Annotated in this window: 37 protein-coding genes, 2 tRNA genes and 2 pseudogenes (1 of these 41 running past the window's edge); 25 read left to right on the top strand and 16 right to left on the bottom strand. The window is 71.6% G+C overall.

Annotation, left to right across the window (positions count from 1 at the left end; translation table 11 throughout):
• Positions 1–10: 10 nt before the first annotated feature.
• From CG719_RS26150 to CG719_RS26135, 4 genes and pseudogenes are all read left to right on the top strand, one after another.
• Positions 11–448 (top strand): annotated as a pseudogene (locus CG719_RS26150) (transposase domain-containing protein); the annotation flags it as partial.
• A 79-nt stretch (positions 449–527) separates the two neighbouring features.
• Positions 528–1,391: pseudogene (locus CG719_RS26145) on the top strand (replication initiator); the annotation flags it as partial.
• The gene (locus CG719_RS26140; protein ID WP_100571126.1) at positions 1,384–1,596 is read left to right on the top strand and encodes an excisionase family DNA-binding protein; all 213 of its coding nucleotides are present in this window, start codon (positions 1,384–1,386) and stop codon (positions 1,594–1,596) included. The pseudogene CG719_RS26145 and the gene CG719_RS26140, both read left to right, overlap by 8 nt.
• Entirely contained in the window at positions 1,596–2,753 is a 1,158-nt protein-coding gene (locus tag CG719_RS26135) for a tyrosine-type recombinase/integrase (protein ID WP_100571125.1), read from the top strand. Before CG719_RS26140 ends, CG719_RS26135 begins: the two co-directional genes overlap by 1 nt.
• An 81-nt stretch (positions 2,754–2,834) precedes the next feature.
• Here CG719_RS26135 and CG719_RS26130 read toward each other — a convergent pair.
• From CG719_RS26130 to CG719_RS26120, 3 genes are all read right to left on the bottom strand, one after another.
• A tRNA-Arg gene (locus CG719_RS26130) sits at positions 2,835–2,907 on the bottom strand.
• Between the two features lie 56 nt (positions 2,908–2,963).
• Positions 2,964–4,610 carry an IclR family transcriptional regulator domain-containing protein gene (locus CG719_RS26125; RefSeq protein WP_100571124.1) on the bottom strand — a complete coding sequence of 549 codons (1,647 nt, stop codon included), beginning with the start codon at positions 4,608–4,610 and terminating at the stop codon, positions 2,964–2,966.
• A gap of 228 nt (positions 4,611–4,838) precedes the next feature.
• Positions 4,839–6,134: a M6 family metalloprotease domain-containing protein gene (locus CG719_RS26120; protein WP_100571123.1), complete on the bottom strand. Its 1,296-nt coding sequence runs from the start codon at positions 6,132–6,134 to the stop codon at positions 4,839–4,841.
• Between the two features lie 384 nt (positions 6,135–6,518).
• On the opposite strand from CG719_RS26120, the gene CG719_RS26115 reads away from it, so the two are divergent.
• Both CG719_RS26115 and CG719_RS26110 read left to right on the top strand, forming a co-directional pair.
• Positions 6,519–7,172 (top strand): TetR/AcrR family transcriptional regulator, encoded by a 654-nt coding sequence (locus tag CG719_RS26115; RefSeq protein WP_234375764.1) that lies wholly within the window; start codon positions 6,519–6,521, stop codon positions 7,170–7,172.
• 238 nt (positions 7,173–7,410) lie between these two features.
• Entirely contained in the window at positions 7,411–8,964 is a 1,554-nt protein-coding gene (locus CG719_RS26110) for an MFS transporter (RefSeq protein WP_100571121.1), read from the top strand.
• Positions 8,965–9,055: 91 nt separating this feature from the next.
• Here the strand turns inward: CG719_RS26110 and CG719_RS26105 are convergent, their stop codons facing one another.
• The gene (locus CG719_RS26105; RefSeq protein WP_100571120.1) at positions 9,056–9,595 is read right to left on the bottom strand and encodes a MarR family winged helix-turn-helix transcriptional regulator; all 540 of its coding nucleotides are present in this window, start codon (positions 9,593–9,595) and stop codon (positions 9,056–9,058) included.
• Positions 9,596–9,694: 99 nt separating this feature from the next.
• Here CG719_RS26105 and CG719_RS26100 point away from each other — a divergent pair, with 99 nt between their 5' ends.
• Together CG719_RS26100 and CG719_RS26095 are read left to right on the top strand one after the other, a co-directional pair.
• Entirely contained in the window at positions 9,695–10,480 is a 786-nt protein-coding gene (locus CG719_RS26100; RefSeq protein WP_100571119.1) for a dioxygenase family protein, read from the top strand.
• 438 nt (positions 10,481–10,918) lie between these two features.
• Complete coding sequence (locus CG719_RS26095; RefSeq protein ID WP_100571118.1) at positions 10,919–11,917, top strand: sigma-70 family RNA polymerase sigma factor; 999 nt, start codon at positions 10,919–10,921, stop codon at positions 11,915–11,917.
• 449 nt (positions 11,918–12,366) lie between these two features.
• Here CG719_RS26095 and CG719_RS26090 read toward each other — a convergent pair whose 3' ends face one another.
• Positions 12,367–13,416, bottom strand: coding sequence for a helix-turn-helix transcriptional regulator (locus tag CG719_RS26090; RefSeq protein WP_100571117.1), 1,050 nt, complete (start codon positions 13,414–13,416; stop codon positions 12,367–12,369).
• 62 nt (positions 13,417–13,478) lie between these two features.
• On the opposite strand from CG719_RS26090, the gene CG719_RS26085 reads away from it, so the two are divergent.
• The 5 genes from CG719_RS26085 to CG719_RS26065 all read left to right on the top strand — a co-directional run bounded on the left by CG719_RS26085 (position 13,479) and on the right by CG719_RS26065 (position 19,751).
• Positions 13,479–15,068, top strand: a complete 1,590-nt coding sequence (locus CG719_RS26085; protein WP_234375763.1) for an MFS transporter — start codon at positions 13,479–13,481, stop codon at positions 15,066–15,068.
• Between the two features lie 264 nt (positions 15,069–15,332).
• Positions 15,333–16,094, top strand: coding sequence for a DeoR/GlpR family DNA-binding transcription regulator (locus tag CG719_RS26080; protein WP_100571116.1), 762 nt, complete (start codon positions 15,333–15,335; stop codon positions 16,092–16,094).
• Positions 16,091–17,038, top strand: a complete 948-nt coding sequence (gene pfkB, locus CG719_RS26075) for a 1-phosphofructokinase (RefSeq protein WP_100571115.1) — start codon at positions 16,091–16,093, stop codon at positions 17,036–17,038. The genes CG719_RS26080 and pfkB overlap by 4 nt, the downstream gene beginning before the upstream one ends.
• Before the next feature lie 154 nt (positions 17,039–17,192).
• The gene (locus CG719_RS26070) at positions 17,193–19,388 is read left to right on the top strand and encodes a PTS fructose transporter subunit IIABC (RefSeq protein WP_100571114.1); all 2,196 of its coding nucleotides are present in this window, start codon (positions 17,193–17,195) and stop codon (positions 19,386–19,388) included.
• Positions 19,389–19,499: 111 nt separating this feature from the next.
• On the top strand, positions 19,500–19,751 hold the full coding sequence (locus tag CG719_RS26065; protein WP_100571113.1) for a hypothetical protein: 252 nt from the start codon (positions 19,500–19,502) through the stop codon (positions 19,749–19,751).
• Between the two features lie 100 nt (positions 19,752–19,851).
• On the opposite strand, the gene CG719_RS26060 is transcribed toward CG719_RS26065, so the two are convergent.
• On the bottom strand, positions 19,852–20,598 hold the full coding sequence (locus CG719_RS26060) for a DUF6227 family protein (protein ID WP_100571112.1): 747 nt from the start codon (positions 20,596–20,598) through the stop codon (positions 19,852–19,854).
• A 206-nt stretch (positions 20,599–20,804) separates the two neighbouring features.
• The gene (locus CG719_RS26055; RefSeq protein ID WP_100571111.1) at positions 20,805–21,833 is read right to left on the bottom strand and encodes a P1 family peptidase; all 1,029 of its coding nucleotides are present in this window, start codon (positions 21,831–21,833) and stop codon (positions 20,805–20,807) included.
• 64 nt (positions 21,834–21,897) lie between these two features.
• Between CG719_RS26055 and CG719_RS26050 the strand changes: the two genes are divergently transcribed.
• The gene (locus tag CG719_RS26050) at positions 21,898–22,080 is read left to right on the top strand and encodes a hypothetical protein (protein ID WP_100571110.1); all 183 of its coding nucleotides are present in this window, start codon (positions 21,898–21,900) and stop codon (positions 22,078–22,080) included.
• A gap of 28 nt (positions 22,081–22,108) precedes the next feature.
• Here the strand turns inward: CG719_RS26050 and mscL are convergent, their stop codons facing one another.
• The 6 genes from mscL to CG719_RS26020 form a co-directional block, all read right to left on the bottom strand.
• Positions 22,109–22,570 carry a large conductance mechanosensitive channel protein MscL gene (gene mscL / locus CG719_RS26045; RefSeq protein WP_199836782.1) on the bottom strand — a complete coding sequence of 154 codons (462 nt, stop codon included), beginning with the start codon at positions 22,568–22,570 and terminating at the stop codon, positions 22,109–22,111.
• Positions 22,571–22,633: 63 nt separating this feature from the next.
• Entirely contained in the window at positions 22,634–23,308 is a 675-nt protein-coding gene (locus CG719_RS26040) for a hypothetical protein (protein WP_234375762.1), read from the bottom strand.
• A 135-nt stretch (positions 23,309–23,443) separates the two neighbouring features.
• A complete protein-coding gene (locus tag CG719_RS26035) occupies positions 23,444–24,277 on the bottom strand; it encodes an S-methyl-5'-thioadenosine phosphorylase (protein ID WP_100571146.1) in 834 nt (277 codons plus the stop codon).
• A 76-nt stretch (positions 24,278–24,353) separates the two neighbouring features.
• Entirely contained in the window at positions 24,354–24,689 is a 336-nt protein-coding gene (locus CG719_RS26030) for an FmdB family zinc ribbon protein (RefSeq protein ID WP_100571107.1), read from the bottom strand.
• Positions 24,690–24,756: 67 nt separating this feature from the next.
• A complete protein-coding gene (locus CG719_RS26025; protein WP_100571106.1) occupies positions 24,757–26,019 on the bottom strand; it encodes an MFS transporter in 1,263 nt (420 codons plus the stop codon).
• A gap of 206 nt (positions 26,020–26,225) precedes the next feature.
• Positions 26,226–27,737 (bottom strand): potassium/proton antiporter, encoded by a 1,512-nt coding sequence (locus CG719_RS26020; protein ID WP_100571105.1) that lies wholly within the window; start codon positions 27,735–27,737, stop codon positions 26,226–26,228.
• Positions 27,738–27,951: 214 nt separating this feature from the next.
• On the opposite strand from CG719_RS26020, the gene CG719_RS26015 reads away from it, so the two are divergent.
• The gene (locus CG719_RS26015) at positions 27,952–30,810 is read left to right on the top strand and encodes a penicillin acylase family protein (RefSeq protein ID WP_100571104.1); all 2,859 of its coding nucleotides are present in this window, start codon (positions 27,952–27,954) and stop codon (positions 30,808–30,810) included.
• A 121-nt stretch (positions 30,811–30,931) separates the two neighbouring features.
• On the opposite strand, the gene CG719_RS26010 is transcribed toward CG719_RS26015, so the two are convergent.
• The gene (locus CG719_RS26010; protein WP_234375761.1) at positions 30,932–31,546 is read right to left on the bottom strand and encodes a 5-formyltetrahydrofolate cyclo-ligase; all 615 of its coding nucleotides are present in this window, start codon (positions 31,544–31,546) and stop codon (positions 30,932–30,934) included.
• A 103-nt stretch (positions 31,547–31,649) separates the two neighbouring features.
• On the opposite strand from CG719_RS26010, the gene galU reads away from it, so the two are divergent.
• The 8 genes from galU to CG719_RS35510 all read left to right on the top strand — a co-directional run bounded on the left by galU (position 31,650) and on the right by CG719_RS35510 (position 38,288).
• Positions 31,650–32,576, top strand: coding sequence for a UTP--glucose-1-phosphate uridylyltransferase GalU (gene galU / locus CG719_RS26005; RefSeq protein WP_100571102.1), 927 nt, complete (start codon positions 31,650–31,652; stop codon positions 32,574–32,576).
• A 5-nt stretch (positions 32,577–32,581) separates the two neighbouring features.
• Positions 32,582–33,904, top strand: coding sequence for a molybdotransferase-like divisome protein Glp (gene glp / locus CG719_RS26000; protein ID WP_100571101.1), 1,323 nt, complete (start codon positions 32,582–32,584; stop codon positions 33,902–33,904).
• An 86-nt stretch (positions 33,905–33,990) separates the two neighbouring features.
• The gene (moaC, locus tag CG719_RS25995) at positions 33,991–34,503 is read left to right on the top strand and encodes a cyclic pyranopterin monophosphate synthase MoaC (RefSeq protein ID WP_100571145.1); all 513 of its coding nucleotides are present in this window, start codon (positions 33,991–33,993) and stop codon (positions 34,501–34,503) included.
• Positions 34,500–35,042 (top strand): MogA/MoaB family molybdenum cofactor biosynthesis protein, encoded by a 543-nt coding sequence (locus CG719_RS25990; RefSeq protein ID WP_100571100.1) that lies wholly within the window; start codon positions 34,500–34,502, stop codon positions 35,040–35,042. Before moaC ends, CG719_RS25990 begins: the two co-directional genes overlap by 4 nt.
• 20 nt (positions 35,043–35,062) lie before the next feature.
• On the top strand, positions 35,063–35,689 hold the full coding sequence (locus tag CG719_RS25985) for a GNAT family N-acetyltransferase (RefSeq protein ID WP_199836780.1): 627 nt from the start codon (positions 35,063–35,065) through the stop codon (positions 35,687–35,689).
• Positions 35,690–35,884: 195 nt separating this feature from the next.
• Positions 35,885–37,123, top strand: coding sequence for a divisome protein SepX/GlpR (sepX, locus tag CG719_RS25980; RefSeq protein ID WP_100571098.1), 1,239 nt, complete (start codon positions 35,885–35,887; stop codon positions 37,121–37,123).
• Between the two features lie 73 nt (positions 37,124–37,196).
• Positions 37,197–37,270 (top strand) — tRNA-Ala (locus CG719_RS25975).
• A 697-nt stretch (positions 37,271–37,967) separates the two neighbouring features.
• Positions 37,968–38,288 carry a hypothetical protein gene (locus tag CG719_RS35510; protein ID WP_159024953.1) on the top strand — a complete coding sequence of 107 codons (321 nt, stop codon included), beginning with the start codon at positions 37,968–37,970 and terminating at the stop codon, positions 38,286–38,288.
• Between the two features lie 253 nt (positions 38,289–38,541).
• Here the strand turns inward: CG719_RS35510 and CG719_RS25965 are convergent, their stop codons facing one another.
• Entirely contained in the window at positions 38,542–39,024 is a 483-nt protein-coding gene (locus tag CG719_RS25965) for a GNAT family N-acetyltransferase (RefSeq protein ID WP_100571097.1), read from the bottom strand.
• A gap of 82 nt (positions 39,025–39,106) precedes the next feature.
• On the opposite strand from CG719_RS25965, the gene CG719_RS25960 reads away from it, so the two are divergent.
• Positions 39,107–39,910 carry an exodeoxyribonuclease III gene (locus tag CG719_RS25960; protein ID WP_100571096.1) on the top strand — a complete coding sequence of 268 codons (804 nt, stop codon included), beginning with the start codon at positions 39,107–39,109 and terminating at the stop codon, positions 39,908–39,910.
• Between the two features lie 168 nt (positions 39,911–40,078).
• Here CG719_RS25960 and CG719_RS25950 read toward each other — a convergent pair whose 3' ends face one another.
• Positions 40,079–40,699 (bottom strand): MerR family transcriptional regulator, encoded by a 621-nt coding sequence (locus CG719_RS25950; protein ID WP_100571095.1) that lies wholly within the window; start codon positions 40,697–40,699, stop codon positions 40,079–40,081.
• A gap of 206 nt (positions 40,700–40,905) precedes the next feature.
• Here CG719_RS25950 and CG719_RS25945 point away from each other — a divergent pair, with 206 nt between their 5' ends.
• Positions 40,906–42,373: the 5' portion of a flavin-containing monooxygenase gene (locus CG719_RS25945; RefSeq protein ID WP_100571094.1), read on the top strand. Its footprint extends 98 nt past the window's final position; 1,468 of the gene's 1,566 nt are visible here — the first part of the coding sequence; it begins with the start codon at positions 40,906–40,908; its stop codon lies off the right edge, out of view.

The raw sequence follows: 42,373 nt of genomic DNA, 5'->3' as shown, positions 1-42,373 counted from the left end.
CTATGAAGAGGTGGCCCGGCTTCTGGTTCAGGGGCTGGAGCGTGAAGGCCGGTGGGCGACCAGCTGGCGGGTGCCTACGACGGCGGCGATTGGGCGGGCCCGGTTGCGGCTTGGGCCGGAGCCGTTGCGGGCCCTGTTCGCCCGGGTGTGCCGGCCGGTGGCGGTCGCGCGGACGCAAGGCGCCTGGTACCGGGGGTGGCGGCTGGTCGCGGTGGACGGCACAGTCTTCGATGTTCCGGACACCGCGGCGAACGCCCAGTTTTTCGGGCGTCCCGGTACCAGTCGCGGGCAGGGCCGCAGTGCGTATCCGCAGGCGAGGGCGGTGGCCCTGGCCGAGTGCGGCACCCATGCCGTGTTCGCGGCCGAGGTCGGAGCGCTCAAGGTCCACGAGACCGTCCTGGCCCAGCGGCTGTTTCCCGCGCTGACGAAGGGCATGCTTGTGCTCGCCGACCGGGGCTTTTGCGGCCTCGACCTGTGGCGGGCCGCGAAGGCGGGCGGCGCGGACCCGCCACAGCAGATCCGCGCCGCCCGCCTTCTACGACTACGAAGCGGCCGTGCTCTGGAACGCGCACGCCGGTCCGCTGTGGCGGCGCTTCCCGATCTATCTGCGCCGGGAGGTCGCCAAGCGCGCCGGCCTTACGCAACGGGCCTTCCGTGAGTACGCCCGGGTGTCCTTCGCCAAGGTCGCCGAGTACCAGAAGCGCGGGGCCGTCCACTTCCACGCCGTCATCCGCATCGACGGCCCCGAGGGCGGCGACACCCCGCCTCCCGCCTGGGCCACCGCCGAGCTGCTGACCGACGCCATCCGGGCCGCCGCTGCCGCCGCTCGCGTGGACGGCCCGGTCATCGACGGCCGCGCCCATGCGTTAGCCTTCGGCCGCCAGCTCGACGTCCGCACCATCCGCTCCGCCGACTTCGACGGCGGCGAAGAGCTGAGCGAGCGGGCCGTTGCCGCGTACATCGCCAAGTACGTCACCAAGGGTGCTGAGACCGCCACGGGAGCCCTGGACCGGCCGCTGAAGTTCCTCGCCGAGCTCGCTCAGCTCGAGATCAGCGACCACGCCCGCCGCCTCATCCGCACCGCCTGGACGCTCGGTGCCCGCAAGGACCTCGAACACCTCCGCCTGCGGGCCTGGGCCCACATGCTCGGCTTCCGCGGCCACTTCTCCACCAAGTCCCGCCGCTACTCCACCACCCTCGGCGCCCTCCGCGACGCCCGCGCCGAATGGCGCCGCGCACAGGCTCTGGCAGCGACCGAGACCGACCCGGACACGACCCTCGTCCTCGCGCACTGGGTCTACGCCGGAACCGGCCTCACCGACGCCGAAGCCTGGCTTGCCCAATCCCTCGAACCCGCTCCTGGAACGGAAGGAGAGCCCACCCATGGCTGACCGCTACCTGACCGTGGCGCAGGTGGCCGAACTCCTCTGCACCACGGAACGCTTCCCGCGCCGCCTGATCGCCGAGCGACGCATCGTGTTCGTCAAGGTCGGCCGACACGTCCGCATCCCGGAGAGCGCACTGAACGCCTTCATCGACGCCAATACGGTGCAGCCGATCGGCCGTCGGCGCAGCTCCCTGCGGAGGGCTGCCTGATGGCCAACAAGAAGGGGAGACGCAGGGACTTCGGTTCGGTCCGGCAGCTTCCGTCCGGCCGTTGGCAGGTCCGGTACCGGGACCCGGAGACGGGGCAACTGCGTCCGGCGGAGAAGACCTACCCGACCAAGAGCGACGCCCAAGTCGCCCTGAGGCACATCGAGTCGGACATCGGGCGCGGGCAGTGGTCGGACCGGGACGCCGGGGCGGTGAACTTCGAGGAGTACGCCACTGCTTGGCTGCGGGACCGGAAACTCGCCGATCGCACCCGTGAGCGGAACGAGTCGGTGATGCGGCTGCACGTCCTGCCCACCTTCGGGGTCGGGAGCGTGGCCGACGTGACGACGGCCCAGGTGCGCGGCTGGCGCGGCAAGCTCATCGCGGCTGGCATCGGTGAGCCGACCGCGGTCAAGGCGTACCAACTGCTGCGGGCTCTGATGAACACGGCCGTGGACGACGAGCTGATCCGGCGCAACCCCTGCCGGATCAAGGGCGCAGACCGCTACGACGTGCCTGAGCGGCCGGTTCTCACGGTGCCTGAGGTCTTCGCCATCGCTGACGCGATCGGGCCGCGCTTCCGGCTGCTCGTGCTCCTGGCGGCCTTCACCACCCTGCGCTTCGGTGAACTGGCGGCCCTCCGACGCAGGGACATCGACCTGGAGTCGCTCACTGTCACGGTCCGCCGCGCGCAGGCGGAAATGCAGACCGGCCGGCTCTTCGACAAGGCGCCGAAGTCAGCGGCCGGGGTACGGGCCGTCTCCTTCCCGGCCGAGCTGCTCGACGAGGTGACGCGCCACCTGGAGCAGTTCGCCGCTCCCGGCCGTGACGGTCACGTCTTCGTCGGGCCCCAGGGCGAGCAGTTGCGGCGGAGCAACTTCCGGGACGACTGGGTCAGAGCCAGGAAGGCTGCGGGCGTCACGGCCGAGCTGCACTTCCACGACCTGCGGCACACGGGCAACACGCTGGCCTCTACGGCCGGGGCCAGCACGCGAGAGTTGATGACGCGCATGGGACACAGCAGCTCCCGGGCCGCGCTGATCTATCAGCACATGACCATCGACCGGGACCGGGCCATCGCCGACCGGCTCGGCGCCATGATTCGGGGCAGTGGGGGAGTGGCCTCCACCCCCTCCGAGAAGGACCCTGCGGGCCCGTAGTGGCACGTCTGTGGCACGCCCCCTGAAACGCCGAAGGGCCAGTCTGGGAGGAAATCCCTCCTGAGCTGGCCCTTCTGTCTGTGCCCCCGGCAGGATTCGAACCTGCGACACCCGCTTTAGGAGAGCGGTGCTCTATCCCCTGAGCTACGAAGGCGGATCGTGGTCCCGTGGGCCACAGGCGTCAGCGTACCGGATTGGGGCGGTGGGGAGTCAGGTCAGGGCGACACGGGTGAAGCGTGAGGCCATGTGGAGGTCCTCCTCCATGTGGTGGGCGGTGCGGGTCAGGGCGGGGAGGAGGTGCTCGACGCATTCCTCGCGGGTGTGGCGGGCCGCGTGGAAGGCGATGTTCGTCGCGGCGACCGCTCGGCCCGCGCGGTCGTGGAGGGGGACGGCGATCGAGCGAACGCCCTGTTCCAGTTCCTCGTCGGACAGGGCGTGGCTGTGGCCTGTCAGGAGGGCTCGGCCCAGGGACGTCGCGCGGGCCGGGAGGCGGGCGCCGACCGTGATGTCGACGCTCATGATGCGGCTCGTGGTGGCGCGGGCCGTGTACTGGATCTCCTCGCCGGACGGCGTCAGTACGGCGAGTGACGTCGTCTCGTGCACCCGGGCCGCCAGGTCCTCCAGATGCGGCTGGGCGATCCCGGACAGGGTGGCGCGGGAGAGCGGCGGGAAGCCAAGGGACAGGACTCGGGGGGTGAGCGTGAACGTGCGGGTGCCCTTGGACTGGCTCACCAGGCCCAGGTGCTCGTAGGTGATCAGCGCCCTGCGGGCCGTCGCCCTGGCCAGGCCCGTGGCCTTCGCGACCTCGGTCAGGGTCAGGGCGGGTCGGCCCTCGTCGAAGGCCGTCAGGACCGTCAGTCCGCGGGCCAGGGATTCGACGAAGTCGCGGCCCAGTTCCTGTTTCGAGGCGGCCGTCCAGGTCGCCAGGCCCGACGGCGGCGGCACGGACGCCGGAGGCGGGGCCTCGCGCAGGTCCCGTTCCATGGCCGCGACCGTCTTCCGCAGACGGGGCAGCAGCGTCGTGCGCAGATCATGAGCCGAGTGGCGGCTGGTGTGGCTCACCACGCTCGCCACGCACGCGATCCGGCCGTCGGCGGGGTTCCGTACCGGCACGGAGACCGCGACCAGGCCCGGTTCGATCAGCTGGTCGTCCAACGACCAGCCCTCGCGGCCCGCTTGAGTGGTTCGCTCCTCGAAGTCGTCCGGGCCGGGGGCGCGTTGCGGTACCGCCGGGAAGTTCCGGTCCTCCGGGTCCGCCGAGCGGCGCTCGTGCCAGCGGTGCCAGTCCTCGTCCGTCCACTCGGTGGCGAACAGGGCGCCCGGCGCGGTGCGTTCGGCCGGGAGCAGGTCGCCGATACGGAAGCTCAACGACATCGCGCGGCGGCGGGTCGCCTGGTGGATGAAGCGGATTCCGTCGCGGTCGCCGACCGCCAGGGACACCGACTCGTCCAGTTCGTCGGCGAGCGCGTCGGCGCGCGCGCCGAGCAGGGCCGGCAGGCGCAGGGAGGCCAGGTAGGCGTTGCCCAGTTCCATCAGGCGGGGGGTGAGGACGACGTCCCGGCCGTCGAGGCGCGCGTATCCCATCCGGGCGAGCGTCGCCGTGATGCGGTCCACCGTCGAGCGGGCGAGGCCCGTGGCGCGTTCCAGGGCGCTGGGGCTCAGCGCGCCTCCGGCCCGCGTCAGCTCCCGCAGCACGGCCACGCCCCGCATCAGGGGGGTCACGGCTTCGGCGGGTGCGGCGGCCGGTCCGGCGGGGGATGCGGCCGGGTGCGCGCCTGGCGTGGAGGGCCCGGTGCGGGCGTCGTCGGCGCCGGCGGCCTCATGGGCCTCCGGATCCGTCGTGGTGTTCGCGGGCATCGGTTCGGTTCTCCGGTACGGCGGTGGTCGCAGCAGGCCTACGGCGGCCCACGGTAGTCCGTTCGCGCGTCCGCGGGGTTCGCGTGCGAACGGTTCAGGTCCGCGGCGGCCGCGTCCGCGTGGTTCGCGCGCGCGTATGCTCCAGGTCCGCGCCGACCGCGCCCGTACGGTTTGCGCCCGTACGGTTGCGTCCGCTCCGCCCCCGTCCGCTCCGTCCGCGTCCGCGCGTCACTGCCGGGTGACCCGTATCCGGTAGTTCCCCGCGTGGTCGGCCGAGACCACGTCGACGCGGAGATGTGCCTTGGGGTCCTTGAAGGACTCGCCCGGCGCGAAGGGCGCGTCGGAGAGCTCCGCCTCGACGTTGGGGCTGTGGGTGCAGCCGCCGGAGTTGGGGTGGGAGTCGCGGACCGTGATCGGGCCCTGCCCGGTGTCGACCTCGGCGTCGACCTTGTAGACCAGGATGCCCGGCCGGCACACGTCCTCGTCGTTGCCCGAGAGAGTGCGCAGTTCGAGGGCGTAACCGGTCCGTCCGTCGAGGGGGACGAAGACCAGTTTGTGGCCGCCCACGCGGCCCAGCGGGGTGAGGGTGTACTCGGTGGAGCCCTTCTTGGACGCGCAGCTCACCTGGGAGGCGTCCAGCCAGCCCAGCTTCCACTTGTGCCAGCCGAGCAGATCGTTGTTGGCGCCCCAGTCCTCGCTCATGATGTCCCAGTGGCCGACCGCCCCCCCGCCCTCCTGGGTGTAGAGGTCGGGCAGTCCGAAGACATGGCCGTTCTCGTGGGGCAGGACACGGAAGCCGGTGCTCTCGAAGGAGCCGGAGCCGTCGTCCTGGCGGGAGTAGATGAAGGAGACGTTGGCCATCGCGACGCCGTTGGCGACGGGAGCGTCCGAGTTGCCGGCGAAGGTCACCGACAGGACCGTGTCCAGGGCGGAGGGACCCGCGTTCGGGGTCATGAGGACGTTGATCAGGTCGTAGTCCCGGAAGTCCACCGTCGGGCCGGCGGCCGCGACTATGTCCTTGATCAGCTGGCGGTAGCCGGGGTCGAACGGGGCGCCGCGCTCCAGGCCGTAGTCCTTGAACGGTTTCGGCATGCGCAGCCACCGGGTGATCGGGGCCTCCGCGCGGTAGTCGAGGCGGCCGTAGGAGGCGGTGTGGAACCACTCCTGGGTCTGCGGGAAGAACTCGTGGAAGCGGTCGAGCGCGTCGTCCTCGCCGGGCGAGTCGGAGAAGTCGATCATCAGGGTCAGGGCGTGGACGGTACCGAGGGAGCGGGCGTAGCCGCCGGTGGTGGGGACGCCCTCCGACATCTGGACCGAAGAGGCTCCGCTGATCATGCAGGGGGTCAGGGCGGGGGAGCGGGCCAGCGCGGACGTTCCGGTGTCGGGCGCCGTGCCGCCTGCCGTGAGGTGACCGGTTCCCGCCGAGGTGCCGACCGCGAGGATCAGCGCCGTGACGGAGGCCATGGCGACCGCACGGCGCTTGGGTATCGGGCCTATACGGCGGCGGGGTGGCTGCGCCTGCATGCGTTCACCTTTCGCGCCAGGCAGCCACCGGTTTCCGGCTGCACCCTTGCGATCACCCTGTGTCGCGTGGGCGTTCGGCGCGCGCTGGAGCGGTCCGGACGTGCGACGGGGCGCCCGGTCGTGCGAATGCGTACGCCCAGGCGGGTGTGACTCAGGTCACGAGAAAACTCGCGGCGGTCCGGAAATAACCGGGGACCTCTTCCCCGTTTGGCTGAGTGTCCGCGCGAAACGGGGACTCGCTCCCCGGATCGCAACCCCGCCCGACGCACCGGCCGTCGGATGACCGACCGGCCAATCGATGGGCCGACCGGCCGACCGACCAACCGGCGGGCGGGCGAGCAAGGGTCGGCCGAGTGGCCGACCGACCGACTTGAGGAGTGCACCGTGCAAGCCGCGACGACCGCGAACCCCGAGCACCGCAAGGCGACCCGGCTTCGCGCCGATGCCCTGCGCAACCGGGAGCGCATCGTCACCGCCGCCGGCGAGATGTTCGTCGAGTACGGCCCCGAGGTGCCGCTCGACGAGATCGCCCGCCGGGCCGGCGTCGGCAACGCCACGCTGTACCGCAACTTCCCGGACCGTGACGCCCTCGTACGCGAGGTCGTCTGCTCCGTCATGGACCGCACGGCGCGGGCGGCCGAGCGGGCGCTCGCGGAGACGGGTGACGCCTTCGGCGCCCTGGAGCACTTCGTGCACGCCTCCGCCGACGAGCGGATCAGCGCGCTGTGCCCGATGGTCTCCAGCACGTTCGACCGGCATCACCCCGACCTGGAAGCCGCCCGTGAAAGGATCGAACACCTCGTCGAGGAGGTCATGGACCGCGCCAAGGAGGCCGGGCAACTGCGCCCCGACGTGGGCGTCGGCGACGTGATGGTCGCCGTGGCCCAGCTCTCCCGGCCGCTGGCCGGCACCGGCTGCGGCAGCATCGACCGCTTCGTGCACCGTCATCTGCAACTGTTCCTGGACGGGCTGCGGGCCCCGGCCCGATCCGCCCTTCCGGGTACGACCGCGACCTTGGAGGAACTCCGCCGGTCCTGACCGGCCGGAAGCGCAACCGGACCCGAGTCGGCCGTGAGGCCGGCCGCGACCTTCCGACGCCGTTTTCTCCGTCTTTTCCAGCCCGTTCCAGTCTCTTTCCGTAACTTCCCGACTCTTCTCCTCTCGCCTCTTCTCTCCTCTTCTCTCCTCCTCTCGCCTTCCTGTCCCTCCCTGCCTCTCCCTGCCTCTCTCTGTCTCTCCGTCTTTTCCGTCACGAAGTCCCGAAGTGGGTACACCCATGTCTGAAACAGCCGCAAAGGCTCCCGGCGTCCCGGAGGCGTCCGGTGATCCGAGTCGCTGGAAGGCGCTCGTCTTCATCGCGCTCGCCCAGCTGATGGTCGTGCTGGACGCGACCATCGTGAACATCGCGCTGCCCTCCGCCCAGCGCGACCTGGGCATCTCCGACGGCAACCGGCAGTGGGTCGTCACGGCCTACGCCCTCGCCTTCGGCGGACTGCTGCTCTTCGGCGGCCGTATCGCCGACCTCTGGGGCCGCAAGCGGGCCTTCGTGACCGGTCTGACCGGCTTCGCGGCGGCCTCTGCGCTCGGCGGCGCGGCCACCACCGGCGCGATGATGTTCGGCGCCCGCGCGCTGCAGGGCGTCTTCGGCGCGCTGCTCGCGCCCGCCGCGCTTTCCCTGCTCGCGGTGACGTTCACCGACGCCAAGGAGCGCGCCAAGGCGTTCGGCATATACGGCGCGATCGCCGGTGGCGGTGGCGCCGTCGGTCTGATCCTCGGCGGATTCCTCACCGAGTACCTGGACTGGCGCTGGACGTTCTTCGTGAACATCCCGTTCGCGGTCGTCGCCGCGGCCGGCGCCTACTTCGTCATCCGCGAGCCGGCCGGCGGCCGCAACCGCGCGCCGCTCGACATCCCGGGCGTGGTGCTGTCCACCCTCGGCCTGGTCTCCCTGGTGTACGGCTTCACCCGCGCCGAGTCCGAGGGCTGGAGCGACACCCTGACCGTCTCGATGTTCGTCGCGTCCGCGGTTCTGCTGCTGACCTTCGCGCTGGTCGAGTCGCGGGTGAAGGCCCCGCTGCTGCCGCTGCGCGTGGTCACCGACCGCAACCGCGGCGGGATCTACCTGTCGCTGGGCCTCGCGGTCATCGGGATGTTCGGCCTGTTCCTCTTCCTGACGTACTACCTCCAGGTCGTGCGGGGGTACACGCCGGTGCGGACCGGCTTCGCCTTCCTTCCGATGGTCGTCGGCATGATCACCGGCTCCACCCAGATCGGCACCCGCCTGATGACCCGGGTGGCACCGCGGCTGCTGATGGGCCCCGGCTTCCTGGTCGCCGCCACCGGCATGCTGTTGCTGACCCAGCTGGAGCTCGACTCCTCCTACGCCACCCTGCTGCTGCCCGCGATGCTGCTGCTGGGCCTCGGCATGGGTACGGCGTTCATGCCGGCCATGTCCCTGGCCACGCAGGGTGTCCAGCCGCGTGACGCGGGTGTCGCCTCCGCGATGGTCAACACCTCCCAGCAGGTGGGCGGCGCCATCGGTACGGCCCTGCTGAACACGATCGCGGCCTCGGCCACGACCTCGTACATCCAGGACCACATCAAGGGTGCCGCCACCAGGCCCCAGCAGCAGCTGGTGCAGTTGGAGAGCATGGTGCACGGCTACACCAGCGCGGTCTGGTTCGCCGTCGGCATCCTGGTCGTGGCCGCCGTGATCGCCCTGACCCTCGTCAACGCGGGGCGTCCGGGCGGCACCAAGGTGACCGGGTCCGGGGACGGGTCCGGCGCGGGCGCCGAGGACGAGACGGCGGTGCCGGTCATCGTCCACTGACACCGGGGCACCCGATGAGGCGCCTGCTCAGAGCCTGCTGAGGCGCCCACCGGGGCGTAAACCACGTACCTGTCCCGTACCTCTCCGCCCCTCAGCGGAGCCAGGGCAGGTCCGCACCCGCTTCGTTCGGCTGGAGTCCCTCGGCGACGATCTGCATGATCTCGCCGAGGGACTTCTGCTGTTCCGGGGTGAGACGGTCGAAGAGCGCCTGGCGTACGGCGGTCACATGACCCGGCGCGGTGCGGCGCAGCACCTGGAGACCCTGGTCGGTGAGGACCGCGAACTGGCCGCGCTTGTCGGAGGGGCAGTCCTCGCGGCGCACCCAGCCGTTCTTCTCCAGGCGGGCGATCGCGTGGGAGAGGCGGGAGCGGGTGATCTTGGCGTCCATGGCCAGTTCGGTCATCCGCAGCCGGTACCGCGGGGCGTCGGCGAGCTTGACGAGGAGGCCGTAATAGATGTGCGGCATGCCCGCGTCGCGCTGGAGCTGGCGGTCGAGGTGGTCCTCGAGCAGGGTGGTGGCGTGCCGGTAGGAAAGCCAGACGCCCTGCTCCTCGGCGGTGAGCCAGCGGTGGGCATCGGCGTCGGGGGGCGTGGGTGCGGGCTCGGGGGCGGAAGCGGGTGCCGTGTTCATGAGTCCACTGTACGAGCAGCTTCTTGAAGTTTAAACAAATCGGACGTACCGTGGGGCTTGGAGCTTTAGTTTTCAAGCATCTTTCAGGGAGCCGCCATCATGTCCGCTGCCACCCGAGAGCGCATGCCCGCCCTCTACCTCGGCCACGGTGCTCCGCCGCTCGCGGACGACCCGGTCTGGCCCGGCCAGCTCGCCGCCTGGTCCGCCGAGCTGCCCCGCCCCAAGGCGATCCTCGTGGTCTCCGCACACTGGGAGGAGGCCCCGCTGGCCCTCGGCGCCATCGAGACGGTCCCCCTCGTCTACGACTTCTGGGGCTTCCCCGAGCACTATTACCGGGTGCGCTACGCCGCCCCCGGCGCACCCGAACTCGCCGAGAGCGTGCGGAAGTTGCTGCGCGCGCCCGGAATGCCCGTGCAGGACGTCCCGGACCGCGGCCTCGACCACGGCGCCTATGTCCCGCTCGTCGAGATGTTCCCCGCCGCCGACATCCCCGTGCTCCAGGTCTCCATGCCGACCCTCGACCCGGTCAGGCTCATGGACATCGGCCGCAGGCTGGCGCCGCTGCGCGACGAGGGCGTGCTGATCGTCGGCTCCGGCTTCTTCACCCACAACCTGGCCGCCCTGCGCCACGCCGGGGTGCCGAGCTGGTCCGCCGAGTTCGACGACTGGGGACGGCGTGCCCTGGAGTCCCGCGACTGGGACGCCCTGCTGGACTTCCTCGACAAGGCCCCGGCCGGCCGGTACGCCCACCCGCGCACCGAGCACTTCGCCCCGCTGTTCGTGACCATGGGTGCGGCGGAGGCCGGGGGCGAGCTGGGTACGCAGAGGACCGTGATCGACGGCTTCTGGATGGGCCTGGCCAAGCGTTCCGTGCAGTTCGGCTGAGACACGCGCGCCCCCGCTGCGTAAGACGAGGGTGTGGAGAGGCTTGGATTTTCCCGAGAGTCCGGGTTTGCGGCAACCTTCCGCGAGTGCGATTCGTCCATCAGGGTGGAAGGTGGTCGAAGAGGACGCTCTTCCCTGAAGTGGCGCCATCGGTGTGAGTGGGGTCTCGCATCCGGGGCGACCGGCGGGGTCCGTGAAGGATCCGGGACGCCCCTCGGCGCCGCCCTGACCTGCGGTTCCACGGCCGTCGGCGGCAGAGTTCGACGGCTGTGGCGAGACAGGGTACTGCATGATCAGAAAATTGGCGGGCGGGTTGGGAATTCTGTCCGGATTCCAGTCGTTGTTTCCATCGGATGCCGGGCACCCGAGGAGAGTTCCGAGGCAGGTGCCGAGCATCTGAAGGACCACCCGCTGACCCACCATCGCAAGGGAGCACGCATGGCAACCCGTGCCGTCGCCCGTCGTCAGTCCGCCACCGGCGAGACGGCGAACGCGGCAAGCAGTGTTCGCGCCCATGGCGGCGAGATCGCCGATCGCGACCTGGTCGGCATGTATCTCGACGAGATCGCGCGTACACCGCTGCTCGACGCCGCCAAGGAGGTCGAGCTGTCCCAGATCATCGAAGCGGGTGTGTTCGCGCAGCAGATCCTCGACGGGCACGAAGGGACGAAGGCGGACGCCGCCGACGAGGAGCTCCGGGCCCTGGTGGCCCAGGGGGAGCGGGCCAAGGACGTCTTCATCCGTTCCAACCTGCGCCTGGTCGTCGCGGTCGCCCGACGCTACCCGCGCAGCGGCCTGCCCCTGCTGGACCTGGTCCAGGAGGGCAACGCGGGCCTGGTGCGCGCGGTGGAGAAGTTCGACTACCGCAAGGGCTTCAAGTTCTCGACCTACGCCACCTGGTGGATCCGCCAGGCGATCACGCGCTCGATAGCCGACCAGTCCCGCACCATCCGGCTGCCCGTCCACCTGGTGGAGGAGCTGGGCCGCATCCGCCGTGTCCAGCGCGAGTTCAACCGCGAGCACGGCCGCGACCCGGAGCCCGCGGAGATAGCCGCGGAGCTCGGCTCGACGCCCGAGCGTGTCTCGGACGTCCTCGACTGGGCCCGCGACCCGGTCTCGCTGAACATGTCGGTGGACGACGAGGGTGAGACCCAGTTCGGGGACCTGCTGGAGGACACCTCCGCCGTCTCGCCGGAGCAGTCGGTCATGACGCTGCTGCGCAGCGAGGAGCTCGACGACCTCATCGGCCGCCTCGACCAGCGCACGGCCTCGATCATCAAGATGCGGTACGGCATAGAGGACGGCCGCGAGCGTACGCTGACCGAGGTCGGCAAGGAGCACGGCCTGACGCGTGAACGCATCCGCCAGATCGAGAAGCACGCGCTGCTGGAGCTGAAGAAGCTGGCCCGCGACACCGGCTTCGACGCGGCGGCGTGAGGCTGTTCCGAGCGGGATCCGGCCATGGATTCGTCCAGGGACGCGCCCGCGCTGTCGTCACGGCTCACGGTTGTCCGGGCGGGCAACCTGGCCGGGGCGTGGTGAGACCGGGCGCGTGAGGCCGACGGTGCGCCGGGCGACCGCGTACGCCGGGTGACGAAAGGGCGCGCAAACATGGCCGTGTACCGTCGCTTGAAGCAGCGAGGGCACGGGAACAACCTTTCCGAGCCCAGGAGTTCGGTTCCCGGACGGTTCCGTCCACCGGACCGGGCCCGTCCCCCCTCGGGGACGCACAGATGTCCAGAGCCACGTCCCGACGCACTCCCCCCCCGGCGCCGGGACCTTCCCAGAGCCGGGTTTCGGCGCCTCTCCCCCCGGGGCGTCGGAGCCCGGCTCCACTTCTGCCTCCCCGGGCACGGTCCGGAGAAGGGGCGTGGGCGCGAGCCGGCCTACGGAACCTCCTCCGTGAGACCGGAGGACAAGACGGCCGCCCCGCCATCCCGTTGCGCCGCCCGGCCCTCCCTCTGCTCCGCGGCGCCCCCGCCGGCCCTCGTCAGCCGTGCGCCCAACCGCCGTACGCACTGCACGAGTTCATCGGGTTCCAGCACCGTGAACTCGTAGCCCAGCATCGCCAGCCTCACCGCGAGCCACTCCACCTTGTCGCCGACCGTGGCCCGCAGCCGGCACCCGCCCGTGTCGAGGGGCTCCAGCGGGCCGAGCCACGCGGGCAGCCGCGCCGCGACCGCCTCGGCCGGATCGGTGAAGGTCACCGTGAACGTGTAGGTCTCCTGGCGCTGGTACACCGACTGCCGGAGGTACTCGGCCGCGCTCCCGGCCGGCAGTTCCCGCGGAGTGAACCGCGCACCGGTGGCGAAGGGCTCGCTCACCCGGTCGACACGGAACGTCCGCCAGTCCGCCCGGTCCAGGTCGTACGCCACGAGGTACCAGCGCCGGCCGGTCGACACGAGCCGGTACGGCTCGGTCAGCCGCCGCGACACGGCTCCGTCGCCGGCCCGGTACGCGAACCGCAGCCGCTCGTACCCCGCCACCGCGGAGGCCATGACGGTGAGCGTCTCCGTGGCGACACTCGCCCCGTCCCCGCTGGTCAGCGGGGTCGTCGCGGCCTGAAGTGTGGAGACGCGGTGCCGCAGCCGGGTCGGCAGCACCTGCTCCAGCTTCGCCAGCGCCCGTACCGACGCCTCGTCCATGCCCTCGATCGCGTGCCCGGCTCCCGCGCGCAGCCCGACCGCGATCGCCACCGCCTCCTCGTCGTCGAGTACGAGGGGCGGCATGGCCTTGCCCGCGACCAGCCGGTAGCCGCCGTCGGCCCCCTTGGTCGCCTGCACCGGATAGCCCAGCTCACGCAGCCGGTCGATGTCCCGCCGGACCGTGCGCCGGGACACCCTGAGCCGCTCGGCGAGTTCACCGCCGGGCCACTCCCGGGGGGTCTGGAGGAGGGACAGGAGCTGGAGGAGCCGGGCCGGAGTGTCCGTCGTCATACATACGAGAATGCCGTAGAACTAGGACATGATCTGACCTAACGCCTGCGTAGTGTGGCGGCATGTCCTCCACCGAAACCCCTGCCGACGGCCCGGCCCCGGTCCCGACGCAGATCCCGAACTCGACCACGACGCCGGCCTCGGCCCCGCCCGCCGACCGCCGTCGCTGGTTCGCCCTGGCGATCGTGATGACCGCGGCCTTCATGGACCTCGTGGACGTCACGATCGTCAACATCGCGATTCCGTCCATCCAGCGGGACGCCGGCGCGTCCTTCAGCCAGATCCAGTGGATCACCGCCGGGTACGCCCTCGCCTTCGCGGCCGGTCTGATCACCGGCGGCCGGCTCGGCGACATCCACGGCCGCAAGCGGCTGTTCCTCCTCGGTATCGCCGGCTTCACCGTCGCCTCCGCGCTGTGCGGCTTCGCCGCGAACCCCGAGATGCTGGTCGCCGCCCGCATCCTGCAGGGCGCCATGGCGGCGATGATGGTCCCGCAGGTGCTGTCGATCGTGCACGCCACCTTCCCGGCGCACGAACGCGGCAAGGTCTTCGGCCTGTTCGGCGCGATCGTCGGCCTGGGCGCGGTCTCCGGCCCGCTGCTCGGCGCGCTGCTCACCGAGTGGAACCTGTTCGGGCTGGAGTGGCGGCCGATCTTCCTGATCAACCTGCCGGTCGGCGTCCTGGCCCTCGTCCTCGGCAACCGTTTCATCAGCGAGTCCAAGGCGCCCCGGGCACTGAAGCTGGACCTCGTGGGGGCCGCCCTGGTCACCCTGGGCCTGCTGATGCTGCTCTACCCGCTGACCCGGGGCCGCGAGCTGGGCTGGCCGCTGTGGGGGTACCTCTCGATGGCGGGCGCGCTGGTGGTCTTCGCGGCGCTGGTGGCGTACGAGCGGAGCAAGGCGGCGCGGGACGGCTCGCCGCTCATCGAACTGTCGCTGTTCCGGGTGAAGAGCTTCGCCGCGGGCATCGCGGTGCAGACCGTCTTCGGTGTCGCGCTGGGCGTGTTCTTCCTGGTCTGGACGCTGTACATGCAGGTCGGCCTGGGCTGGAGCCCGCTGCGGGCGGGCCTGACGGGCGTACCGTTCTCGATCGCCGTGTCCGTCGCGGCCGGGGTCTCCGTGCAGAAGCTGGTCCCGCGCTTCGGCCGCAAGGTGCTCCAGGCGGGCGCGCTGGTGATGGCGGTCGGCGTCCTGCTCTACATCGCGGAGTCCGAGCGCTACGGCCTGCACATCGCCCCCTGGCAGATGGCGCTTCCGCTGGTCGTCATGGGCCTGGGCATGGGCCTGATCGTGGCGCCGCTGACCGACGCGGTGCTCTCGGAGGTCCCGCGCGAGCACGCCGGTTCGGCGTCCGGGCTGATCAACACCGTGCAGCAGATGGGCAACGCGCTGGGGCTCGGCCTGGTGTCGGTGGTCTTCTTCGGGGTCATCGGCGACCGTCTGACCCCGGCCGAGGTCGGCCCCGCCTTCGTCAACGCCTTCCAGCACGCGCTGGTGTGGGTGGCGGCGGTGCTGGGCGTCATCTTCGTCCTGATGTCGGCCCTGCCCAAGCGGCCGGGCCAGGAGGCGGAGGGCGCCGCGGAGGCCGGGGAGACGGGGGAGGCCGGGGAGCGTTCCGCGGTGGCGGAGCGGGCGGGCGAGCTGGTGGGCTGACCTGCGCGAACGAGGGCCGAGGGCCCGGCACCCGAGTGGTGCCGGGCCCTTCGGCGTGTGTGGGTGGCATTGGGCCTCTCGGCGTGCAGGTGGCGCTGGGCCTGTCCGGCGCACGAGCGGTGCCGGGGGCTCACCGTGACCCGGACGCAACCGGAAGTCCGTTCATGCCCGGTTCGATGCCCGAACCTGTTTACTTCCCCGACGTCTCGGCGTACTCTCCGAGGAGAAACCACAAGTTCGGGCATCAGTCGGAGGCGGACGGACATGTACGCACCGGAGCGGCAGCAGGAGATCCTCCGGCTCGCCCGGGACGGCGGCCGCGTGGACGTCGTGTCGCTCGCCGAGGAGTTCCAGGTGACGGCGGAGACGATCCGCCGCGACCTGAAGGCCCTCGACCGCGCGGGCCTGCTGCGCAGGGTGCACGGCGGCGCCATCCCGGCCGGCCGTCTCGACTTCGAGCCGGACCTCACCGAGCGCGAGTCCACCGCGGCCGACGAGAAGGACCGCATCGCCAGGGCGGCCCTGGCCGAACTGCCGGCCGAGGGCACGCTGATCCTCGACGCCGGCACGACGGTGGCCCGTGTGGCCGCCGCCCTGCCCCTGGAAGCCTCGCTCACCGTCGTCACGCACTCCCTTCCGATCGCGGCCCGCCTCGCGGACCACCCCGGTCTCCAGCTCCACCTCGTGGGCGGGCGGGTGCGCAACCGCACGCGTGCCGCCGTGGACGCCTGGGCGCTGCGGGCCTACGGCGAGATCCGCGCCGACGTGCTGTTCGTCGCCGCCAACGGCTTCTCCGCCGAACACGGTCTGACCACCCCCGACCTCGCCGAGGCCGCGGTGAAGCGCGCGGCGATGGCCGCCGCCCGCCGTGTGGTGCTGCTCGCCGACTCCGCCAAGCACGGCCAGGAGCACTTCGCCCGCTTCGGCGGTCTGGACGACGTGGACCTGCTGATCACCGACAGCGGATTGAGTCCCGAAGACGCGGCCGCCATCGAGCGCGGCGGCACGGAAGTAGTACGCGCATGATCGTCACCGTCACCCCCAACCCCTCCCTGGACCGCACCTACGAGGTCCCCGCGCTCGAACGCGGCCAGGTCGTCCGGGCAACCGGCGAGCGCATGGACCCGGGCGGCAAGGGCGTGAACGTCTCGCGCGCCGTCGCGGCCGCCGGGCAGCGCACGGTCGCCGTCCTTCCCCTGGGCGGCGCACCGGGTGCACTCGTCGCGGAGCTGCTCGACGCACAGGGCATCGACGTCGCGCCGGTGCCGGTCGCCGGGGCCACCCGCTCGAACATCGCGCTCGCGGAGGCCGACGGCGTCCTGACGAAGATCAACGCACCGGGTCCTGAACTCTCGGCGGAAGAGCAGGAGTTGCTGCTGGAAACCGTGCGGCGGCAGTCGCGCGGCGCCGACTGGATCGCGTGCTGCGGCAGCCTGCCGCGCGGACTCGCACCGTGCTGGTACGCCGACCTGGTCGCGCAGGCGCACGCGGCCGGTGTGCGCATCGCCCTGGACACCTCCGGGCCCGCGTTGCTCGAGGCGCTGCGCGAGGGCCCGGACCTGGTCAAGCCGAACGCCGCGGAACTCGCCGAGGCCGTCGGGCGCTCGCTGGCGACGGTCGGCGACGCGGTGAAGGCGGCTGAGGAACTGCGCGGACTCGGCGCGCGCACCGTGCTCGCGAGCCTGGGCGCCGACGGACAGCTGCTCGTCGACGACGCGGGCGCCTGGTTCGGCAGCGCGCGCGTGGACGCCGTCCGCAGCAACGTCGGGGCCGGCGACTCCTCCCTCGCCGGGTTCCTGATCGCCGGCGGCACCGGTCCGGAGGCCCTCGCCCTCGCCGTCGCCCACGGCGCGGCCGCCGTCCAGCTGCCGGGCAGCCTCATGCCGACCCCCGCCGACCTGGACCCGGCGGCGGTGACCGTCACACCGGACGTGCCGGTGGACCGCGCGCTGACGGAGCCGGTGACATGACCGGCCGCCCGCTCCGCATCCGGTGCCGTACGACGCCTCCCACGGCCCGCACCCCTGACGACTCTCCCCGCACTCCCCACTCTCCCCTCACCTCCCCCGTCCCCACCCCCGCCCATCTCAGTGACCGGGCGATACGCGCGCTAAGGAGCCCGCGATGAGCGACATGATCACCGCGGACCTGGTCGACCTCGACCTGTCCGCCGACACCAAGCAAGCGGCGGCGCGCTCCCTCGCCGAACGGATGGTGGCCGAGGGACGGGTGACCGACCTGGAGGGCTTCCTCGCCGACGTGGCCGCCCGTGAGGCGCAGATGCCGACCGGCCTGGACGGCGGCATCGGCATCCCGCACTGCCGCAGCGAGCACGTCATCGAGCCGACGCTCGCCTTCGGGCGCAGCGCGGCCGGGATCGACTTCGGCGCGGCGGACGGCCCCGCCGACCTGATCTTCCTGATCGCGGCCCCGGCCGGCGCCGACGACGCCCATCTGAAGATCCTGTCCTCGCTGGCCCGGCAGCTGATGAACAACGAGTTCACCTCCGCGCTGCGCTCGGTGGACGACGCGGCTGCTGCTGCCGCGCTCATCCGTGGGGACGAGGCTCCCGGCGAGGCCACGGCAGGTGCCGAGGGTGCCGCCGCGACTGCCGAGGGCGCCTCCACGCGGGCGACGGACGCCCCCGAAGACACCGCCGCGACGCCGGGGGCGGCCTCCTCCGGCGCCGTGGCGGCCGACACGACCCCGGCACCGGACACGACCCCGGACACGACCCCGGCATCGGACGGGACCGCCACGGACGCGGCCGCCGCGGCGGGCGCTTCCGGTACCGCCGGCGCTTCCGGCGACCGTCCGTTCCGGATCGTCGCCGTCACCTCCTGCCCCACCGGTATCGCGCACACCTACATGGCGGCCGAGTCGCTGGAGAACGCCGGCCGCGAGGCGGGCGTCGAGGTGGTCGTCGAGACCCAGGGTTCGGCCGGCTTCGACCGGCTCGACCCGGCGGTGATCGCGGCGGCCGACGGCGTGATCTTCGCCCACGACGTCCCAGTACGCGACAAGGACCGCTTCGCCGGCAAGCCGGTCATCGACGTCGGCGTGAAGGCGGGCATCAACCGTCCCGGCGAACTGATCACCGAGGTCCGCGCCAAGGCAGCGCGCGGCGAGGTGAGCGGCACGGCCCCCGCGCCCGGCGGCACGCCGGTCGAGCGGGGCGGCGAGCCGGGCGAGGGCTACGGTACGAAGCTGCGCAAGTGGCTCATGTCCGGCGTCAGTTACATGGTTCCCTTCGTGGCCGCGGGCGGTCTGCTGATCGCCCTCGGGTTCGCGATCGGCGGCTACGAGATCAACAAGGCGCCGTCGGTGATGGACCACTTCGTCTGGACCCAGGCCGACAGCTGGGCCGCCCTGCTGTTCCAGATCGGCGGCGTGGCCTTCGCCTTCCTCGTCCCGGTGCTGGCCGGCTACATCGCCTACGGCATGGCGGACCGCCCGGGCCTCGTCCCCGGATTCGTCGGCGGCTCGATCGCGCTCACCATCAACGCCGGTTTCCTCGGCGGTCTCGCGGCCGGTCTGATCGCCGGTGGTGTGGTGATGGCGATCCAGAAGGTGCGCATCCCGGCGGCCCTGCGCGGCATCATGCCGGTGGTGGTGATCCCGCTGATCTCCTCGGCGGTCGTCGGGTTCCTGATGTTCGTGGTCATCGGCAAGCCCATCGCCACCGCGCAGAAGGGCATGACCGACTGGCTGAACGGGCTGACAGGCACCAACGCCGTCCTGCTCGGCGCGCTGCTCGGCCTGATGATGTGCTTCGACCTCGGCGGTCCGGTCAACAAGGTCGCCTACACCTTCGCCACCGCCGGTATCGCGGTCTCCAACCCCAGCGACTCGGCCATGAAGATCATGGCCGCGGTGATGGCGGCCGGCATGGTCCCGCCGCTGGCGATGGCCCTGGCGACGACCGTGCGCGGCAAGCTGTTCACCCGCACCGAGCGGGAGAACGGCAAGGCCGCCTGGGTCCTGGGCGCCTCCTTCATCTCCGAGGGCGCCATCCCCTTCGCGGCGGCCGACCCGCTGCGCGTCATCCCGTCGTCGATGGTCGGCGGCGCGCTCACCGGTGCCCTGTCGATGGTCTTCGGCGCCACGCTGCGCGCCCCGCACGGAGGCATCTTCGTGGTGCCGCTGATCGGCAACCCGTTCCTCTACCTGATCGCCATCGCGGCGGGCGTGTGCGTGACCACCGCCCTGGTGGTCGGCCTGAAGACCCTGCGCAAGCCGACGCCGGGTGCGGGTGCCGCCGAGGCGGGCGGGGGAGCGTCGGCCGAGCACGCCGACCGGAAGCAGCCGGTGGCGGCCTGATCCGCCCCTTGCCTCCTTGTCCTTTTGGTGCACTGTGAGTTGTTCACGGCACCTGCGAGATACGTCACGGTCCGGGGCCAAAGTCCCGGACCGTGGTGTCTACTGGAACACATGCCTCAGCAAGTCTCGACCCTGATGTGGGTTGGTGTGGCCGTCCCCGCCGCGCTGACCGTCGCCTGCCTGATCGGGCTCGCCCGCATCCGGCGCGCCACCCGTCTCGAGACCGCTCGACAGCAGTCCGCCCCGAGGCCGGGCCTCCCGCTCCAGCGCGGTACCGGACCCGGCCGGGAGTTCGTCGAACTGACCTCGGAGGAGAAGGACGCCTTCGCGGGTCTGGTGCGCCGACTCGGCAACGGCCGCTGAGGCTCACCCCGGCCGAGCCGGCGATCGTCACCGGCTGAAGGGCTCAAGGGCTCAAGGGCTCAAGGGCTCAAGGGCTCAAGGGCTCTACGGCGGAAGGGCTCTAGGACATCTGCGCCGCGCGCCGTTCCATCGCGCCGCGGGCCGCGTCCTCCGTCACGTACACCTCGCACATGTGGCGACCGTCGGGGGTCGCCGTGTGCTCGACCTCCCACAGGGAGATCTCCACGCCGCCGTCCAGCAGGAACGCGTGCTCGTAGAGCGAGAAGCACAGTCCGGCCCGGCCCGCGCGGCAGGGGCGGCCGAAGGCCTGGGTGATCCGGTGACCGGACGCTGCCGCCAGCAGGCACGCGACGTCCGCGCCCGGCCGGTCGGCGTTCTCCGCGCGCCGCAGCAGACGGCGTGCGTGGTCGGCAGAGTCGTCGGACGCGTACGAGTGCCGTGCCTGGGGCGGCGGCGAGAGCTGGACCAGCACCGGCAGTTCGAACTCCGGCGCGTCCGGCGGGAGTGGCAACCGGGCGGTTGCGGTGCTCAGCTCCTCCTCGTCGTCGTACACCTCGTGCTGCACCTCGCTGCCCGGCGCGGTGTTGTGCACCAGCTCCCAGAGGGTGAGCGCGGAGCCGTCGGCGAGCAACCAGGTGTGCCGGTAGGTCTCCCGGTGCAGTCCGGCGCTGTGGTGCGCCGAGTGCAACGAACCGTCGTAGGCCAGGGCGCAGTCGAGTCGCCGTATGGTCTCGTCGGGTAACTCGAAGGAGTTCAGGGCGCGGCCGAGGAGCCGCGCGAGGTGCTCCTCCGGAGACTCGGGCGACTCGCGTGGCTCGTACGCTGTCGTCTCGTACGGAACGCTCAAGGTTTCTCCCGGCGTTGCTGCATGTCACCTTGTGGGTGCATACCGTAGCCCCTCGGTCGAGCATCATGTCCGCGATCCGAGAAAACGTCCATGACGAAAACGGCCGGCCCGCGCCAGAAGTTCCCGCCGGAACCGAAATTCCGTCAAAATCCGCTGGTCAAGAGCATGTTGTGAAGCAGGGTCCGGACTTCGGGCGCCGCAAAAGGTCAACGGGCGCCGTACAGCTCCTCGTAGGCAGGCCACTCCCCGCCCGGCCCGGTCACCGCCTCCGCGGCCCGCACCGCGCGGACGATCGCGCGGGTCACCTGGTCCGCGCCCGCCGCGAGGATCTCGTTCAGGGCGAGGGGGGCACCGGGGTCCAGCGGGCGCGCACCGGTCGCCAGCGCGAACACCGTGTCTCCGTCGTTGAGCAGGTGCACCGGACGTACGGCGCGCGCGATGCCGTCGTGCGCCGTGCCGGCCAGCTTCTGCGCCTGCGCCTTGGTCAGGTCCGCGTCGGTGGCGACCACCGCCAGGGTGGTGTTCAGCGGGGGTGGCACGTTCCTCGCGGCGGCCTCGGCGAGGCGCAGCCGCGCGCGCTCGTGCACCCGCGCGTCGGGATACTTCACCGGTCCCTGGAACAACTCCCCGTACAGCACCCCCGTTTCCGGATCGACCGCCGATCCCACCGCGTTGGCCACCACCAGCGCGGCCACCGTGACGCCCGAGTCGAGCACCGTGCTCGCCGTGCCCACTCCTCCCTTGAGCGGTCCGACGGCCGCTCCGGTCCCGGCGCCCACGCACCCCTCGGGCACACGCCCGCCCACCTCGCTCGCCGCCGCGCTCTCGACCGCGGCGCGCCCGGTGGCCGCGTCCGGCCGGGCCCGGAAGTCACCGCCGCGGCCCAGGTCGAACACGCAGGCGGCGGGTACGACCGGTACGACGTGCGAAGGATCGGGCCCGACCCTGACCCCACGCCCGCGCTCCTCCAGCCAGGCCATCACTCCCGAGGCGGCGTCCAGCCCGTAGGCGCTGCCGCCGGTCAGGACGACCGCCTCCACCGTCCGCACCAGGTTGCGCGGGTCCAGGGCGTCGGTCTCCTTGGTCCCGGGGCCGCCGCCGCGCACCTCCACGGCGGCGACGGCGCCGCCCTCCGGAGCGAGCACGACCGTCGTGCCGGTGAGCCAGCCGCCGCCCGTGCGCGTCGCGTGTCCCACGCGCACGCCTTCGACGTCCGTCAGAGCGTCCACTGTCATGGGAGCCAGTCTCCCCGCCCGTATGGAACGTCACGCCGCATGGCGCGGACCGTACCCTTGAGGCATGAGTACCGCCCCCGAGCCCGCCCCCGAACCGCGTGCCCCGAAGGCCGCGCTGATCTTCGACGACCCGCTGAACCAGCAGTCCACGGACGACACCGACCGCGGGTGGGGCGAGCGCGGGGAAGGCGACTCCGCGGCCGACCTCAAGCGCTTCCTGGACGAGAAGCCTCCCCACCACCTCTGAGGCGCGCGGGCTCGCAGGAGCGCGGACGCTACCGCTCGCCGTATTCGGAGTTGCGCCGGGCGGCGACCAGCTCGTCGCGTATCTCCTTGAGCACCTCCAGCTCGGTCACCTCCACGGTCGCCTCCGCGCCCTCCCTGGCCTGCTTCCGTGCCTCCTGGCGGGCCAGGAACTTCGCCATGGGCAGGACCATCAGGAAGTAGACCACCGCGGCCGTGATCAGGAACTGGAGCGCGGCGCCGAGGACCGAACCCCACATGATCCGGATGCCCTGATCGCCCTCGCAGGTGGCGCTCAGGCACGAGTAGTAATGGTCGAGGTTCTTGGTGCCGATCGCTCCGACGACCGGACTGATCACTCCCTTCACCACCGCGTTGACGATATTGGTGAAGGCGGCGCCGACGACCACCGCTACTGCCAGATCGACGACGTTCCCGCGCATCAGGAAGGCCTTGAAGCCCTGCCAGAGGTTCGGGTCCTTCTTGTCGCTCACCTGCGGTTCCTCCTTGGACATGCGACTGCGACGTGCGGAACGAACAGCTCCGCAACCTACGGCTCACCACAGGGTCACCGCCAGCCTGGCCGTCGCACTCGCCCCGGCCAGCCCTGCCGCGGTGGAGCGCGGTACCGACAGCGCGACCAGCGCCCCGCCCCCGGCCACGTCGTCCACGGGCTCCGGGACCTTGGCCACCCGGGCTCCGTGCGCGACCACCCGGGCCTGCCCGCCCGTCGCCGGATCCTCCGCGGCGATCACGTCGACCCGGTCGCCGGGGCGCAGCAGCCGGACCGTGGCCGCGTCCGCGATGCGCACGGGCGCGATCACCATGCGCACCTCGTCCGCGCCGCGGCCACCGGAGGCCCGACCGGCTCCGTCGGCCGGCGCCGGCTGCCCGCGGGCCGGTCCGCCGCGAGGCGGGTCCGGAGCGTCCCGCGGACCTGCCGCCACGAGCGCGGCCGCGGTCACGGCGAGCCCGGCCGCCACCGCGCGCCCCCGGTGCCGTACGAGCCGGCGCAGCCCGTACCGCCCGCCACGCACGCGCACCGGGGCGAAGTGGGGCACCTCACACGTGGCCGGGGCGTCCGTGCCTGGCGCGTACGGAAAGGAAGGCAGGCGCGGAGAGTGCGGGGGCGACGACGGCACAGGCGGGGACGAAGACGGAGACGCGTACGACGAAGACGGAGACGCGTACGACGAAGACGGAGACGCATACGGCGAAGACGGCACGGACATGTGGACCACCACCAGCGACGGGGATTTCGGCTTGCCACGCCCACGATGAGTCATCGCGCCGCCGCCCGCCGGAGCCCGTGTGCTACCCGCCGGTTGTGGACAACTCCCTCACCCGAAGGAGCAAGCCGCCGCCCGCTACGGCAGCGTGAACCCCGGGTCCATCCCGCCCAGCGCACCGGCGCACAGGCAGTCCCGCTCCCCGGTCGCGGGCAGCGCGGCCACCGCGTCGAACAGAACGCCCCGCAGCCGTTCCACATTGGCCGCGAAGACCCGCAGCACCTCCTCGTGCGAGACGCCCTCGCCGGTCTCCGCGCCCGCGTCCAGGTCGGTGACCAGGGTCAGCGAGGTGTAGCAGAGCTCCAGTTCGCGGGCGAGCGCCGCCTCGGGGTGACCGGTCATGCCCACCACCGACCAGCCCTGCGCCTGGTGCCACAGCGACTCGGCCCGGGTCGAGAAGCGGGGACCCTCCACCACGACGAGAGTGCCGCCGTCCACCGCGTCCCAGTCCCGCCCGCGCGCCGCCTTCAGCGCGGCCGTGCGGCCCACCGGGCAGTACGGGTCGGCCATCGAGACGTGCACGACGTTCGGCACCGTGCCGTCGGTCCGCGGCAGTCCGTCGAAGTAGGTCTGCTCCCTGGACTTCGTACGGTCGGCGAACTGGTCGGGCACGAGCAGCGTGCCCGGACCGTACTCGGGGCGCAGCCCGCCCACCGCGCAGGGCCCGATCACCTGGCGCACGCCGACGGAGCGCAGCGCCCACAGGTTGGCCCGGTAGTTGATGCGGTGCGGCGGGAGGTGGTGGCCGCGGCCGTGCCGGGGCAGGAAGGCGACCCGCCGGCCGGCGACCTCACCGAGGAAGACGGAGTCGCTGGGCTCCCCGTACGGCGTCTCCACCCGGACCTCGGTCACGTCGTCGAGGAACGAGTAGAAGCCGGAACCGCCGATGACACCGATCTCTGCGTTCGCCATGACCAGCACACTAGCGCCACGCGCGCACGCCGAGGACCCCACCGTCCCACGACGGCGGGGTCCCGGAAGAAAGACGTCAGGCGGCGGAGCTGCCGGCCGAGCTCGCGGACGTCGAGGACGAACCCGACGACCCCGACGAGGAGGACGAGCCGGAGGTCGACCCCGACGAGGAGGACCCCGACGAGGAGGAGCTCGACGACTTCGACGACGACGCCGGGCTGCTGCTCGACGAGGAGCCGCGGCTGTCGTTGCGGTAGAAGCCGGATCCCTTGAAGACAATGCCGACCGCGGAGAACACCTTCTTCAGGCGGCCACCGCAACCGGGGCACTCGGTGAGTGCGTCGTCGGTGAACTTCTGCACCGCCTCGAGGCCGTCGCCGCACTCGGTGCACTGGTACTGATAGGTGGGCACTGTCTTCCTCCTGGCACTCTCACTCGATGAGTGCTAACGACGGTCCATAGTGACGTATTCCCGAGGATCAGTCCACTGTGACGTGGGCTCGGTGACCGACGCCACGTGCGACCGTGCGGCCCTGCGCCGGGGACGCGAGCCGTGACCTGAGGGCCACCAGGGTCAGCAGGGCCAGCACCGTGCCGACCATCGGCACCAGGAAGCCGGCGCCGCCCCACAGACGGTCCTCCAGCTGTCCGGCGACCGTGACCGCCGCCGCCTGGCCGAGCGCGACCGCGCCCGTGAGCCAGGTGAACGCCTCGGTGCGGGCGCCGGCCGGGACCAGGCCCTCCACCAGGGTGTAGCCGGTGATCAGGGCGGGCGCGATGCACATGCCGACCAGGAGGCCGAGCGCCGCCAGGAGCAGCACCGAGTGCGCGGTCCACAGGGCGGACGCGGCCAGCGCCAGGGCGATGTAGCCGACGAGGAGACGGTGCTGCGGGGCGTTCTTCCAGGCGATGGCGCCGCACACGACGCCGGAGAGCATGTTGCCCGCGGCGAAGGTTCCGTAGAGCACGCCGTTGAGGCCGGGCTCGCCGATCGACTCGGTGAACGCGGCCAGCGAGACCTGCATGCCGCCGAAGACCGAGCCGATGCCGAGGAAGGTCGCGATCAGCACCCGCACCCCGGGGACGCGCAGGGCGGAGGCGTGCTCCACGCGCGCGTGCCCGCCGGTGACGGGCGGCTGGGTGCGCTTCTGGGCGGCGAACAGCAGACCGCCGACGAGGGTGAGCGCGGACTCGGTGACCAGTCCGGCGGCCGGGGTGACGGTCGTGCACAGGGCGGTCGCCAGGAGGGGGCCGACGACGAACGTCAGCTCGTCGGTGACGGACTCGAAGGCGGCCGCGGTGGTCATCAGCGGCGAGTCCTTGAGCGTCACGCCCCAGCGGGCCCGCACCATCGGGCCGGCCTGCGGCATCGAGGCGCCGGTCGGCACGGCCGCCGCGAACAGCGCCCACAGGGGGGCGTGCGCCAGAGCGAGCGCGGTCAGCGTCAGCCCCGCGACGGTGTGCACGAGAACACCGGGGACCAGTACCGCGCGCTGCCCGTAACGGTCGGCGAGGCGTCCGCTGTAGGGCGCGAACAGCGCCATGGAGACGCCGGTGACGGCAGCGGCGGCGCCGGCCGAGCCATAGGAGCCGGTGGTGTGCTGCACCAGCAGCACGATGGAGATGGTGAGCATCCCGAACGGCTGGCGCGCGGCGAAGCCGGGGAGCAGGAACGTCCAGGCGCCGCGGGTGCGCAGCAGCTGCCCGTATCCCGGGCGGGAGGATTTGACCGTGGATCCCACGGCCGTGCCTTTCTGCCGCCTGGTAGCGCGGGCCCGGGCGTGCGGGCGCGGCCGAGAGCTGTCCTCTTGCGCGGACTGCGGTAGATGCCGGCATCCGCTGAGAGGGGGGATGCCCGGCCGCCATACGGTCGCGCCAGCTCTGCGTCAGGCAGAGTTGGTTCGATCAGGGTGCCCCGTCATCGTACAGGGGCGCGGGGAACGCCCCCTCATCCTCGGTTGCCCGCCTCCGCGCCCCCCGCGCCGAGCCATCCGGCCAGCTTGCCGCCCCGGCCGACAGCGCGCAGCCGCTGTTCGGCCGCCTCCCGGACGGGGTCGGTGGCGACCACGAGGAGTTCGTCGCCGCGCCGCAGGGTGGTGGTCGGCAGCGGTACGAAGGACCTGCCCTCGCGGACGACCAGGGTGACCGCGGACCCGGACGGCAGCCGCAGCTCGTTGATCTCGACGCCGTGCATCCGCGATCCGTGGGGGATGGCGACGGACAGCAGATGGCCGCGCAGCCGCTCCAGGGGCGCCGACTCGATGCCGAGGTCGGCGGCCTCGTCGCCGGAGCCCAGCCGCAGCTTGCGGGCGAGCCAGGGCAGGGTCGGCCCCTGCACGAGGGTGTAGACGACGACCAGGACGAAGACGATGTTGAAGATGCGGTGGGTGGCGTCGACCCCGTTCACCATGGGGATCGTCGCCAGGATGACGGGCACGGCGCCGCGCAGTCCGGCCCAGGACATCAGGGTCTGCTCCTGCCACGGCACCCGGAACGGCAGCAGGCTCGCCACCACGCCCAGCGGGCGGGCGACCATGGTCAGCACCAGACCGATGACGAGGGCGGGCAGGACGTCGTCGAGCAGTTCGTGCGGGGTGACCAGCAGACCGAGCATGACGAACATGCCGATCTGGGCGATCCAGCCGAGTCCCTCGGCGAAGCCGCGGGTGGCGGGCCAGTGCGGCAGCTTGGCGTTGCCGAGCAGCATCGACGCGAGGTAGACGGCGAGGAAGCCGCTGCCGTGGGCCAGCGCGCCGGCGGCGTACGCCGTGACCGCGATGGCCATGACGGCGATCGGATAGAGGCCGGAGGCGGGCAGTGCCACGTGCCGCAGGCCCCAGGAGCCGAGCCAGCCCACCGCCAGGCCGACGGCCGCGCCGATCGCCAGCTCCAGGGCTATCTCGCCCACCAGGACGTACCAGTGCTCGATCGGTCCCGCGGTGGAGAAGGCGACGACCAGGATGACCACCGGGGCGTCGTTGAAGCCCGACTCGGCCTCCAGCGTGCCCGTCACGCGCGCGGGGAGGGGGATCTTGCGCAGCACGGAGAAGACGGCCGCCGCGTCCGTGGAGGACACCACGGCGCCGATGATGAGCGACTGGCGCCATCCCAGACCGCTGAGGTAGTGGGCGGCGGCCGCGGTGACGCCGACGCTCACGGCGACACCGACCACCGCGAGGGCCGTGGCGGCCGGAAGGACCGGCTTGATCTCCTTCCACTTCGTACCGAGACCGCCCTCGGCGAGGATCACGACGAGGGCCGCGTAGCCGATGACCTGGGTCAGTTCGGCGTTGGTGAAGTGGACGCCGCCGAGCCCGTCCGAGCCCATGACGACGCCGATCCCCAGGTAGACGAGCAGGCTGGGGAGCCCGCTGCGCGAGGAGACCCGGACCGCTGCGACCGCGACGAGCAGGACGACCGAGCTGGCGAGCAGGAGCTGGTTGAGGTGGTGAACAGTCAGCAGCGGTTCCTTCCGCGAGTTCCCGGTTTACTTCGTTACCTTACCTAACTCTTGACGCTTTCTTGACGCGGTCCGTGACGAAATGGGGATGCCCCGCCACCGCTGGGCCCGACTCCGCGTCAAGTGCTACCGGGCCCTGCGCCTATGGTTGCTCCAGCGTTCATTCGAAGTCACAGCCCGACCTGCCGCTCGCGTTAGGACAGCAAGGACAGCGATGCCCCCGAACACCACCGCCTCAACGGGTGACAAGGCCGGCAAGTCCGGCAGGAAGAAGGGGCGAAAAGCCCGCTTGGTCGTGCTTGTCCTGGTGATGGCTCTCATCGGCGGCACCGCCTACGGCGCCTACTGGTCCGTCAGTACCGTGCGCGCCTCCTTCCCGCAGACCAAGGGCACCATCACGCTGCAGGGCCTGTCGGGCCCCGTGGACGTCAGACGGGACGGCTACGGCATCCCGCAGGTCTACGCCTCCGGCGCGGAGGACCTGTTCATGGCGCAGGGCTTCGTCCAGGCGCAGGACCGGTTCTACGAGATGGACGTGCGCCGGCACATGACGTCCGGGCGCCTGTCGGAGATGTTCGGCAAGGGCCAGCTCAAGAACGACGAGTTCCTGCGCACGCTGGGCTGGGACCGGGTCGCCCGGCAGGAGTACGACAAGACGCTGTCGGCCTCCACGAAGAAGTACCTCCAGGCGTACACCGAGGGCGTCAACGCCTACCTCAAGGGGCGGGCGGCCAAGGACATCTCCCTGGAGTACGCGGCCCTGGGCTTCGCCAACGACTACAAGCCCGGGCAGTGGACCCCCGTCGACTCGCTCGCCTGGCTGAAGGCGATGGCCTGGGACCTGCGCGGCAACATGCAGGACGAGATCGACCGGGCCCTGATGACCAGCCGCCTCGGCCCCAAGCAGATCAAGGACCTGTACCCGGACTACCCGTACAGCAGGAACAAGCCGATCGTCGGCGAGGGCCAGTACAACGAGCTCACTCAGGCGTTCGAAGCGGGCGGCGACACGACGGGCACGGGCGCCGGAACCCCGACCGGCACCGGCACGGGCATCGGTACCGGCACCGGCACCGACGCCTCGACCGGCCTGGGCACCGGCACCACGACCGGTACGGATTCGACGGGCACGGGCGGCACCGGCACCGCGACGGACGCGAACGGCTCCTCCGGCGTGCAGAGCCAGCTGATGGGCCTGCACGACGTCCTGGACGGCCTCCCGACGGCCGTCGGCGTCAACGGCAACGGCATCGGCTCCAACTCCTGGGTCGTCGCCGGCCGGTACACGATCACCGGCAAGCCGCTGCTCGCCAACGACCCGCACCTGTCCGCGTCGCTGCCCTCGGTCTGGTACCAGATGGGCCTGCACTGCCGCGAACTCTCCAAGGCGTGCCCGTACGACGTCACCGGCTACACCTTCGCGGGCATGCCCGGTGTGATCATCGGCCACAACCAGGACATCGCCTGGGGCATGACCAACTCCGGTGTCGACGTCACGGACCTGTACCTGGAGAAGCTCAGCGGCAACGGCTACCTGCGCGACAGCAAGACGGTGCCGTTCAAGACCCGCCAGGAGACCATCAAGGTCGCCGGCGGCGCGTCCAAGACGATCGTCGTGCGCGAGACCGACGACGGGATGCCCCTGCTGTCCGACCGGTCCAGCGAACTGATGACGGTCGGCAAGAAGGCCACGGTCACCACCGCGGCGCCCGACCGCGGCGACGGCTACGCGATCGCCCTGAAGTGGACCGCGCTGGAGCCGGGCACCTCCATGGACGCCGTCTTCGCCATGAACAGCGCGAAGGACTGGAGCTCCTTCCGGTCGGCCGCGGAACTGTTCGACGTGCCCTCGCAGAACCTGGTCTACGCCGACACCAAGGGCAACATCGGCTACACGCTGCCCGGCCGCATCCCCACGCGCGCGAAGAACGACAACGGCTCCGTCCCGGCGCCGGGCTGGGACTCCGGCTACGACTGGACCGGCTACATCAAGCCGCAGGAACTGCCCTACGAGTACAACCCCAAGCGCGGCTACATCGTCACCGCCAACCAGGCCGTCGTCGATCCGGCCAGCTACCCGTACACGCTCACCACGGACTGGGGCTACGGCACCCGCAGCCGGCGGATCACCGACCTGATCCAGAAGAAGATCGACGGCGGCGGCAAGATCTCCACCGACGACATGCGCCAGATGCAGATGGACAACAGCAGCGCGATCGCCAACCTGCTGGTGCCCAAGCTGCTGAACATCGACATCGGTGACAAGGACGTCCGCCAGGCGCAGAAGCTGCTGGAGGGCTGGGACCGCACGCAGGACGCCGACTCGGCCGCCGCCGCGTACTTCAACGCCGTCTGGCGCAACGTCCTCAAGCTGGCCTTCGGCAACAAGCTGCCCAAGGAACTGCGGGTCAAGGGCCAGTGCCTGTGGGTGGAGCCGGCCGGCAACACGGGCCCCGCCGACGAGAACCAGAAGGTCCGCGAGTGCGGTCAGCGCGACGCCGACCAGGCGCAGCCCGACGGCGGCGACCGCTGGTTCGAGGTGGTCCGGGCGCTCGTCGACAAGCCGGACAGCGACTGGTGGAAGACCCCGGCGTCCGGCACCCGTCCCAAGGCGGACAACCGCGACGAGCTGTTCAAGCGCGCGATGATCGACGCCCGCTGGGAGCTGACCGCCAAGCTCGGCAAGGACATCGACACCTGGAGCTGGGGCCGGCTGCACCGCCTGTTCCTGAAGAACCAGACCCTGGGCACCGAGGGACCGGGCGTCCTGCAGTACGTCCTCAACCGCGGACCCTGGAAGCTGAGCGGCGGCGAGGCCGCGGTCAACGCCTCCGGCTGGAACGCCGCCGGCGGCTACGGCGTGGTGTGGGTGCCGTCGATGCGGATGGTGGTCAACCTCGGCGACCTCGACAAGTCCAAGTGGATCAACCTCACCGGGGCCTCCGGGCACGCCTTCAGCGCCCACTACACCGACCAGACGGGCAAGTGGGCCAAGGGCGAGCTGCTCTCGTGGTCCTTCTCGCCGGACGCGGTCGGCAAGAGCACGAAGGACACGCTGGTGCTCAAGCCGTGACCCGCTGAGGCCATCACGGCGGCGAAGGCCCTCCACGCGCACGCGTGGAGGGCCTTCGCCGTGCCGGAGCCGTGCCGGAGCCGTGCCGGAGCCGTGCCGGCCGTTTCCGACGCCGTGCGCCTCAGGTGAAGCGGCGTACGCCCGACGGTGTCACCACGGCCTGCACCGGACGGTCGTGGGACTCCTCGGGGATGTGCTCCACGACCTCCGTGTCGTACAGCAGGACCACGAGGGCGGGATGCGCCCGCGCCGCCTCCAGGCGGGCCAGGACGCGGTCGTAGGATCCGCCGCCGCGCCCCAGGCGCATCCCGCGCGCGTCGACGGCGAGGCCGGGCAGCAGGACCACGTCGGCGGTCGTCACGGCGTCCGGGCCGAGACGTTCACCGGTCGGCTCGAACAGCGCCATCCGCCCGCCGTGCTGCACGCGCGCGAGGGAGCCCTCCCCGGTGTACGCGCCCCAGTCCAGGTCGTTGTCGGGCAGCAGGGCGGGCAGCAGCACGCGCGCGCCCCGCGTGCGCAGCGCGTCGAGCAGCGCGGGGGTTCCCGGTTCGGTGCCCACGGAGACGTACGCGGCGATCGTGCGCGCCTGAGTCAGCTCGGGCAGCTCCAGGGCACGCTCCGCCAGCGCGTGCGCCGCCTCCCGCACTTCATCCACGGTCAATGTCTTCCTCACTGTGAGGATTTCTCGTCGCAAGGTCCGCTTGGCAGGCTCCGCACTGCGTCCGATGTGGCTCACTTGTCCTTCCGTACCCTTCCTTAATCCGGCATTTCTTTTCATATGAGAGTCAATTAACCGGAGAGGCAGATTCCCCGCAAAGGCAGCGGATAGGGTTGCGGCCATGACACAGGCGCACCCCAGGATCAGCAAGGCTGTCATTCCCGCGGCAGGTCTTGGCACCCGGTTCCTGCCGGCCACCAAGGCCACTCCCAAGGAGATGCTGCCGGTCGTCGACAAGCCGGCGATCCAGTACGTGGTCGAGGAAGCCGTCTCCGCGGGCCTCGACGACGTCCTCATGGTGACCGGGCGCAACAAGCGGCCCCTGGAGGACCACTTCGACCGCAACTATGAGCTGGAGTCGGCCCTGGAGAAGAAGGGCGACGGCGAGCGGCTCGCCAAGGTGCAGGAGTCCAGCGACCTCGCGACGATGCACTACGTCCGCCAGGGCGACCCCAAGGGCCTGGGTCACGCCGTGCTCTGCGCCGCCCCGCACGTGGGCAGCGAGCCCTTCGCCGTCCTGCTCGGCGACGACCTGATCGATCCCCGCGACCCGCTGCTCCAGCGGATGATCGAGGTCCAGGAGACCTACGGCGGCAGCGTGGTCGCGCTCATGGAGGTCGCGCCCGAGCAGATACACCTCTACGGCTGCGCTGCCGTGGAGGCCACCGAGGACGGCGACGTCGTCCAGGTGACCGGTCTGGTCGAGAAGCCGGACGCGGCGCAGGCCCCCTCCAACTACGCGATCATCGGCCGTTACGTCCTCGACCCGCACATCTTCGACGTACTCCGCAAGACCGAGCCCGGTCGCGGCGGCGAGATCCAGCTCACTGACGCTCTCCAGCACCTGACCGAGGCGCACGCGTCGGCGGCCACCGACGAGCAGCGGGCCGGCGGCCCGGTGCACGGCGTCGTCTTCAAGGGCCGCCGCTACGACACCGGTGACCGCGGCGACTATCTGCGTGCCATTGTCAGACTCGCGTGCGAACGTGAAGACCTGGGCCCGGACTTCAGGGCCTGGCTTCAGCGGTACGTAGCCGAGGAGATGTAACGACGTTGAGCAGCGCCGAGCCCCGCACCGCCGACCCGGACCACCTGTGGTCGGTGGACGAGCACCTGGAGGACATCCTCACCACCGTCCGCCCCCTGGAACCCATCGAGCTGCAGTTGCTCGACGCCCAGGGCTGCGTCCTGGTCGACGACGTGACGGTGCCGCTCTCCCTGCCGCCGTTCGACAACAGCTCCATGGACGGCTACGCGGTGCGGGTCGCGGACGTCTCGGGCGCGAGCGAGGAGTTCCCGGCCGCCCTGGAGGTCGTCGGGGACGTCGCGGCGGGCGCGGCCGGCCTGCTCCGGGTGGGACCGGGACAGGCGGCGCGGATCATGACCGGGGCCCCGCTGCCGCCCGGGGCCGAGGCGGTCGTCCCCGTGGAGTGGACCGACGGAGGGCTCGGCGAGGGCCCGGTGAGCACGATGCGCGCCCGCAGCCTCGCCCCCGACGGCGTCGGCGGGCACGTACGCGTGTACCGGCCCGCCGAGGCACGCGCGCACGTGCGCGCGAAGGGCAGCGACGTGGAGGCGGGGGAGCCCGCCCTGCGGGCCGGAACGGTCCTCGGGCCGCCGCAGATCGCGCTGCTCGCCGCGATCGGCCTCGGCACGGTCCCGGTGCGTCCGCGCCCGCGCGTGGTGGTGATGTCCACCGGCAGCGAACTCGTCCAGCCCGACGAGCAGCTCGGCGACGGCCAGATCTACGACTCCAACAGCTTCGCCCTGACCGCGGCCGCCCGGGACGCGGGCGCCATCGCCTACCGGGTGGGCGCCGTCCCCGACGACGCCGACACCCTGCGCTCCGCCATCGAGGACCAGCTCGTCCGCGCCGACCTGCTGGTCACCACCGGCGGGGTGAGCGTGGGGGCGTACGACGTGGTCAAGGAGGCGCTGTCCCATGTGGGGGACGAGGATGAGCCGGGCGGCGGGGTGGAGTTCCGCAAGCTCGCCATGCAGCCCGGCAAGCCGCAGGGCTTCGGGACCGTCGGCGCCGACCACGTCCCGCTGCTGGCCCTGCCGGGCAACCCGGTGTCGTCGTACGTCTCCTTCGAGCTGTTCGTCCGCCCCGTCATCCGCACCCTGATGGGCCTTCGGGACGTCCACCGGCCGACCGTGCGCGCGACGCTGGCCGCGGACCGGGCGCTGACCTCGCCGAAGGGACGCAGGCAGTTCCTGCGCGGGGTGCACGCGGACGGCGAGGTCAGGCCCGTGGGAGGCGCCGGATCCCATCTGGTCGCCGCCCTCGCGCTGGCCGACGCGCTCATCGTCGTGCCCGAGGACACCGAGTCCGTCGAGCCAGGCGCCGAGGTCGAGGTGGTCCTGCTCGGCTGAGCCGTGCGGGGTGGCGGTACCGTGTCGCGCACAACAGGCCCGTGCGCCGCACGGCGGCGGGCCCGGACCTGGAGCCCCACACGATCATGACTGTGCCTTCCCGGGGGGAGACCCCCGGACCCCCAGCGCCGGACCGGCTGACGCACATCGACGACGCGGGCGCGGCCCGCATGGTCGACGTCTCCGGCAAGGACGTGACCGCGCGCACCGCCCGCGCCAGCGGCCGCGTCCTCGTCTCGCCCCGCGTGGTCGAGCTGCTGCGCGGCGAGGGGGTGCCCAAGGGCGACGCCCTCGCCACCGCGCGGATCGCCGGGATCATGGGCGCCAAGCGCACCCCGGACCTCATCCCGCTGTGCCACCCGCTGTCGGTGTCGGGTGTGAGACTGGAGCTGTCGGTCGCGGACGACGCCGTGGAGATCGAGGCCACGGTGAGGACCACGGACCGCACGGGCGTCGAGATGGAGGCGCTCACCGCGGTGTCCGTCGCCGCGCTCACCGTGATCGACATGGTCAAGGCGGTCGACAAGGGAGCGGTCATCACGGACGTACGGGTGGAGGAGAAGACGGGCGGCAAGTCGGGCGACTGGAGCCGGTCATGACCCTGGACACATCGGCCTCAGGAGCGCTGCTCGCGCCGTACAGCGCCCTGGTGGTCACCGCCTCCAACCGGGCCGCCGCCGGGGTCTACGAGGACACGGGCGGTCCGCTGGTCGCCGAGGGCCTCCGGCGCGCCGGCTTCGCCGTCGACGGGCCGCGGGTCGTACCGGACGGAGACCCGGTGGAGGCCGCGCTGCGCGCCGCTGTCGAGGCCGGTTACGACACCGTCGTCACCACCGGAGGCACCGGCGTCTCGCCCACCGACCGCACCCCCGAGGCCACCCGCCGGGTGATCGAGACCGAGGTGCCGGGCATCGCGGAGGCCATCCGGGCGTTCGGCATGCGGAAGGTGCCGACCGCGGCGCTGTCCCGGGGGCTGGCCGGAGTGGCCGGAGGGACGCTGATCGTCAACCTGCCGGGCTCGACGGGCGGGGTGAAGGACGGACTGGCCGTCCTGGAACCGCTGTTGAGGCACGCCGTCGACCAGGTGCGCGGCGGCGACCACGCCAGACCCGGTGCCGGCAGTGGGGGTGCGAGCTGAACAGCCCATCCTGGCCCGTCGTGCTCGCGGAGGGCGATGTCGTCCTCCGGCCGATAAAGCTGCGCGACCAGCGGGCCTGGCGCGAGGTGAACCGGCGCAACCGGGACTGGCTCAGGCCCTGGGAGGCGACGATTCCGCCGCCCACGCCCAGCGGGCCCATCACGCACCGGCCGACCTACCGGCAGATGGTGCGCCACCTCAGGTCGGAGGCGCACGCGGGCCGGATGCTGCCGTTCGTCATCGAGTACCAGGGGCGCCTGGTGGGGCAGTTGACGGTCGCGGGGATCACCTGGGGCTCGATGTGCTCGGGCCACGTCGGCTACTGGGTCGACGAGTCGGTGGCCGGCCACGGGGTGATGCCGACGGCCGTGGCGATGGTCGTGGACCACTGTTTCCGCACCGTGGGGCTGCACCGCATCGAGGTCTGCATTCGCCCCGAGAACGGGCCGAGCCGGCGCGTGGTGGAGAAACTCGGATTCCGCGAGGAGGGCCTGCGGCCCCGTTATCTCCACATCGACGGCGCCTGGCGCGATCACATGGTGTTCGCGCTCACCGCGGAGGAGGTGCCCGACGGGCTGCTGAACCGCTGGCGCCGTACCCGTGCCCTGCGGACGCCGAAGGGGAATCCCACCTCACCCGGAAATTGAATGAATGTTCGAAATTGATCGGCCGGCGATCTGAACCGGACCCGCTCCCGATCGTCCGGGTGGCAATGAATTCGCCTCCTTGACGTCCTGTTGATCACATCGATCGCAAAAAAAGTTCGAAATATCAGCCAGATCGTGCGACACACCGGCGCAATTGGCAGATGGCCTCACGCAAACCCCTCTACCGTGTGAGGCGTGAGCAGCAGCGGCCTCATCTACGCAGTCATCGTCGGGGCCTGGGCCGCCTACTTGGTGCCGATGTGGCTCCGTAGGCAGGACGAGCTGAACGAGGCCCGTCCGACGGAACGCTTCAGCACTGCCATCCGGTTCCTGTCCGGACGGGCGGGGATGGAGCGCCGGTACGCCAAGGACCTCAGGGCGCGCTCCGCCGAGGAGGGGGAGCCCGCCGACGGGGAGCCGGACGCCGCCACCGACTCGGTGGACGTCCGGTCCTTCGCCATGCCCCCGGACCGTTCTTCGCCGGAGCGCCGGCAGCCGCCGGCGCGGGACGAACGGGAACCGGCCCGCGGCCACGACGAGCGCGAGCGGACCGCCAAGCCGGCCGCCCGGGCCGCGTCACCGGCGGCCGCTCCGCCCGCCGACGTGTCCGCGCGTCCGCCCGCCGAGGCGTCCGCGCACCCGCGGGTACCCGCGACCCGGCGCCCGCCGCGCGCGGAGGTGTCCGCGGCGCGTGCCCGGCGCTCGAAGGTCCTCGCGCGCCGCAGACGCACCACCGTCATCCTCTTCCTCGCCTTCACCCTCGGCGCGATCGTCGCCGCGGTCGGCGGGCTCACCTTCCTGTGGGCACCCGGAGCGCCCGCCGTGCTGCTCAGCGCGTACATCGTGTACCTGCGCTCCCAGGAACGGCACCGCTTCGCCTACCAGATGGACCGCCGCCGCGCCGAGGTCGCCGCGCAGCGGCTGCGCGAGAGCCGCCGTCAGCCGCGTCGGCGCACACCCCTGGACCCCGCCGCGGACGAGCCCGACGCGGGGCCCGAGCCGGAGACGGACCCGGACCTCTCCGCCCTCGCCGCCGACCGGCGGGCCCTGGTCGAGCAGACCGACCACGCCGAGTGGCTCGACCAGCAGCGCGAGCGCCAGCACCGCCCCGGCCAGGGTGACAGCTGGGACCCGGTGCCGGTGCCGCTGCCCACCTACGTCACCGCCCCCGTCGCCCCGCGCGCCACCTCCGACGTGGACCTCGGCGCGCCGGACGCCTGGAGCTCTGCGCGGTCCTCCGCCGCCGTGCCCGAGCAGGAGGCGGCGGCCCCGGCCGCGCCCGAACCAGAGCCGCACCCCGAGGACAGGCCCGCCGCCGACGGCCGCACCGACGCCCGCCGCGCAGCCTCGGCCCGCCGCTCCCGCGAGCGTGGCCGCACCCCGCTCTTCGACCAGTACGAGGAGGGCGACCGCCCCCGCGCGGCCAATGAGTGACTCCGCCCCTGACCAGCCCGGCAACGGATTACCAACCACCCGGGCGAGGATGCTAGAGTTTCACTCGTTGCAAGGGCCTGTGGCGCAGTCCGGTAGCGCACCTCGTTCGCATCGAGGGGGCCAGGGGTTCAAATCCCCTCAGGTCCACGCAGCTCAAAGCCCCGGTCGGGAAACCGACCGGGGCTTTGACGTGTCGTGCGGCGGCGAAGTACGGCAACTGCTCCGGATCTTGCTGCCCGAGGTGCCCGCCGGACTTCCTCAGCGCCCGGCGCGTCGGCGAACCTTCCGAACTCGACGACGAGCTGTGCCCCAACAGACGCCTGTGGGCCTGGGTGTGATCCAACTCCGGTTCCCTGGCGGAGAATTGACCTACCGGGCAGAGCTGAGCGGCATGCGCTTGTGATCAGGCGTCGATCCTCGCCGGGGTGGTGGTCATGGTCGACAGCCCGCTCAAGATGCGATCGCTCAAAGGGCGACTAGCGTAGGTGAGAGGGAGCCGGAACCCGGCAGTACGCCCCTTCCGGCGGATCCTTGAAGACCGAGGCCTCGGCGCATTCGTGAAACCCCCCGCACTGGGGGACCACGGAGCCGGGCAGGGAAGCTCTTCCCGCCATGACGTGTGGGGGAATTCAAGATCACGTTGCGCATCTTCCTATGGCCGCGGCCGACAATCGCGCGTCCGACAGCGCGCAAGTCGATCAAGTGGAAGGCACAGATCATGCAGGCACAGCGTCTGAAGCACCTCTTTGCGGTTACCGCAGCCGGCGTTCTCGTGGCCGGTGGTGCCGCGATCGGTGCGGCGGGGACCGCAGCTGCTGCTCCGGCTCACGCCCCGCAGACCGCCGTGAGCTCCTACGGTGACCACGGCGGCGGTGGCGGCGGCGGTGGCGGCGGCCACGGCGGCGGTGGCGGCGGCGGCCACGGCGGCGGCGGTGGCGGCCACGGCGGTGGCTACGGCGGCCGCGGCGGTGGTGGCTACGGCGGCCATGGCGGTGGTGGCTACGGCGGCCACGGCGGACGCGGCGGCCACGGTGGTTATGGCGGCTACGGCGGCTACGGCGGCTACGGCGGCTACGGCGGTTATGGCGGCTACGGCGGTTATGGCGGTCACGGCTACGGCGGCTACGGCGGCTACGGTCACGGCGGCCACGGCGGCTACAGGTAGTCAGCGCTCAACGCCTACGGAGCGCGGTGTGTGACCGCTGTACGGCTCTTCAGCCGGAGCACACGCGCACACCGCGCCTCCGCCGGCACCTGTGCCGAGATGGGCGACGAGCACGGTCGGGAGTCACGCTGCGGGAAACCGCGATGCACTGTGGGCCAAGGGTTCGAATTCATCAGGTCCACACAGCTCAAAGCCCCGGTCGGGAAACCGACCGGGGCTTTGAGCTGTTTCGCGAATCCCCTCCGGGCCCGGGTCAGGGCCGGAGCGGCTTTGCCAGGCAGATGCTTGATTCGTACTCACGGTAGTAGCCGAACTTCGTGCACGGTTCGTAGCCGCTGGAGCTGTACAGGGCGACGGCCTCCGGCTGCCGGTCGCCGGTTTCCAGGACCATGCGGAGGCGGCCGGCGTCGCGGGCGTCGGCCTCCAGGGCGGCGAGGAGGCGGCGGGCCAGGCCGCGGCCGCGCATCGGCTCGGTCACGTACATCCGCTTGAGTTCGGCGTCGCCGTCCTCGTTGCCCTCGGCGTTCTTGTCCTGGCTGCGCCAGCCGCCCGTGGCGACGGGGGTGCCGTCCTCGTCGTAGGCGATCAGGTACACGCCGTTCGGCGGCCGGAAGTCGGCCGCGTCGAGGGGGGTGGCGTCGCCGCCGTCGCCGTAGCGGACGTGGTACTCGGCCTGTACCTCGTCGTTCAGCTTGGCGGCGTCGGGGTGGTCGAAGGGAACGGGGCGGATGTTCATGTGGGAAACCGTATGTCCAGGCGGAGGAGGGAGGCGGAGGTCTCCGGGAAGACCTCGTCCAGTGTGCCGGTAAGGTGCCCGGGTGCTGACTGTGACCTCCGTCAATGTGAATGGCCTGCGCGCCGCCGCCAAGAAGGGCTTCGTGGAGTGGCTCGCGGGGACCGGGGCCGACGTGCTGTGCCTCCAGGAGGTGCGGGCCGAGCCGCACCAGTTGCCGGAGCCGGTCCGTACGCCGGACGGCTGGTACGTCGTGCACGCGCCGGCCGCGGCCAAGGGACGGGCCGGTGTCTCCCTCTACACCCGCCGCGAACCCGACCGGGTACGGGTCGGGTTCGGATCGGCCGAGTTCGACGGCAGCGGACGCTACGTCGAGGCCGACCTGCCCGGTGTCACGGTCGTCAGCCTGTATCTGCCGTCCGGCGACGTCGGCACCGAGCGGCAGGACGAGAAGGTCCGCTTCATGGACGAGTTCCTCGCCCATCTCAAGGAGTTGCGCGAACGGGCCGCCGCCGATGGCCGCGAGGTCCTCGTCTGCGGCGACTGGAACATCGCCCACCAGCAGGCCGACCTCAAGAACTGGCGCGGCAACACCAAGAACTCGGGCTTCCTGCCCGAGGAGCGGGAGTGGCTGAGCACGGTCTTCGCGCCCGGGGTCGGCGGGTACGTCGACGTCGTGCGCGCACTGCACCCGGACGGCGAGGGGCCGTACACCTGGTGGTCCTACCGGGGGCGGGCATTCGACAACGACACTGGATGGCGCATTGACCTCCACGTGGCCACGCCCGGTCTTGCCGCCAAGGCCGTCAAGGGGTACGTCGAGCGGGCGGCCACCCACGCCGAGCGCTGGTCGGACCACGCTCCGGTGACGGTGGTGTACGACCTCTAGGGTCTTTCGTTTGGATCATGCCGGGCTCGCGGGCCCTGGCACCGTGCATCGCAAGGCGGAGGAGGGCGGCAGGGCGGAGCCCTGCCAACCGACGACAACGCCGCGAGGCACGGCACCAGACCCCGCTCCCTGATCCGGCCTGATCCAAACGAAAGACCCTGGTTTCCGCTACGCCTGCTTGCGCAGCCGTCGGTCCAGGGCCATGGATACTTCCGCCTCCACCACGCTCTTGGCCAGCGGGCGCAGTCGGCCCAGGTCGTCCTCGGGGCCGTGACGCAGGATCAGCGCGGTGAAGAGGTCGGCGAGGGCGTCGGCGTGTTCGCGGACGCGGCGGCCTGTTTCGAGGACCTCGGCGAGGGGGATGCCCTCGCGGACCAGGGCGGCGGAGACGTCCAGCAGGCGGCGGCTGATGTGGACGAGTTCGTCGCCGTCGGTGCCCAGGTAGCCGAGTTCCATGGCGGCGGCCAGGTTCTCGGCGGTGACCTCGCCCGCGAAGTGGTCGGCGAGTTCCTCGGGGGTCAGGCGGACCGGGGTCTCCTCGGTGGGGGCGCCGAGGCCCAGCAGGTCGCCGACGTCGCGGCCGTGGTCGAAGGCCTCGGCCAGTTCGGCGATGCCGTTCAGCGTGTGGCCGCGTTCCAGCAGGGCCGAGATCGTGCGCAGCCGGGCCAGGTGGTGGTCGTCGTACCAGGCGATGCGGCCCTCGCGGCGCGGTGGCGGGATCAGTTTGCGCTCGCGGTAGAAGCGCAGGGTGCGCACGGTGACGCCGGCCAGCCGGGCCAGCTCCTCCATGCGGTACTCGCGTCGGCCGCCGCCTGCTCCACCGTCTCCTGCCACGGCAGCAGCCTATGTTGTACCGGCGGTAACTTTTCCTCGGTCGCACCCCTACCGGTCGGTACGGACCTCCTCTACGCTCCCCATTGCGCCAGTGTTCACTGGCAGAGTCGCTGAAGGCCGCACGCGGGCCGCTGTTACGCGAGTCATGGGAGGGGCGCTCAATGGCCGAGCACGAGGACGAGCACGAGCACCGGCACGGGCGGACGGACCGGCATGTGCGGGTCGCGGTGATCGGGTCCGGCTTCGGCGGACTGGGCGCCGCGGTGCGGCTGCGCCGGGAGGGGATCACCGACTTCGTCGTGCTGGAGCGGGCCGGCAGCGTCGGCGGTACCTGGCGCGACAACAGCTATCCGGGGTGCGCCTGCGACGTGCCCTCGCACCTGTACTCGTTCTCGTTCGCGCCCAACCCCGACTGGCCGCGCACCTTTTCCGGGCAGGAGCACATCCGCGCCTATCTGGAGCACGTCACGGACGTCTTCGGCCTCCGCCCGCACCTGCGGCTCAACTCCGAGGTCACGAGGATGACCTGGGACGGCGAGAGGCTGCGCTGGGACATCGAGACCACCGGAGGGAACCTGTCGGCCGATGTCGTGGTCAGCGCGACCGGGCCGCTGTCCGAACCGAGGATCCCGGACATACCCGGGCTCGACTCCTTCCCCGGCAAGGTCTTCCACTCCGCCCGCTGGGACCACGGTCACGACCTCGCGGGCAAGCGGGTCGCCGTGGTCGGCACCGGAGCCTCCGCGATCCAGATCGTGCCGTCCATCCAGCCCGGGGCCGCCCGGCTCACCCTCTTCCAGCGCACCCCGCCATGGGTGATGCCCCGCGTCGACCGCGAGATCAGCGGCGCCGAGCGCCGGATGCACCGGGCGCTGCCGCTGACCGCGCAACTGCGCCGCGGACTGCTGTGGGGCATACGGGAGTTGCAGGTCCAGGCGTTCACCAGGCACCCGGGGCAGCTCGGTTTCGTGGAGCGGCTGGCCAAGGCCAACATGGCCCGTGCCGTCAAGAACCCGGACCTGCGGGCCAGGCTCACCCCCGACTACCGCATCGGCTGCAAGCGGATACTGCTGTCCAGCACGTACTATCCGGCCCTCGCGCAGGACAACGTGGACGTCGTCGCCAGTGGGCTGAGCGAGGTCCGCGGGTCGACCGTCGTCGCCGCCGACGGCACCGAGGCCGAGGTGGACACGATCGTCTTCGGCACCGGCTTCCACGTCACCGACATGCCGATCGCCGAGCAGGTCGTCGGCGTGGACGGCCGGACGCTCGCGGAGAGCTGGAAGGACGGCATGGCGGCGCTGCGCGGGGCGTCCGCGGCCGGATTCCCGAACTGGGTGACGATCATCGGCCCCAACACCGGCCTCGGGAACTCCTCGATGATCCTGATGATCGAGTCCCAGCTGAACTACCTGGCCGACTACCTGCGTCAACTGCGCGTCCTCGGCGGCCGGGCCGCCCTCGACGCCCGGCCCAGCGCCGTGAACGCCTGGAACCGCAAGGTGCAGGCGCGTATGAAGCGCACGGTGTGGAACACCGGCGGCTGCACCAGCTGGTACCTCGACGCGGGCGGCCGCAACACCACCGTCTGGCCCGGTACGACCACCGAGTTCCGGCAGGCCACACGGC

Source organism: Streptomyces sp. CB01373, assembly GCF_002803075.1.
Taxonomy (GTDB): Bacteria; Actinomycetota; Actinomycetes; order Streptomycetales; family Streptomycetaceae; genus Streptomyces.
This window is presented reverse-complemented; position numbering and strand designations above follow the sequence as displayed.

What these genes read in the sequence shown, in the direction of transcription:
- pfkB (WP_100571115.1), top strand. Translation starts at nt 16,091, where the DNA reads ATGATCGTCACCGTCACCCCCAACCCCTCCCTGGACCGCACCTACGAG.
- CG719_RS26105 (WP_100571120.1), bottom strand. Translation starts at nt 9,595, where the DNA reads ATGAACACGGCACCCGCTTCCGCCCCCGAGCCCGCACCCACGCCCCCC.
- CG719_RS26040 (WP_234375762.1), bottom strand. Translation starts at nt 23,308, where the DNA reads ATGTCCGTGCCGTCTTCGCCGTATGCGTCTCCGTCTTCGTCGTACGCG.
- CG719_RS26090 (WP_100571117.1), bottom strand. Translation starts at nt 13,416, where the DNA reads ATGACGACGGACACTCCGGCCCGGCTCCTCCAGCTCCTGTCCCTCCTC.
- CG719_RS26140 (WP_100571126.1), top strand. Translation starts at nt 1,384, where the DNA reads ATGGCTGACCGCTACCTGACCGTGGCGCAGGTGGCCGAACTCCTCTGC.
- CG719_RS26100 (WP_100571119.1), top strand. Translation starts at nt 9,695, where the DNA reads ATGTCCGCTGCCACCCGAGAGCGCATGCCCGCCCTCTACCTCGGCCAC.
- CG719_RS26120 (WP_100571123.1), bottom strand. Translation starts at nt 6,134, where the DNA reads ATGCAGGCGCAGCCACCCCGCCGCCGTATAGGCCCGATACCCAAGCGC.
- CG719_RS25990 (WP_100571100.1), top strand. Translation starts at nt 34,500, where the DNA reads ATGACCCTGGACACATCGGCCTCAGGAGCGCTGCTCGCGCCGTACAGC.
- CG719_RS26070 (WP_100571114.1), top strand. Translation starts at nt 17,193, where the DNA reads ATGAGCGACATGATCACCGCGGACCTGGTCGACCTCGACCTGTCCGCC.
- CG719_RS26125 (WP_100571124.1), bottom strand. Translation starts at nt 4,610, where the DNA reads ATGCCCGCGAACACCACGACGGATCCGGAGGCCCATGAGGCCGCCGGC.
- CG719_RS26095 (WP_100571118.1), top strand. Translation starts at nt 10,919, where the DNA reads ATGGCAACCCGTGCCGTCGCCCGTCGTCAGTCCGCCACCGGCGAGACG.
- CG719_RS26015 (WP_100571104.1), top strand. Translation starts at nt 27,952, where the DNA reads ATGCCCCCGAACACCACCGCCTCAACGGGTGACAAGGCCGGCAAGTCC.
- CG719_RS25950 (WP_100571095.1), bottom strand. Translation starts at nt 40,699, where the DNA reads ATGGAGGAGCTGGCCCGGCTGGCCGGCGTCACCGTGCGCACCCTGCGC.
- CG719_RS26110 (WP_100571121.1), top strand. Translation starts at nt 7,411, where the DNA reads ATGTCTGAAACAGCCGCAAAGGCTCCCGGCGTCCCGGAGGCGTCCGGT.
- CG719_RS26050 (WP_100571110.1), top strand. Translation starts at nt 21,898, where the DNA reads ATGAGTACCGCCCCCGAGCCCGCCCCCGAACCGCGTGCCCCGAAGGCC.
- galU (WP_100571102.1), top strand. Translation starts at nt 31,650, where the DNA reads ATGACACAGGCGCACCCCAGGATCAGCAAGGCTGTCATTCCCGCGGCA.
- CG719_RS26035 (WP_100571146.1), bottom strand. Translation starts at nt 24,277, where the DNA reads ATGGCGAACGCAGAGATCGGTGTCATCGGCGGTTCCGGCTTCTACTCG.
- CG719_RS26135 (WP_100571125.1), top strand. Translation starts at nt 1,596, where the DNA reads ATGGCCAACAAGAAGGGGAGACGCAGGGACTTCGGTTCGGTCCGGCAG.
- CG719_RS26055 (WP_100571111.1), bottom strand. Translation starts at nt 21,833, where the DNA reads ATGACAGTGGACGCTCTGACGGACGTCGAAGGCGTGCGCGTGGGACAC.
- moaC (WP_100571145.1), top strand. Translation starts at nt 33,991, where the DNA reads ATGACTGTGCCTTCCCGGGGGGAGACCCCCGGACCCCCAGCGCCGGAC.
- CG719_RS26080 (WP_100571116.1), top strand. Translation starts at nt 15,333, where the DNA reads ATGTACGCACCGGAGCGGCAGCAGGAGATCCTCCGGCTCGCCCGGGAC.
- CG719_RS26065 (WP_100571113.1), top strand. Translation starts at nt 19,500, where the DNA reads ATGCCTCAGCAAGTCTCGACCCTGATGTGGGTTGGTGTGGCCGTCCCC.
- CG719_RS25965 (WP_100571097.1), bottom strand. Translation starts at nt 39,024, where the DNA reads ATGAACATCCGCCCCGTTCCCTTCGACCACCCCGACGCCGCCAAGCTG.
- CG719_RS26085 (WP_234375763.1), top strand. Translation starts at nt 13,479, where the DNA reads ATGTCCTCCACCGAAACCCCTGCCGACGGCCCGGCCCCGGTCCCGACG.